The organism is Curtobacterium sp. PhB142 (assembly GCF_004341255.1).
Lineage (GTDB): Bacteria > Actinomycetota > Actinomycetes > Actinomycetales > Microbacteriaceae > Curtobacterium.
This window is the reverse complement of sequence record NZ_SLUT01000015.1, coordinates 1-50818: the sequence shown is the minus strand read 5'-3', so window position 1 is coordinate 50818 and position 50818 is coordinate 1. Positions and strand designations below refer to the sequence as shown.

Genomic DNA, 50818 nt, shown 5'->3' with positions numbered 1-50818 from the left:
CGGCTGCTGTGTGCGCGCCGAACACACCCTGGTGCAGGGTGGAGAACCAGCAATGTGCGGCTGGTGAGCGCTCCGGGTGGTTCCCGGTCTGTGCAGGTGATTCGGCGCCCTGCCCCAAGTCGATTGGAATCCGTTCGGACGAGTTTCGCCGACGGCTGTCTGTCCTACGCTCGGTCCATGCAGGGGATAACGATCCGACCGACGACCGAAGCTGACTGGGAAGCCGTCCGAGCGCTCCGCCTGGAGATGATCCAGGACACCCCGATGGCTTACGCGGAGCACCTGGCGGACGCCGAGCACCTCGACGAGACCGAATGGCGTGCGCGGGGTCGCCGCGGTCAGGACGTCGGGGGGACCTCGCTCGTGGCGATCGACGCCGAAGGCCGCTGGGTCGGTGCGATGGGGTCGTTCATACCCGACGCCGCGACCGGACCGTTGCTGGTCGGGGTGTACGTCGCACCGTCGCACCGCGGCCGTGCGGCCGGCGTGACCGATGCGTTGCTCGACGCCATCGAGTCGTGGGCTTCCGGCCACGGCGCCACGCTCCGACTCCACGTGCACGAGCGCAACCTCCGGGCGCAGGCCTTCTACGCGCGACGTGGGTACGAGCTGACCGGGGCGACCGAGCCGTACGTCCTCGCGCCCGACGAGCGGGAGCTCGAGATGATCCGTCGACTCGACGGGATCTCCGCATGACCGGCGGTGGGGTGCGGTGGCTGCTGCTCGACGTCGGTGGCGTGCTCGAGATGGTCGACGACGCGGCATGGCCCGGGCAGTTCCGCACGCGGTGGGCGGCTGCGTTCGGCATGACGGACGAGGAGTTCTCCTCGCGGTTGTCGGACGCCGACCTGCCCGATGCCGCGCGACGGACCGGGGTCGACGACGAGTACTGGGGGAAGATCGGCGCCGCTCTCGGCGCCTCGGCCGAGGTGCTCGCGTCGATGCGAGACGACTTCTGGGACGCGTACTGCGGCTCCTTGAACGAGCCGCTCTTCGACTTCGTCGCCGGTCTGCGCGGGACGGTCGCGCTCGCGATCCTGTCCAATTCCGGTGACGGCGCCCGTCAGGAAGAGGAGCGACGATTCGGGTTCGCGGCCGTGTTCGACCCGATCTGCTACAGCCACGAGATCGGGGTCACGAAGCCGGAGCCAGAGGCCTTCCGGATCACGCTCGATCGGCTCGCTGCCGCGCCCGCGGATGTCCTCTTCGTCGACGACGTACCGGAGAACATCGAGGCTGCGCGGGCGGTCGGGATCCGGGCGCACCTGCACGTCGAGACCGCAGACACGATCGCAGCAATCCGCGCGGCGATGCCGGAGGATCGGGAGCAGTGACGGAGCCGGTGCGCGGCATGGTCTTCTTCGACGTCGACGGGACGCTCGTGTCGACCGGTTCGAGCAGCAGTCATCTCGCGGAACGATTCGGGCACCAGGACGCGCTGGACGAGGCTGAGCGTCGGTACGCCGACGGCTCGCTCACGAATCGACAGGTGAGCGAGATCGATGCCGCGGGCTGGCGCGGCGCATCGACGACGACCGTGGACCGCTGGCTCGACGACCTACCGGTGCTCCCCGGTGTGGAGCTCGTGGTGGCGTGGTGCCGCACGCACCAGGTCGTCCCCGTGCTGGCGTCGCTCGCGTGGCAGCCGGTCACTCGGTCGCTCGCGCGGCGGTTCGGGTTCGTCGCGCACGGCGGACCGCGGGTCGGGGTCACGGGTGGCACCTACGACGGGGCGGTGGCGGAGCACTTCGACGAGTTCGACAAGCGAGACCGTGCGCTCCGGTACGCGCTGGCCCGTGGCGTGCCGATCGAGCGGTGCTGTGCGATCGGGGACAGTCGGTCGGACATCCCACTCTTCGAGGTGGTCCCCGCGGCGCTGGCTCTCAACGCGACCGGAGCGGCCAGGGCGGCAGCATCGACCGCGATCGACACGGCGGACCTGTCGGACATCGTGCCGTGGCTCGAGACGTGGCTGAACAGTCTGGACTGACCCGGCTCAGCGAGTGGATGCCCCGGCCTCCGTCGTGAGCGACTCCACCCAGCCCTGCGCCGCGCGGAGCAGGTCGTCACGTGACGCGCCTTCGAACGCGCTGAGGCGCAGGAAGTGCTGCGTGATCGTGATGCCGAGGATGCCGCTCACGGTCATCAACGCCCGCAGCCGGGCGTCGTCGCCGTCGAGAGAGCGCGCCAGGTTCTCGACCCGCTCGTCGAGGTAGCCGCGCATGGTGTCCGCCGCCTCGGGAACCGTCAGCATCGACCGGACGAGCGCGGCCGTCTCGGCGGGGAGCGCGTCGAACCGGATGCCCAGGACGTCGAGCAGGTGGTCGGCCGCCGCACGCTCGCTCCCGCCGTCCGACGTGGCCGGCAGCTGCACGGCGGTCGCGAACAGTGCCGCCTTCGACCCGAAGTGCTGCATCACGAGCGACGGATCGATGCCCGCTGCTGCGGCGATGCTCCGGATCGTCGTGCCCTCGTACCCGTTCGCACCGAACTGCCGCCGAGCGGCTGCGCGGATGCGCTCGGCGGTCTGTGCGCGTTTCGCGTCGCGTGAGGTCTCGGCCATGCGTCCGACTCTACGGCGTTGAGCGAGGTGTACGGTTCACTCAACGCCGATGAGCGAACGCATCGGTGCACGACCTGACGGAGGAACCCCGATGACCCTGATCGCGATCGAAGAGCACTGGAACCACCCGGCCCTGACGGACGCCGTCAACGCCCTGCCCGACGACCGCCGCGACCCGAGCACGGCGCTGGACGAACTCGGCGACAACGGCGAGCTGCTCCGTGACCTCGGTGACGCCCGGCTCGCAGCGATGGACGCGCAGGGGATCGACGTCCAGGTGCTGTCCCTTGCGCCGCCCGGAGCGCAGCCGCTCGATGCCGCGGACGCGATCCCGCTGAGTCGGCAGGCGAACGACATCGCGATCGCCGCGGTCGCGGACCACCCGGACCGGTTCCGCGCGTTCGCGACCCTGCCGATGGCCGACCCGGACGCTGCCGTCGCCGAACTGGAGCGCACTGCCGGCCTCGGTTGCGTGGGGGCGATGGTCTACGGGCGGACGGGCGAGGTGCAGCTCGACGACCGCCGGTACGACGACCTCTTCGCCGTCGCGGCGTCGCTCGGGCAGCCGGTCTTCATCCACCCGCAGATCCCGTCGAAGCAGCTGCGCGAAGTGGCGTACGAGGGGTTCGAACCGATGGTCGAGCTCGGATTGGCGACCTTCGGGTGGGGGTGGCACCTCGAGGCGGCACGCGCGGCACTGCGCCTGATCGTCGGCGGCACCTTCGACCGGCACCCGGACCTGCAGGTCGTGCTGGGCCACTGGGGCGAGCTGCTGCTCTTCTGGCTCGACCGCGCGGACAGCCTGTCGCGGATCGCCGGGCTCGAGCGGACGGTGTCCGACACCGTCCGCTCCAACGTCCACATCACCAGCTCGGGCATGCTCAGCCCCACGCTGCTCCGGCACGCGCTGGACGTCACGACGACCGATCGGCTGCTGTTCTCCACCGACCACCCGTTCCAGCGACCCTCCGCCGCCGAGATCGACACGTTCCTGCAGCAGTTCCCCTCGGACGCGGCCCGCGACGCGTTCACGTCGGGGAACGCACGTCGGCTGTTCGGGATCGGCGACCAGAAGGATGCGGCATGATCGGTCCGTGCCCAACCCGAACGTGACCGCCGCGTACCGCGCTGCCCGTGACCAGTTGCTCTCCGCAGAGTCCGCCGATGCCGCCCGCGCCGCCTTCCGGTGGCCGGACCTCGGCGACACCTTCAACTGGGCGGACGACTGGTTCGACGTCATCGCGGCCGGGAACGACCGCATCGCGCTCTGGATCGTCGACGCGGCCGGCTCGGAACAGCGGCTCAGCTACGCGGAGATGGCCGCCCGGTCCGACCGTTTGGCCGTTCGCCTGCACGAGCACGGCGTCCGGAAGGGCGACCACGTGCTCGTCATGCTCGGCAACCAGCTCGAGCTGTGGGAGACGATGCTCGCGGTGATCAAGCTCGGAGCGGTGATCCTGCCGACGTCGACGATGCTCGACACCGCCGACCTGCAGGACCGCGTCGACCGCGGAGCCGTCGCACACGTCGTCACGAACCGCAGCGAGACCGCGAAGTACGACGACGTCCGCGGGGAATTCTCGCGCGTGGTGATCGGCGGCACGGCGGACGGGTGGACGGACTACCCGTCGGATCTCGGCGAACCAGCGCCCGCGGGGGAGTCGCGACCGGTCGTGGTCACCAAGACCGCCGATCCCTGCCTCGTCTACTTCACGTCGGGCACGACCTCGAAGCCGAAGATGGTCGTGCACACCCAGACGTCGTACCCGGTCGGACACCTCAGCACGATGCACTGGCTCGGTCTGCGGCCCGGAGACGTGCACCTGGCGATCAGCTCACCGGGCTGGGGCAAGCACGCCTGGAGCTGCTTCTTCGCGCCGTGGATCGCCGAGGCGACCGTCTTCGTCCACGACACCCCGCGGTTCGATCCGGCCGCGCTCCTCGCCCAGCTGGAGTCCGCCGAGGTGAGCACGTTCTGCGCACCGCCCACCGCCTGGCGGATGATGCTCCAGTCCGATCTCGGTGCGCGCCCTCGGGCACTGCGCGAGGTCGTGTCGGCCGGAGAACCGCTGAACCCCGAGGTCATCGACCGCGTCGAACGCGCTTGGGGTCTGACCATCCGCGACGGCTACGGGCAGACCGAGACCACCGCGATCATCGGCAATGCCCCCGGCAGCGCTGTGACCCCGGGGGCGATGGGCCGCGCGTTGCCCGGTGTGACCGTGACGCTGCTCGACCCGGTCACCGGGCAGCCCGGCGACGAGGGCGAGGTCTGCCTCGACCTCGACGAGCGACCGGTCAACCTGATGGCCGAGTACCTCGGTGACCCCGACCGGACCGCGGCATCGATGCGTGACGGCTTCTTCCACACCGGCGACATCGCGGTGCGGGACGCCGACGGGGAGCTGGCCTTCATCGGTCGGACCGACGACGTGTTCAAGTCGTCCGACTACAAGGTGTCACCGTTCGAGGTCGAGAGTGCCCTGCTGCAGCACCCCGCCGTGGCAGAGAGCGCCGTCGTACCCGCGCCGGACGACGCCCGGCTCAACGTCGTCAAGGCGTACGTGACGCTCGCCGCCGGGTTCGACGCGACGGCGGAAACCGCCGAACAGGTGCTCGCGTACGCGCGGACCGCACTCCCGGCGTACGCACGCGTGCGTCGGGTCGAGTTCGCGGAGCTGCCGAAGACCATCTCGGGCAAGATCCGGCGCGTGGAGCTGCGGGAGCGCGAGGAGCGTGCGGCCGCAAGTGGCACGCCGATCGACGGTGAGTGGCGCGACGAGCAGTTCCCCGAGCTGCGCGTTGGCCGTCCAGCCAGGCCGTCGATGGAGGCCTGACTGCCGGGTTGGCCCTGACGGCCGGAGTCGCACGGGATCAGCCTTGACGCTGACACTCCGGAAGGAGTGCGTCAAAGGCTCCCGCCTCGGCTTCGCGCTTGATCCGTCCGTGGTAATCGCCGGCAGGGATGGCGCCAGTGGTGATGCTCGAGGTGCGTCCGATGGCCTCAGCGTCCGCGCACACGGCGACGATCACGCCGCCTTCGCCATCCGGTTCGGCCCCTCCGATCAAGTCGCCTTCCCGGTGGAGGATCTGCTCGGTGAGGTCGTACCATGCGTACGACCGACCCGAGGGGACCTGCTCGGTGGCCAGCGCGACGCTCTTGCCGATGAGATCGGTGGTCGCGACGTCAGGAGCGGAAGTGCACCCTGACAACCCGAGCAGTGTGGTCACGATCGCAACGGAAACGAGAGTGATGCGCATGCGTCCTCCTTTAGCTAGAAGCTCCTGATGTCGCAGGAGACGCGTGCGCTGCCAGGATTGAACGCGTACAGCCACTTCGACGTGCCCGACACGTAGTCCTTGCCAGCGCCGGTGATGTGCTTCTGGATCTTGTACTTGTAGCGAACGCCGACCGGGTACGCGACGAGTTGCTTGCCCTTGGGGACCTTCCGCTTGCTGCAGGTCACCGAGACGCTCTGGGTGGTCGAGGCGCTGATCTTCAACTGGCCAGCAGCCCAGCCGCGAGAGGCGCCCAAGTCGAGTCCGATCGTGCGGTTGGCCGTCCTTCCGCGAGTGAGTGAGCAGTCCATCGCGGCGGTTCGTGATCCACACGATGCGAGTTTCTGGGAGCCTACGTGGCTTCCAGTCGACGTCTTGCTGATGATCTTGTGGTAGCTGCCCCACGCTGCTCGAGCGTCCTGTGCGCCCGGTTTCTCCGCCGCGGTCGCCGGACCAGTGGCGCCCAGCCCTGACACTGTGAGCGCGACGCCGATCACTCCCCCGAGGGCAGACTTCGTTTTCAGCCGAACAGACATTGATCTCCTGAAGTTTCAACTATCAAATACTGCGTAAGAGTTTGGCGTGCTTCACCCTTGTCCCGCAACTCGAGTCGTCAGTCGACCCACGATCGCGTGGGTGTCTAGGCTCTGCACGTGGAACTGATCACCGACGTCTCCCGCGGCACCTGGCTACTCGCCCGGGCGGGTGTATTCGCCACCGTGGGCGGGACAGTCGGAACCGGCTTCGACGCCTACGCGCGCATCCTCCATCCGGTGTCGGCGGACCGAGGGGACCGTTCGATCGTGGACGAATGGGACGACCACTCCGTCCTCGAGTCCGCCCGGTGGCGGTGGTCCGACGTCGCGTCGCGAACGGGCGGCATCGCGCACCCACTCGTCCAGTGGCGGAGCCTGACCGGCCGGACCGACGAGTCCGACCTGGTGTTCGAGGACGGATGGCGCGTCCACCCGCCCGAGGAAGGCTGGTTCGAGCCGAGCCTGCTCGCTGCGCTCACCGAGCACCTGGCCGAGGCCACGTCGACGCCGGACGACCTGGTCGCAGCGGTCTGGGACGGGTGGGGTGAACTGAGCGGTGGTTCGGCGCTCGCCGTCGGTTGGCAGGGTCCGGACGAGCCGACTGCGGAGGAGATCGAGTCGATGCAGCGGTACGTCGTCGAGCAGCAAGCAGTGCACGACGGAGAACAGGCGGCGATCCGCGCCGCACTCGCCGTCGAGCTCTTCCCGTGGCCGCACCGCGAGTGCTGCCTCCTCTCGATGACCCTGCCGCAGCTCGCCGACCCGACGTGGCTGGACCGCGCTCGGATCGGGACGGTCGTCGACCTCGCCCACACCCCGCAGATGCTCTGGCCGGAAGACCACTCCTGGGTGCTCGCGTCGGAGATCGACTGGGACTCGACGATCGTCGCCGGGTCACGTGCCCTGGTCGACGCGGTCTTGGCCGACGACCGGTTCGAGGCGTTCGCGGTCGACGAGGACAGCGACCTGACGTGGGGCGGGGACCTCGTCAACGGTTGAACCGTGGCGGCCGTCTCGTCCGTCGGCCGTCCGCTAGAGCCGAGCGGGGAACGCCGAGCGCCGACCGACCAGGGTGAGCACCGCAGCGACCGTCCCGAAGACGATCATCACCACGGCCAAGACCAGTCCGTCGAACACGGTCAACAGCGCGGCTCCGAAGATCCCGGCGACGAAGATCGCGATGTTGAACGCGACGGGCAGGAAGGCGCTGGCGACGTCGGCGTTCTCCCCACCTGCCGTGGTGAGCGCCGCCTGCAGCTGCGTCGAGGCGCCTCCGAAGCTGACACCCCACAGGACGGCGGCGACGAGGACGGCGACCGGCGACGCGTGGCCGACGAGCAGGACGACCCCGGTGACGACGAACAGTCCGACGCTCAGGTGCAGCAGCGGCCGGGGATGCCGGTCGAGGAGCGCGCCCGTGACCACGACGCCGAGGATCGCCGCGATGCCGTAGACGAGGAGGACGAGCCCGGCGCTGAGGTCGGTGCCGGTCACCCGCAGGTACGGGGAGATGTAGGTGTAGATCGTGTTGTGCGCGACCATCCACGTGGCGATGACGGCGAGGATGATCGCGATGCCGCGGATGCGGAACACCCTGACCACGGAGAGCTTCGCAGTGCCGGTCTGGCCGGGTGCGTCCGGCACGAACGCCGCGATCAGCGCGAGTATGACGACCCCGACGAGGCTGAGGCCGATGAACGACCAGCGCCAGTCCAGGGCGGTGCCGATGAACGACCCGAGCGGTGTGCCGAGCGCGAAGCCGACGGGCGCACCGGTGGAGACGATGGCGAGGGAGACGCCCGCGAACCGGGCGGGACTGATGCGCCGCGCGTAGGTGGCGAACATGCCCCAGATGATCCCGGAAGCCGCGCCGGCGACGAACCGCGTGACGAGCGCGATGGTCACGTTCGGGGCGAACGCGGTGAGGGTGTTCGCGATGATCAGGACGGCGATGGCCGTCGTGATCAACGGCTTGCGGCGCAGGCCCCGCGTGAGTGCGATCGCCGGCACCGTGACGATGACCGTGCCGATCGCGTAGGCGCTGACGAACAGTCCGACCGTGCCCTCGGACGTCCCCATGCCGTCCGCGATGACCGGCAGGAGGCCCGCGGGCATGGTCTCCATGGCGACGAGCACGAACCCGATCGCCGCGAGCAGTGCGAGCGGGAACCACGGCAGCCGGTCGTCGGCAACCAGAGTGGTCGACGGAGCCGACGGAGCCGACGGGGTCGTGGTCACGAGGGGGTCCATGTCCCTGACGCTAGGGCGGCTCGAGCGTCGGGAGGGAGGTTCTGCTCGACCCCGTTTCGGCAGAGCCTCACTCGTTGCGCGGAAGTGGTCTTCGCTGGGAGCATGACCGAACCCCAGACCTTCTTCATCACCGGGACCAGCCGCGGCATGGGCACCGAGTTCGCGCGCGCCGCCCTGGACGCCGGACACCACGTCGTCGCGACCGGGCGGGACCCGGAACGTGTCGTCGCAGCGGTCGGCCAGCACGACGAGCTGCTCGCCGTCGCGTTGGACGTCACGGACGAGCGCACCGTCCGGAGCGCGGTCGAGGCAGCGATCGAGCGGTTCGGCCGCATCGACGTCCTGGTGAACAACGCCGGGAGCTTCCAGGGCGGGTTCTTCGAAGAGGTCTCCGCGGAGCAGTTCCGCGCGCAGATGGAGACGAACTTCTTCGGTGCGATGAACGTCACCCGCGCGGTGCTCCCCGTCATGCGGGCGCAGGGCTCCGGTCGGGTCATCAGCATCAGCTCGACCGCCGGCATCGTCGCCGGTGCCGGTGGGAGCGCGTACGCCGCGTCGAAGTTCGCGCTCGAGGGGTGGATGGAAGCGCTGCACGACGAGGTCCTGCCGTTCGGCATCCACACCACGGTCGTCGAGCCCGGCTTCTTCCGGACCGACCTGCTCGCGGAAGGCAGCTCCACCTTCTGGGGCGACGTCCACCTCGACGACTACCGGTCCTCGTCGGACCAGACCAAGGAGTTCTTCCGCGGCATGGAGGGCAAGCAGAGCGGCGATCCGGCGAAGCTCGCCCGGACGCTCCTCGCCCTGACCGAGATGTCCGCACCACCGGTGCGCCTCGTCGCCGGTGCCGACAGCGTCGAGGGGGTCGTGCGGAAGGCGCAGCAGCTCATCGAGCAGGCGCGGGCGTTCCCGGAACTGACCACGTCGCTCGACCTGGACGACCAGTCGCGCTGAGGCGGCCGACCGGGTAGCACCCGGGACACAGCGCGCCGATCCGGCTCCGGCGTGCAGCCCGCGGCAGCGAGACTGGGCCGGTGCGCTCTCGTCTCGTCATCGGACTCCTCGTCGCCCTCGCCTGCACCGTGCCGCTCACCGCGTGCTCGGCGGCCGAAGGACTGGCACGCGACGCGCTGCGGTCCGGTGGATCGGGCGGCTCCGAGACGGCGGTGTGTCCGAGCGGCGAAGCGCCGGCACCGGGGGCAGCGAATCCGGACCCGACACCGGACCCGACCCCGGCGCCGACGCTCGACCCCGCCGTCGCGAGCCAGGTGCGCACCGCCCTCCGACAGGTCCGTGCGCTCCCGGCCGTCGCCGAGGCGACGCAGACGACCACGAACACCCCCAGCTCCGCCCCGGACCCGACCTGCTCCACCCGGTGGGTCACGTCGAACCACTTCGCATCGCGGTTCACGGTCACGATGGACCCCGACGCGACCCCGGCTCAGGCTGGAGCCGTCCCGACGACGATGGCCACCGAACTGGCGTGGACCGGCGTCTCCCTGACGCTGACCGTGCCGGCGGACGAGGGGCACATCGCCAGCACCGTCCACTACGACGGCACGTTCGACCAGCAGATCCCGATCTCGACGTCCACTGCGGTGGCGCAGGGACTGGCGACCCTCGCCGCGACCCCGCACGTGACCGGGCTCGAGGCCTCGATCCCGTACACGATGCGCGTCGACTACGGCTCGCTCGTCATCGGCGTGGACTCGGAGGACCAGGGCATCCTCGACCGCGTCCGCGCCGTGATCGACACGACGGCCTTCGCGGACACGACGCTGCACGGCGCGTTCGGCAACGGCGCGAAACCGTGACCCGCGGCGGCGGAGCGCGCCGGTAGCGTCGAACGGTGATCTCCACACCTCGCCCCGGTGTCCGCCCGTCCGTGTCCGACGACGGGCCACAGCGTCAGCTCACTGACCGCGCGACCCCGGAGCGGTGGGGACGACTCGTCGCGGACGCACTGGCACTACCGGACGTGGTCGAGGGGCACAGTCAGGTCTCGCCGGCGTCGTCGCGCGCACTGTTCCTCCGCGACCGTGCCGACCACGTCGTGCCGTGGACGTCGCTCGCTCCCGATGGGCGCCTCGAACCCGTGCACCTGCACGGTGTCGATGACACCTCGGTGCACCTGTGCCTGCCGGCGGCGCGCGGCGTCGAGCTCACCGCTCTCGGGTGGGCGACCCCGCACCAGTACGAGGACCACGGCACCGAGTTCCTCGTCTACGGGCCGCGCGACGACCACGAGGTGGACGTCGTGCTCTCGATCATCGCGGAGAGCCTCGCCTTCGCCCGCGATCCCGGCGACGAACAGCCCGGACACGGCCCGGCCTGAGCCCGCCGCCCGCCATACTGAACCGATGACCCGCGCGCTGCTCCTCGTCGACATCCAGCTGGACTACTTCCCGGGCGGGGCCTTCCCCCTCGTCGAACCCGAGGCAGCAGCCGCCGCGGCTCGAACCGTACTCGACTCCTTCCGCGCCGCCGGCGACCTGGTGGTGCACGCCTTCCACGTGTCCACCGACCCCGACGCCACGTTCTTCGTGCCGGGCACGCGGGGCCTCGACTTCCACCCGTCGGTCGCGCCCCTCGACGGCGAGCCGGTCCTCGAGAAGCACGAGCCGAACAGCTTCATCGGCACCGGACTCCAGGAACTGCTGACCGACGCCGGAGTCGACGAGGTCACGATCGTCGGGATGATGAGCAGCATGTGCATCGACTCGACGACCCGGGCCGCGCACGAACTCGGCTTCACCGCGACGGTCGTCGCCGACGCGTGCGCCGCGCCGGACCTGACCTCCGGGAGCGTCACCGTCCCGGGTGCGAGCGTCCACGCCGCCTTCATGGCGGCGCTCGACGGCAGCTTCGCCGTCACGACGAGCGACGCGCTCAGCCGCTGACGTCCGCAGGGCGCGTTCGGGGCCCTGAGACCAGGGCGAAGCGGACGGGAGGCCCGTGGCGGCCCCGCCCCGCGCCTCCCGTCCGCCAGCCGGCTCAGTTGATGATCTCGCCGCGCTCGTTCGCGCGCAGTGCGGCCAGGCGCTCGTGCCAGAGGCGCAGCGCGTCGGGCGTGAGTCGGGGCCAGTCGGTGACCTCGCGGACGATCCGCACCGGTTCGGTGCTGCGGTAGGACCGGGTCGGGTTGCCGGGGAACTTCTTGTCGGTGACGTTGGGGTCGTCCTCGTACGGACCGGTCGGCGCGACCTCGTAGACCCGCGGTTCGGCGTCACCGGCGGCGAGCTCGGCCGCGAGCCCGGCGCCGTCGGAGACCGCCGTGAAGTAGACGTGGTTCATGACCACCTCGGGGCGGTAGTTCGACCGGAAGCCTGCGGTGAGCACGTCGCCCGGCTCGAGGTCGGCCTTGGTGCCGTGGAAGAACGGTCCGTCGTCCTGTGCCTGCTTCACGGCGACAGGCTACGCCGAGCGGGTCCGCCCCCAGGCACCTGACACATCCCCCTTCCGACGGACGCGCCGCCGGACACCGCTGCAATAGCGTGGCCGCCGTGATCGAAGTCAGCCACCTCACCAAACAGTACGGTCCGAAGACCGCCGTGGACGACGTCTCGTTCGTCGTCCGACCCGGCAGTGTGACCGGCTTCCTGGGGCCGAACGGCGCCGGGAAGTCCACCACGATGCGCATGATCATGGGCCTCGACCGGCCCACGGCGGGGAGCGCGACGGTGAACGGCCAGCCGTACACGACGTTCCGCGACCCGCTCCGACAGGTCGGTGCCCTGCTCGAGGCGAAGGCGGTCCACTCGGGCCGCAGCGCCTACAACCACCTCCTCTCGCTCGCGGCGACCCACGGCATCCCGAAGGCCCGCGTGCACGAGGTCATCGACATGACCGGCCTCGAGTCGGTCGCGAAGAAGCGCGTCGGCGGGTTCTCGCTCGGCATGGGGCAGCGTCTGGGAATCGCTGCCGCACTGCTCGGCGACCCGAAGACCCTGATCCTCGACGAGCCCGTCAACGGCCTCGACCCCGACGGCGTCCTGTGGGTCCGGCAGCTCGCCCGCCGGATGGCCGCCGACGGTCGCACCGTGTTCCTGTCCAGCCACCTGATGAGCGAGATGGCGCAGACCGCCGACCGCGTGGTCGTGCTCGGCCGCGGCAAGGTCCTCGCCGACGCCCCGATCGCCGAGTTCGTCGCCGGTGGGGGAGTCGCACCGGGCACCGCTGGCGGTGGCAGCCGGGTCATCGTCCGGACGCCGTCGCCCGACCAGCTGTTCCAGGCCATCGGCCCGAACGCGACCGTCACCCCGCGCGAGGACGGCACCTTCCTGGTCGTCGGTCCCGACGCACCGACGGTCGGCAACATCGCCGCCCAGGCCGGGGTCGCACTGCACGAACTCACCCCGACCGGCGCGAGCCTGGAGGAGGCCTACATGGCCCTCACCCGCGACGACGTCGAGTACCGATCGGAGGGCACCCGATGAGCGCCACCACCCCGCCCGTCACCCGGACACACTCGGCTTCCGTGCCGGACTCGGTCCGCCTGTCGTTCCCGCACCTGGTCCGCAGCGAGTGGATCAAGCTCCGCAGCATCCGGTCGACGATCTGGTGCTTCGCGATCCTGGCCGTGTTGACGATCGGCATGGCCGGGCTGCTCGGCGCCTTCGTCGACCTGCCCGCGAACTCCCCGCAGGACGTCGCGAACGGCAGCTTCGTGAGCATCAACACCACGGGCGTCTCGCTCAGTGCGCTCGTCGTCGGTGTGCTCGGCGTGCTCATCATCACCGGCGAGTACGGCACCGGTCAGGTCCGCTCGACCTTCACCGCTGACCCCCGTCGCACGGGCGTGATCCTCGCGAAGGCGACCGTCCTCGCGCTGACGACCTTCGTCGTGAGCGTGGTGTCGACCTGGATCGGCGTGGTGCTGTCGGCGCTGCTCCTGGCCTCCGACGGCACGAGCCCGCAGATCGGCGACCCGTCGGTGTTCATGCCGATCCTCGGCTCGTCGGTGTACGTGACGCTCCTCGCGCTGCTCGCCTACGGCATCGGGCTGTTCGTCCGGTCCAGCGCCGGTGGCATCGCGATCACGCTCGGCATCCTGCTCGTGCTGCCGGTGATCCTGTCGCTCGTGGCCGGGCTGCTGAACGCCGAGTGGATCGGTGACGTGTTCAAGTTCCTGCCCGACCAGGCCGGCAGCCAGCTCTTCGCGTACTCCTACGACGGCCAGGAAGCCAGTCAGGACGACATCGTCCTGAACGGCTGGGGCGGCTTCGGTGTCCTGGCGGGCGAGGTGCTCGTCGTGGGTGCACTCGCGTTGACGGTCGCACGTCGACGCGACGTCTGACCCGACTGACTGCGCACGCGTCCTGCGACGTCCCACCTGTCGATCGACAGGTGGGACGTCGCTCGTTGCACACGCATCGACTGACCCAGGCGTAGCTAAGCTCGCACCGTGCGACACCTCCCCGCCCTGGTCCTGCCGGCGCTCGCCGTCATGGCCCTGCTCGCCGGCTGCACGTCGGCGCCGCCCGTCGACGAGCAAGCGCTCGCCAAGTGGAAGACGCAGCAGGAGGCGAGGACCGAGACCGAGGATGCGGTCCTCGGGGTGCTGAGCGCCGACACGAGCCCCGGCGACGAGGACCCCGCCCATCTCGAGCCCGGCGTCCGCGTGCAGTTCCCGGACTCCCGGACGATCGACCACCTCGAGTTCTCCTGCTACGGCAACGGGCACATGCGTGGCATCGTGCGGACGGTGCTGCCGGGCGGATCGCAGAGCATCGAACTCGATCCGATGGACTGCCGCGACAGCCCGCACCAGATCGAACTGTCATCGAGCAAGGACGTCGACAGCGTCGCGTTCAACGACTTCGACAGCGACCGGCCGAGCGCCTGGCGACTCGTCATCTTCGGTCCAGGGCCCTCGGGGGAGTGACTACCGCAGCACCTGGTAGCGGTGCAGCGTGACACCGTTGTGGTACTCCCGCTGCTCGAGCAGGTCCAGCAGCACCGGCGGTCGCACGCCCGTCGCCGGCGGGTCGAACAGCGGCCGACCGGCGCCGAGCACCGCGGGGTGCGTGTAGAGCAACAGCTCGTCGAGCAGCCCCGCGTCGAGCAACTGCGTCGCGAGGTTCGGGCCGCCGACGCCGATGTCGCCCTCCGACTCCTCACGCAGGACGGCGAGCTGCGCGATGGCGTCGTCGCCCCCGATGACCCGGGTGTTGTGGTCGGCGCTGGTCCGGGTGCGCGAGACCAGGACCTTCGGCTGGTCGGTCCAGACCTCGCCGTACTCGCGCATGAACGCCGGCATCGACTCGTCGGTGCGGGCGTCCGGCCAGAACGGGTCCATCATGTCGCGGACGACCCGCCCCTCGACGGACAGGGTCATCGCCGCGGCGCGGGCGTTGAACTCACGGTGCAGCGGCTCGTCGATCCGCATCCACTCGGGCCCCTCGACGTCGCCGAGTTCGCCCTCGTCACGCTCGACGAAGCCGTCGATCGACACGTTCATCCAGTACACGAACCTCGCGGGCATCGCTGACTCCTTCGTCGCGCGGAACCGGACGGAACCGTCCCGGTCCGCTGCCCGCGAGCGTACGCTCGCGCACGCAGCCCTTCCTCGACGATGAGAGCAGGACCCCGTGCGCCGAACAGTCGCAACCATCCTCGCCGTCGCGACGCTCACGGCGGTCGCGGCCACGGGCCTCCCGGTCGGCCCCGCCGCGGCGTCCACGCCCGTGGCGGACCGGACCACCGGACACAGCGGCGCGGCGGCGCCGACCCACCGGAACCCGGTCGCGCTCAGCCTGCCCGACGGCGAGACGGCGGCGAGCTGCGCCGACCCGACCGCGATCCGCGGCGTCGGGCGCGACCGCAACTGGTACCTGTACTGCACGACCGACGCGTTGACGGCGACGGAGCAGAACGCCGACGGGTCGCTCGTGCAGCACGGTGTGCCGACCTACCGGTCGACCGACCTGACGCACTGGACGTACGTGAACGACGCGTTCCCGACGCGACCGGCGTGGGTGGGGTCCGCCAACGGGATCTGGGCGCCGGACGTCGTGTACCGCGCGGGCGACCGCGGTCGCGCGGGCACCTGGTACCTGTACTACGCCGCGTCCGACACGCCCTCGGCATCGGCACCGACCGGCGGGGGATCCGCGGTCGGCGTCGCGACGAGCTCGAGCCCGACCGGTCCGTGGAAGGACTCCGGCGGCCCGGTCGTGGCACCGCAGACCGCCGCGAACGGCACCGGGGCGCGCTGGGCGTTCGACCCCGAGGTCATCACCGACAAGGGCACCACGTACCTGTACTTCGGCAGCTACTTCGGCGGCGTCAACGTCCGCACGCTCAGCGCCGACGGACTCCGCTCCGACCCCGCGAGCGAGCGGCAGATCGCGATCGACAACCGGTACGAGGGCGCGTACTTGATGCGCCACGACGGCTGGTGGTACTTCACGGGCTCCGCCACGAACTGCTGCAACGGCGCCCTGACCGGGTACGGCGTCTTCGTCGCCCGGTCGCGCAGCCCCCTCGGACCCTTCACCGACCGGGACGGTGTCGCGATCACGAGCACCCGGGTCGGCGGGACACCCCTCCTCGCGCAGAACGGCAACCGCTGGGTCGGCACCGGGCACAACACCGTGGTCACCGATCTCGCCGGCCAGGACTGGATCATCTACCACGCGGTCGACCGCGGCGACCCGTACTACGCGGGGCAGCCGACGTACACGAAGCGGCCGGCACTCATCGACCCGCTCGACTGGCGGCACGGCTGGCCCGTCGTGCGGGGCGGAGCGGGGCCGTCCGACACGGTGCAGCCGGGGCCGGTCGCACAGCCGGGGCAGCGCGCGACCTACCGGGCGACCACCGCACCGGTCGACGTTCCCGGACGGACCATCCGTGCGCTGTCGACGTCGTTCGACGGGTCCACGCTCCCCACGGCGCTCCGCTGGACCCGTGAACCCGACCGCTCGACCTGGACCGTCGGCGGCGGCACGTTCCGCTGGCAGACGCAGGACGCCGACATCCACCCGCCGGCGACGCCACTCGCCTCGGTCCTGTCCGAACCGGCGCCGCGAGGCGACTACGTGCTGCAGACGACCGTCGCGGTGGACAGCCCCGCCACCGGCGACGGCGTGAACTACGTGCAGGGCGGACTGATCGTGTGGGGCGACGACGGGAACTACGTCCGGCTGACGTCGAACTCGATCTTCAACACCCGGCAGACGGAGTTCGGCAAGCAGGTGTCCGGGCAACCGGCTGGGGCGCCGAGCTACGGCAACACGGTCGTCGGACCGGTCGGGGACACCACCACGCTCCGGATCGTGCACCGGGTCGCCGGCGGGGAGCACCGGTACACGGCCTACACGAGCGTCGACGGGCGGCACTTCGTCCGAGGCGGGACCTGGACGGCGGACCTCGGGAGCGCGCCGAGGATCGGGCTCATCTCGCTCGGCGGTGCCGGGTTCACGAGCACGTTCGAGGACCTGCGGGTGAGCACGGTGGCGACGCACCGGCGGTGACGGTCTGACGTGCCGCGCACGTCGGCGCCGTTCAGCCGGAGAACGCCGCGGGCCCCCACGATCCCCGTCGGGATGGGAGGATGCACCGACGCCTGCCCGCACCGAGAACGAGGTTCGATGAGTCCGACCGAGGACACCCAGTCCGCGGCCCCACTGCTCGACGGGCGCTACCGACTCGAACACGCCATCGGCCAAGGCGGCATGTCCGTCGTGTACCGCGGCATCGACGAGAGCCTGCACCGCCCCGTCGCCGTCAAGGTGTTCCACGCCGGCACGGTCGACATCGCCCGGCAAGAGGCCGAACTCGGCGTGCTCGCCTCGCTCGAGCACCACAACCTCGTCAGCCTGCTCGACACCGGCGTCGTCACCGGCCACGACGGCACCCACCAGCGGTACCTCGTGATGGCGCTGGTCGTCGGCCAGGACCTCGAGGAACGCCTCGCCGTCGGCCCGCTCGCCTCCCGCCACATCGCCGAGATCGGCTACGACATGGCCGAGGCGCTGCACTACATCCACAGCCACGGCGTCGTGCACCGCGACATCAAGCCGTCGAACATCCTGCTCGTCGACTACGGCCACGACTCCGACCGTGCCCGCGCGCGGCTCACCGACTTCGGCATCGCGCTCGCCGCGGGCGTCGAACGCATGACCGCCGACGGCGTCACCACCGGCACCGCCGCCTACCTGAGCCCCGAGCAGGCCCGCGGCGGTGACGTCGGGAGCCCGAGCGACGTCTACTCCCTCGGCCTCGTGCTGCTGCAGTGCTTCACCCGCCGCCGCGAGTTCCCCGGCTCGCTCGTCGAGTCCGCGGTCGCCCGGCTGTCCCGCGACCCGGTCGTGCCCGAGCCACTGCCCGAGCACTGGAAGCAGCTGCTCCGTGCGATGACCGCACAGGACCCGGCTGCGCGCCCCGCCGGCGCCGAGCTGGTCACGATGCTGCGCGACGTCGTCATGACCGAGACCGCCGGCACCGACCACGTCGTGGACACCACGGCCGCGGCTCCGACCGCCGCTGCCGGTGCGGCGCGAGCCGACGCCGACACGGCCCGTCCGGCGACGCTCGACACCCTGCCCGACGAGGCCCTGCACCGCACGACCGCGGTGGCCGCCCGCCTGTTCGACGCGCCCATCGCCCTGGTCGAGGTGCTCGACGAGGACCGCGCCTGGTCGCAGTCGTACATCGCCGAGGGCGTCGACGAAGCAGCGCGCAACATCAACTTCGGCAACGGCTTCGCGCCCGTCGCTGTCCCCGTCGTCATCCCGGACGGGTCGATCCACCCCGACATGCAGCACAGCCCGCTCGTCACCGGCGCGCTCGGCATCAGGTTCTACGTGAGCGTGCCGCTCGTGCGGCACGACGGCGTCCCGATCGGCACCCTCGCGGTGCTCGACACGAAGCCGCGGCAGGCGACCGAAGCCGACCTCGCCAACCTGCACGACCTGGCCGCCCTCGCGGTCACGCAGCTCGAGATCCGGCAGGAGTCGCTCCGCACGACGAGCGACTCCCTGCCGGTCGCGCAGGCGGTCCCGCAGGAGGGCGCGCGGCCCTAGACGGTCGCCGCTGACGGACGGGAGGCCCGGTGCGGGCCCGCCCCGCGCCTCCCGCCCGCCCTACGGTCGCGTCTCGTGCGTCGGTCCCGCCCACGGACGGCTGCCTGCCTGCCCGCCCGCCTGCCCGCGCGCGTCCCGCAGGCCCGCTCGCTCGCCCGGTCGGCGCGCGCTGGACGCCGAGCGGGCGAAATACCGGGGTTGTGCGCCCCGCGACCCGGGCATTTCGCCCGCTCGCGGTCGCATGCCGCAACTCGCATGCATCCGGTGGAATACGAGTGCTCGTTCGTGCGAGCGGGCGAAATGCCGGGGTGAGGAGCCGGCCGGCCGGGGTATTTCGCCCGTTCGCGGGAGTGGCGAGACATTGCGGGTGCGGGAACGGTGGCGCGGTGACACCTGGACGGGAGGTGGCGTGGGCGGCGGCGTCGGCCCTACTGTCGGTTCGTTGCGCGGCAGCGGCCGCCACGGAGGGATCGCACTGTGTTCATGGACCTGTCCGAGTCGCACGTGTTCGTGCTCCTGCTGATGCTGACCCTCGAGGTCCTCGCGATCGTGCAGGTCTGGCGTGACCGTCGGCGCACGCTCGTGGTCAAGGTCCTCTGGACGCTCGTGATCCTCGCACTGCCGGTCATCGGCGTGCTGGGCTGGGCCGTCAACTGGCTGCTCGGCAAGGCTGCAGAAGCGCTGCAGCGACGGAACGCCTGACCGCCGATCCCGGCTGATCGGGCACTGCCCCTATCGGTTCAGGCCGCGCAGGCGCATGCTGTGCGAGGTAACGGAACCCGAATCCGCAAGTGGTCGAAGCACGATCGACCCGTGGGGAGGGAGCGCCTCTCTGGGCCTCTGTCGAGCGTCGACGCTTCCTTCCTGTCCTGCCCCGCAGCTCGTCCCGCCGCGATTCGGGTGTCGCGACCGGACGGGAGGGACGTCCTCGTCCCCGCGAGCCGGGCACTCACCGTCGCCCGGCTCGTGCAGTTCACTCAGTGAGGGCCGCTGCGTAGGCGCGGACCGAGCGGTGGTAGCGGGGGAGTGTCGGTTCGACGGCCTCGATCGCGACACGGAGCGCCTCATCGTGACGGCCCGCGCTGTGCAGGGCGAGCGCGAGGAACACCTTCGGCGCGGCACCGGTGGACGGGTGTTCCGGGGCGTCGCGGAGCATCGCGATGGCCTCGTCGACACGGTCGAGGTTCCGCAGGGTCGAGGCGTGCTGCACGACCATCTGCGCTGCACGGGCGGGATCGACGTCGGCGAGTCCCGCGGCGGTGGCGGCTGCGTAGTGGACGTCGGCCTCGGCCTCGTGGCCGCCGGAGTCGTTCGCGCCGCCGAGTTCGAACGCGCCGAGGGCCGGGTGCGGCGCAGCGTCGGCGAGTTCGCGCATGCGGTCGATGCGCTGCTGGTCGTCGATCGTGTCATCGGCCCAGAGTGCGGCGACGCGGGCTTCCCAGTCTGCGGTGCTCATCGGTCCAGCGTATTGCCGCCCGGCGTCGCACCGTCGGCGAACGTCGCGCCGTCGGTGATCGTGGCGCGGTAGGACCGGACGAGCGGGACACCGGGGTGCACGAGCGCCGGCGCACGCCAGGCGAGGGCCGAACCGATCGCCGGGTACTCGGCGACCCGGACGAACCAGGGATCGCGGTGGTCGAGCGCTTCGAGCCGGATCGTCGCAGGCGCTCCCTCGAACACCGCCGACCACTCCACCCAGGGCGAGACCGAGCCGTGCACCGCCGCCTCGCCCTGCGCGTCAGCGGTCCGGACGGCCACGTCGGTGCAGTCGGCGAAGCGCCAGAAGAACCCGCCGTACCCGGCGCCGACCCGGCCGTTGCTGCCCGGACCGCCGAGGTGCACGACGGCGTCGCCGGGGGTTCGGAACGAGGACGACCAGGTCAGCTCCCACCCGGAGTCGACGGCGCGCCAGGCGAGGGTGCGGTCCTCGTGCAGGACGACCGTGTGGTCGGGGCCGCGCCAGACGAGTTCCTGGACCGTGCCGCCGCCGTGCGGGGCTGGGTGCTGCTCGGCACGCACGACGTCGACGCGGCCGTGGTCGTCGCGCCACACGTAGCCCGGACCGTGCACGTAGGTGCGGCCGCCCCAGCAGTTCACGCCGTCGACGTCGGGGATCGCGACCCCGACACCGCAGTGCCAGTCGTGGTCGGCCGGGTGGTGGGCGCTCAGGACGGTGCCGCCGAGGGTCCGCACGGGGTGCAGGTACGGGCGCGGGGACGACGTCGCGATGGTCCCGGAGCCGTCGAGTTCCGTGGCCACCGCGGCCCCGCTGACGCGCAGGACCTGCAGCACCTCGTCGCGGGCGGTGTGGGCCCAGGGCGCGCCGACCTCGGAGAACAACGCTCGTGCGTCGGCGGCGCGGTCGACGATCGCCTCGACGTCGGCGACGAGCGGACGACGGGCAGGCCCCTCGCCCTCCCACGTCACCCAGGGGTGGTCGATGCGGACGGGCTCGGCGGCACGGACGGCCTCGAGCACCTCGACGAACGCACCCGTGGAGACCAGGGGGACGAGCAGATCGTCGCCGCGGGACCGGTGGGCGAGCAGGTTCTCGAGCAGGTCCGTCCGGCCGAGCGTCTGGGTGGTGTCGCCGACGGTGACCTCGTCGGCCGTGTAGTGCAGCACGGCGCTCCCGGCGGTGCCGCGGACTCGAACGGTCGGCAGGACCTCGGACGGAGCGCAGAGGGTCAGGGCGGCGGTGGCTTCGAGCCCGGCGCTGGTCGTGACCCGGACGGCCGAGGTGTCGTCGCCCTCGATGTCGTTCGCCCGGAACAGCTCGACCTCGACGCGCCTGACGTCGGACGCCCGACGGCAGCCGACGAGCGCCAGGGCCGTCGCGACCGCGTGGGCGAGCGGGTTCGTCACGACGCCGTCGAGGACGTCGACGCCCTGGACCCGACGCCGTCCGGCCCAGGCGGAGCGGTCCCAGTACGCCTGGTTCCGCGTCCACGTGCCGACGGCCGCGGCGGAGCGGACCGGACCGACGAGCGACCCGTCACGGAACGCCGGCAGCGCCTCGGACCCGAGGCTCTGGAACCCGACCTGCACGACGCGGCCGGTGCGCTGCTCGGCGTCGACCAGGGTGTCGAGCGCGTCGCGGGTGGTCACCGGGGGCTTCTCGAGCAGGACGTCGGCACCGGCCTCGAGGGCAGCGAGCGCCAGCGGCAGGTGCGCGGCGATCGGGGCAGCGATGACGACGACGTCGACCGGGCCGTGGTCGCGCGCTGCCACGACGTCGGCCACGACGACCGCCCCGTCGTCGGTGCTGGTGCCCAGCGTGGGGTCGACGACGGCGGTCAGCGTGCAGACCCCCGCGGCGACGAGCCGGTCGATGTTCGCCCGGTGGTGCAGGCCGTAACCACGCGCACCGACGAGCACCACGCCGGGGAGGGTCATCGAGCGGTGCCGATCACGATGCGCGTCGTGCCGGGGGAGCGCCCGGTGACGTGGACGTGCTCGCCGTCCGGTCGGTCGGTGCCGCCGAGGAACGCGTAGTCCTGTCCGGGCGCGTAGAACGCTGGCTGGGTCGGGCCGCTGCCGTTGCCGGCCCCGAAGGACACGGCGTCGTCGCCGACACGGTAGGTGCCGGTCCCGTCGGCGAGGACGGTCTCCCCGGTCGCGGCGTCGGTGCTCACACCCGTGAACGTACCCCCGCCGCGGAACGTCAGCTGGAGCGACCACGGCACGTCGGCGCCCTCGGTCGCCACGTCGAGCGAGACCGCGTCCGGCGTGATGGTGACGTCGACCGTCGTGGTGAGGGAGACGGTGTCCGCCGCGCGCGCACCGAAGGACATCGACGCTGAGAACCGGCCCTCGTCACCGAGCGCGTACGCGCCGTCGGTCCGTCGAGCCGCGGTGGGCAAGGGCTGGTGGTACCCGGCGGACACGGTCTCGGCGAGCCGGTACCGCCCGTCGCCGAGGGACTCCAGTGAGGTCGGACGGAACGGTCCGAGCCCGAAGAACTCCCGCGACAGCCGGACGTCGGACAGCACGACCGAGCCGGCACCGGCGAACACGCGCAGGAACGTGGGGCTGTTCGCCAGGCCAGATCGGACGTGGCCCTGCGACGGCACGTCCGAGCCGGCGAACAGGACGACGCTACGGTCGGGTTCGCGGACATGAACGAGCCGGGCGTCGGCGAAGGAGTGCACGGCCGGTTCGAGCGGCGCACCGACGGGCAACGGACGGGCGAGCAGCGGATCCGTCATCGCGCGGGCGGCGACCGCACCGGGCTGCCACGTCTCGGCGACGGCGGCCCGGGCAGCGATGGCGGCGAGGTCGGCGCGGTCGTCGAGCACGGCCACGTGCCAGAGCAGGGGAGCGAACGCGCCGATGCCGAACGCCTGCGACTGGTCCTGGCGGCGGGACTGGACGGTCTCGACGGTGTCGTCGGGCAGCAGCAGCGCGAGGGTGGCGTCGAGCGACCGGCGGACGGGGTCGAACAGCTCCGGCCGGTCGAGCACCGAGGCGAGGACGAGGAACGACGGGCACGAGACGGCCGCCGCGTAGTTCGGGCTGCGCTCGGACCACAGCCCGTCGGCGTCGATGTCCGCGCCCTCGGCGAGCCACTCCTCGATCCGCGCGACCAGCGCCGGTGCCGGGTGCAATCGGTGGATCCGGGCGAGCGCGGCCGAGACCTCCCACCGGTGGTTCGGCGTGTGCACGCCACCGGTGAGCAGCGCCGGCGTCGCACGGTGCACGATCCGGTCGAGGTCGTCGGCGAGCACCGCGGCCGCCGGGACCGACGCCCGGTACGGCGCGAGCAGCTCGAGGGCGTCGCAGACGTCGTTCACGGTGAACGCCGAGTCCGGCGGCGACAGCACGTTGTCGCCGCCGACGAACGTGCCGCCGGGGGACTGCCGGGCCGCGAGGTGTCGGACCCAGCCGTGCGCGGTGGCGAGGTCGTCGTCGGGAAGGCGATCGGGGCCTCCCGTCCGCTCCTTCCGGACCCACGCCCCGACCAGGGTGAGGGCACGCGCCATCAGTTCGCGGTGCTGGAGCGCAGCCGGATCGTCGTCGGCGAGCCGGAGGCGCGCGACGGCGGCGTCCGCGGCCGGGCCGACCGCGTCGAGGAACCCCATCAGTCCTTGAGTCCCGCGTTGAGGTCCGCGCCGTTCACGTACTTCTGGAACACCAGGTAGATGAGCACGAGCGGGATGATCGAGATCACCGAGGCACCGAGCAGGACGGTCCAGTTGACGTTCTCGGCACCGACGATGCTCTGCAGTGCGATCTGGATCGTGAACTGGTGCGGGTCGTTGAGCACCAGCAGCGGCCAGATGTAGTCGTTCCACCGCCACTGGAACGAGAAGATCGCGAGCGTCAGCATGATCGGACGGGAGATCGGCAGCATGATCCGCCAGAAGATCCCGAACTCGCTCGCACCGTCGATGCGCGCGGCCTCGACCAGGTCGTCGGGCACCGTGATGAAGAACTGCCGGAACATGAAGATACCGGTCGCGGTGATGACCGACGGCACGATGATGCCGGCCAACGAGTCGTACATGCCGAGGTCGCGGATCACGATGAACGTCGGCGCGAGGATGACCTCGGTCGGCAGCATCGTCGTCGCCAGGATGCAGACGAAGAAGACCTTGAGCCACTTGTTGTCGTACTTCGCCAGGGCGTACCCGGTGGCGGCGCTCGCCAGCACGGTGAGCACGGTCGTGACCAGCGCGACGATGACGGTGTTGCCGAAGTAGCGGGCGAAGTCGTAGCTCGCCCACGCCTCGGTGAAGCCGCTGACCGACCAGTTCTTCGGCAGCAGGGTCAGCGGGTACGAGAACAGCTCGCCGCCGGGCTTGAAGGCGCTCAGCACGAACCAGAGGACCGGGAAGCCGAAGGCGATGATGAAGACCCAGAGCAGGGCGGTGGCGGCGATGGCCTTGGGACGGGGCGGGCCGTCGAGGCGCTTGGCCTTGGTCGTGCCCTTGCTCTTGCTCTTGCTCTTGGCCGTGTTGTCGGTTGCGGGTGCGCCGGGGGCGCTGGGCAGGGTGGCGGTCATCGACGGGCCTCCGTCCGACGGTTCACGGCCAGCTGGATGAGCGCGATGGCCATGAGGATGAGCATGAGGACCATCGACGCCGCGCTCGCGTAGCCGATGTGGGCGTTCTGGAACCCGTTCGTGTAGATGTACTGCACGAGCAGGTTGTTGTCGGTGCCGGGTCCGCCGCCGTTGAGCGCCTGGATGGTGGCGAACTCCTTGAACGCCCCGAGCGACGACAGCAGGATCACGATGAACGACGTCGGCGCGATGCTCGGCAGCGTGATGTACCGGAACTGGTGCCAGGCGCCGGCCCCGTCGAGGGACGCCGCCTCGTAGTACGACTGCGGCACGTTCCGGATCGCGGCGACGAACAGCAGCATGTTGAAGGCGGCTCCGGCCCACGCGGTGGCGAAGACCACCACGAGCAGCGAGAGGTCGGCGTTCGACTGCCACGGCACGGCCTTGCCACCGAGGGACTCGATGACGAAGTTCGCCAGGCCGAAGTTCTCGCCGAACATCCACCGCCAGATCACACCGGTGACGATCGGGGAGATGAGCCACGGCACGAAGAACACGATGCGTGCGACGCTCCGGCCCTTCGCCGCCGGACTCGTCAGCATCAGCGCCATCGACAGTGCGAGCACGAAGCCGAGCGGGACGGCGACGATCGCGTAGAGGAAGGTGCGCCCGAGGGCTGCGTAGAAGGTGTCGTCGGCGAAGAGCTCGAAGTAGTTCGCCAAGCCGATGAACTTCGGGTCGACGACGCCGTTGTAGTCGGTGAACGAGTAGCCGAGGCCGATGACGGCGGGCCACACGAAGAACACGACGAACAGGACGGCGTTGACGCTCACGAACAGGATCGGGGCGAGGACGGGCTTGCTGACGCCGGAGCGGCGGCGCTTCGTCGTCTTCGCGGCTCCGGGCCGGCGGGGCGGCACCGGGGTGGGGACGGCGGTCTGCACGTCACCGGCTGCGGTGGGGATGCTCACGATGATCCTCTTCGTTCGACGTGGTGCTGCTGTGGAAGGAGAGACAACGGGGCCGGACGCGTGCGCCCGACCCCGTTCCGTCAGCCGACGTGCTCCTCGTAGTACTTCGTGATCGTCTCGAGGGTCTTCTTGGCCGACTGCTGCCCGTTGATGAGCTTGCCGACCTCGGCCGTGGTGGGGTCGGTGCCGAGTTCCTTGCCCTCGACCGCCCACTTCGCGCTCTCCTTGGCGTAGGAGCTCGAGATCGGGTCGGCTGCGTCGATCTCCTTCTGGTACAGCGCGAAGGAGTCCTTGGCCGCCTGGGACTCGAACGGGTACTGGATGTCCAGCCCGGTCTCGACCGGCAGGAAGCCGTTCGTCGTCACGAGCTCGGCGTAGTTCGTCGGGTCGTACATGTAGTCGATGAACTTCTTCGCGGCGGCACCGCGGGCGTCCGAGTTCTCGAAGCCGACGATGTTGCCGCCGTAGTTGATCTCGGTGGCGTGGGTCGGGTCGGCCGGGGTGGCGGCACTCGCCCAGTCGAAGTCGGTGATGTTCGACGCGAAGTCCGACGACTGCCACACGCCCGAGAAGTACGCGACGACCTGACCGCTCTTGAACAGGGCGTTCGGGTCCTGACCGCTCGTCCACACCGACTTCGGCATGAGCGAGTCGTCGTTCATGTCGGCGAAGTCCTGCAGTGCGTCGACGGTCTTCGCGTCGGTCGGGAAGGAGCCGTCCTTCTCCTGCTGCATGAAGTCGGTGCCCTTGGTGAACATGTAGGCACGCAGACGCGACGGCGACGAGTCGAACACCATGTCGTACTTCGCGCCGGTCTTCGCCTTCACCTCGTCGGCGGCCGTGAGGAACTCGTCCCAGGTCCACGCCTTCGCGGGGTCGGTCGGGTAGTCGACGCCGGCCTTCTCGAACAGCGACTTGTTCACGAACAGGCCGGCAGCGGTGACGTCGGACGGGATCGAGGTGACCTTGCCGTCGTCGTCCTTCGCGATGATGTCCTGGTCGATCTTGTTCGCGTCGTCGTCGACGATCGAGGCCAGGTCGACGGTCTTGCCGGTCCAGATCGGGTCGATGCCGGCGGCGCGCACGACGTCGGGCAGCGAGTTCGCCTGGGCGGACTCGCGGAGCTTGGTCTGCAGCCCGTCGTACGGCAGGTTCACGATCTTGACCGTGACGCCGGTCTTCTCCTCGTACGCGGTGGCGAGGTCCTGGTAGCCCTTCTCCTGCGCGGTGGAGGTGGAGAGCCAGAAGGTCAGCTGATCGACCTTGCCGCCGTCGCCGGAGCTGCCGGAGGCACAGCCGCTCAACAGGGCCAGTGCGGCGATGCCGCCGGCGAGCGCGAGCATTCTCTTGGATGACTTCATCGTCACTGCTTTCGTTCGGGACCACTGGCGTCTGCCGTGGGCGAGCGTTCGGGGTGTCTCGGCCGAGGACCCCAGGTCTACACGACGTGAGCGCTCATGGCAAGCGCTTTCCTGCGCGATGTTCTGACAATGTGACCAGCCGTCTCGGAAGGCCGCGCCGGCGGCGCGGACGCTGGTCGGGCCTCCCGGGAAATCGCTATCCTCACCACAGACCGCGCACGGCGCGGACCGGACTGGAGGCACGACATGCCCGAGCGAGGCACCGTCACCCTGGCCGACGTGGCCGAGCTCGCAGGCGTGTCGCTCGCGACCGCCTCGCGGGCGCTGAACGGCAGCACGCGGAAGGTCCGACCGGAGTCGGTGGACCGTGTGCAGGCCGCCGCCCACGAGCTCCGGTACACCGCCAACGTGCAGGCGCAGGCGGTCGCTCGCGGGACCACCACGACCCTGGCGCTCGTCGTCGGCGACATCGCCGACCCCTACTTCGCCGCGATCGCCGCCGGGGCGATCCGGGCTGCCGACGACGCCGGGCTCGTGGTGACGATCACCTCGACCGGCGGGGACCCCTCGCGCGAGGCCGCGGTGCTCGGGGTGGTCGCCGGACTCCGACCGCGGGCCGTGGTGCTCGCCGTGAGTCGTCGACTCGGTGCCCGGCAGACGTCGGGAGCGTCGGACTCCGCAGCTGCCGTCGGCGCGCTCGTCGCCGCCGGTGCCGGGGTGTCCGCGCTCGTGTCCGACCTCGACGGTGCCGCGGCCGGAGTGCCCGGCGTGCACGGGGTCGTCATCCGGAACCTCAGCGGTGCCGCGGCCCTGGCGGGAGCGCTCGTCGAGCAGGGGCACGACTCGTTCGCCGTCCTGTCCGGCGATCCGGACCTGGCCACGGCGCACGCGCGGGTCGAGGGCTTCGTCGCAGGACTCGCCGCCCACGGCATCCGGGTGCCGGACGACTCGGTGGTGCCGTCGGCGTTCACGCGCGACGGCGGGTACCAGGCGATGGTGACCCTGCTCGACCGGGCGGCGGGAGGCGCGTGGACGTTGCCGCGGTGCGTGTTCGCGGTCACCGACCTGATGGCGGTGGGGGCGGTCGCGGCGATCCGGGAGCGCGGGCTCGTCCCCGGGGTGGACGTCGGCGTCGCGGGGTTCGACGACGTGCAGATGCTCGCCGACGTCGTGCCGGCGCTCAGCACGGTGCGGCTCCCGCTCGAGGAGATCGGGGAGCGGGCGGTGCGGCGGGCGCTGGGGCTCGAGGCCGACGGTGCCATCGACGGCGAGGTCGTGCTGCGCGCGAGTACGGCGCGGTAGCGCGGCGGGGGCGGGGCGCGGGCGCGGCGCGGGTTGCGCTTCGCGGGCGCTTCGTGAGCAGAAAAGGTCGGGTCCGGCCCCGCCACTCGACCTTTTCTGCTCACTGAGTGCGGCGCCGGCGGCCGGTCGGGCTCGAGGGCGCGCGACACGCCGACGCTCGGGCGTCGAGGTTCCACAACGCGCCGCGGGTTCGGCGCCGAGGTTCCACGGAGTGCCGCCTGGCGCGCCGAGGTTCCGAGATCTCGGAACCTCGGGCGCGGGCCGCCGCAGCCGCAGCCGGAGCGCGCAGTCGGGCCCGGGCCGCGCGTGTGCGTTCGTGTTCGAGTACTACTGCAGCGCGCCGGGCGTGGTGTACCGTTCCGGGCAAGCGCTTTCCACCACGCGGAGAGCAGGCCACAGCGAGCAAGGGAGCACGCGTTGACCACCACGCGCACCATCGGCATCATCATGAACGGCGTCACCGGACGCATGGGCTACCGCCAGCACCTCGTCCGGTCGATCCTGGCCATCCGCGAGGACGGCGGACTCCGGCTGCCGGACGGCTCCCGCGTGCAGCTCGAACCGATCCTGGTCGGCCGCAACGCCGCGAAGCTCGAGGAGATCGCCACCCGCCACGGCCTCGAGCACTGGACGACCGACCTCGACGCCGCCCTCGCCGACCCGCGCTGGGACGTCTTCGCCGACTTCGCCGTCACGAGCGCCCGTGCCGATGCCCTGCGCAGGGCGATCGCCGCCGGCAAGGCGGTCTACACCGAGAAGCCGACCGCCGAGACCTCCTCGGAAGCGCTCGAACTCGCCCGACTGGCCGCCGAGGCCGGGGTGCCGAACGGCGTCGTGCACGACAAGCTCTACCTGCCCGGCCTCCGGAAGCTCCGCCGCCTCATCGACTCCGGGTTCTTCGGGAAGGTCCTCAGCGTCCGCGGCGAGTTCGGCTACTGGGTGTTCGAGGGGGACTGGCAGACCGCACAGCGCCCGAGCTGGAACTACCGGCAGCAGGACGGCGGCGGGATCGTCGTCGACATGTTCCCGCACTGGAACTACGTGCTCGAGCAGCTGTTCGGCCGCGTCGAGTCCGTGTACGCCCGCGCCGTCACCCACATCGAGCAGCGCACCGACGAGCAGGGTCACGAGTACCCGGCGACCGCGGACGACGCCGCCTACGGGGTCTTCGACCTGGCCGGCGGCATCACGGCGCAGATCAACTCGAGCTGGGCGGTCCGGGTCGACCGCGACGAGCTCGTCGAGTTCCAGGTCGACGGCACCCACGGCAGCGCCGTCGCGGGGCTGTTCGGCTGCCGCATCCAGCCCCGGACGGCGACGCCGAAGCCGGTGTGGAACCCGGACCTGAAGGACGACGGCGACTACAAGGCGCAGTGGCTCGAGGTCCCCGACAACGAGGTGTTCGGCAACGGGTTCCGCGCCCAGTGGGAGGACTTCCTGCAGGACCTGGTCGCCGGCCGCCCGCACCCCTACGACCTGCTCTCCGGTGCCCGCGGCGTGGCGCTGGCGGAGGCCGGCCTGCGGTCCAGCGCCGAGGGTCGACGCGTGGACCTGCCGGAGCTGCACCTGCCCACGGGAGCCGAGCCGCGCCTCCAGGTCGAGACGCCGGAGGTCGCCCAGCGCACCGAAACGGTCGGCGCACGCGCATGACCGACCTCACCCTCCTCGCCGCCGACGGCACGACCAGCCGGACGACCCTGAAGCCGCCGGCAGTCACGGCCGCCGCCAAGCCGACCGCGCCCCTGACTCAGCGCCTCGTCTACGCGGCCGCCCACGTCGTCCCGCGCGCCGCCGCCGACAACACCCCCGGCGCCCCGGCCGACCTCGACTGGGACGCCACCCTCGCGTTCCGCCACAACCTGTGGTCGTGGGGGCTGGGCGTTGCCGACGCGATGGACACCGCGCAGCGGAACATGGGCCTCGACCCGGCCGCGACGCGCGAGCTCATCACCCGCAGCGCCCGCGAGGCGCACTCCGTCGGCGGCCGCATCGTCGTCGGCGTGAACACCGACGACCTGCCGGACGACGGGGACGACCTGCCCACCGAGCAGCAGGTCGTCGACGCCTACGTCGCCCAGCTCCACCACGCCGAGGACGCCGGCGCCGGCGTCGTCCTGATGGCCAGCCGCCACCTGGCCCGACTCGCGCAGCGCGCAGACAGCGACAGCCCCAGCAGCAACGCCGCCGGCAGCACCTACCGCCGCGTCTACGGCCGGGTCATCGAGCGAGCGAGCGCCCCCGTCATCCTGCACTGGCTGGGGGAGGCCTTCGACCCAGCCCTCGCCGGCTACTTCGGCGGGCAGCAGGGGCCCGACACCGCGCTCGACATCATGCGCGACGCCGGGCCGAAGGTCTCCGGCATCAAGATGAGCCTGCTGAACGCCCGTGCCGAGGTCGCCCTCCGCTCCCAGCTGCCCGCGACCGCCCGGATGTTCACCGGCGACGACTTCCACTACGTGGACCTGATCGCCGGAGACCGGGCCGGAGACCGGGCCGGAGACCGGGCCGGAGACCGGGCCGGAGCACGGGGCCGAGCCCACTCCGACGCCCTCCTCGGCGCCTTCGCCGCCATCGCCCCCATCGCCTCCGCCGCCGTCCAGGCCCTGCCCGACGAGACCGCCTACCGCACCCTCCTCGCCCCCACCGAGGCGCTCTCCCGCCACGTCTTCAGCGCCCCGACCTGGCACTACAAGACCGGCATCGCGTTCCTCGCCTGGCTGAACGGCCACCAGCCCGCCTTCCAGATGGTCGGCGGCCAGCACGCCGGCCGCTCCCTGCCACACCTGTCCGAGACCATCCGGCTCGCGAACGCCTGCGGCGCCCTCGAACACCCGGACCTCGCCGCCACGCGCTGGCACGCGCTGCTCGCGGTGGCCGGCGTGGAGACACGGCCGACCGGGAGGCCCGGATCACCCACCGTCGACCGCACCGTCGCCGAGGTGGTCGCGTGACGACCGCGGCGGACGCCGTCACGCCGGTCCGGTCCGCCGGCGCTGCGCCGCATCCGCGGCTGTCGGTCAACCAGGCGACGATCAAGTACGCGCCGCTCCGGCAGGCGCTCGACACCGTGGCCGGGGCTGGCGTCGGAGCCATCGGCACCTGGCGGGAGCCCGTGGCCGAGGTCGGTCTCGCTGAGGCCGTCCGGATGGTCGCGGACTCCGGGCTCCGGGTGTCGTCGCACTGCCGCGGAGGCTTCTTCACCCTCCCGCCAGGCGCCGCGCGGCAGCGGGCGCTCGACGACAACCGCCGCGCGATCGACGAGGCCGCCGCCCTCGCCGCGGCCGGAGCCCGCGGTTCGGCGCCCGTGCTCGTGCTCGTCGCCGGGGGACTGCCCGAGGGGTCGCGCGACCTGGTCGACGCCCGGCGCCGGGTGGCCGACGCGCTCGCCGACCTGGTGCCGCACGCCCTCGACGCCGGTGTCCAGCTCGCCGTCGAGCCGCTGCACCCGATGTACGCCGCGGACCGTGCCGTGGTGTCGACGCTCGCGCAGGCGATCGACCTGGCGGCGCCGTTCCCGGCCGCTGCCGTGGGGGTCGTGGTCGACACGTTCCACGTGTGGTGGGACCCGGCACTCGCGGGGTCGATCGCCCGCGCCGGGGCTGCGGGGCGGATCGCGTCGTACCAGGTGTGCGACTGGACCACCCCGATCGCGGCGGACCCGCTGCTGTCGCGGAGCTACCCGGGGGACGGCCACGTCGACTTCGGGCCGGTGACGGACGCGGTGGTCGCTGCCGGCTACGCCGGTGACGTCGAGGTCGAGCTCTTCAACCAGGCGATCTGGGACACCCCGCCCGCCCAGGTGGTGGCCCGCGTCGTGCAGGCGTTCGACGCCGCGGTCCCGCTCCCGCGCTGATCGTCCGGCGCTGCAGCCGTCGTCAGCGCGCGCGGCGGACCAGCACCACGCTGTCGAGGACCTCGTGCGGGTCGCCGTCGGGAGTCGTCGCGGTGCGCGGCCGGAGTTCGGCGGCGACGACGTCCCACGAGCCGTCGAGCTGCAGGGCCGTCAGGTCTTCGTCGGGCGTCGGGAACCGGTACTCCCGCATCTCGGCCGGCAGGTCGTCGTGCGGTGGGGCGGCGTGCGCGGTGACGAGCAGGTGCCCGCCGACCGCGACGAACCCAGTCGCCCGGCGCAGGATCTCCGCGCGCGGGATCTCGACCGGCCACGACTGCAGGAACGACGCCGTCACCAGGTCGAAGCGCGCAGCCGTCTCCCACGTCGCGAGGTCGGCGGCGACGAACGCGGTCCGTTCCTCGAACCCGGCCGACACGGACGCCCGCGAACCGCGCTCGATCGCCGTCACCGACAGGTCGACCCCGAGTGCGTCCCAACCCTGCTCGGCGAGCCAGACGACGTCGCCGCCCTCACCGCAGCCGAGGTCGAGCGCGCGGCGCGCACCGCCGACCGGCGCCGTCGGCAGCGCCCCGCCGACGTCGGCCAGCACCGCGTTCACCCGACCCGACCAGATCCCGTCCCGCTCGGCGTACCGCTGCTCCCACCAGTCGCGGGCCGAGCCGACGCCATCGATGGTGGTCTCGTGTGCATGCATCCGCCCACTCCAGCGCACCCGCCGGGCCCGACCCAAGCCCTGTTGCCGCCCCGGCAACGTCGCACGGTGCGAGGCGGACCCGCACCGCGCCTCCCGGCCGTCCGATCGTGAGCAGAAGATGTCGGGTCGCCGCCACGGACCCGACCATTTCTGCTCACGAAGCGCACGCGCCGCGCTCCCCGCTACTCGGCGGGAGGGATGGGCTCCGCGTTCTCGATGCGGGCGCTCGCCGTGGCCATGTGCTCGTCCATCGCCCGCTGCACGGCGGGCACGTCGCCGGCCCGGAGCGCCTCGTAGATCGCGCGGTGTTCGTCGTAGGCGGCCTCGGTGGCCTGGCGGGTCTGCACGCGGCGACCGACCCACACGCTGAGCATCGAGCGCAGGCTCTGCAGCAGGTCGCCGAGCACGTCGTTCCCCGCGGCCCGGGCGAGCAGGACGTGGAAGCGGACGTCGGCGTCGATGAAGGCCTCGGGGTCGTCGAGGGTGGCCTCCTGCCGGACGAGGTACTCGCCGAGCTCCGCGACCTGCTCGGGCGTGGCGCGCTGCGCGGCGAGGATCGCGACCGTGCGCTCGAGCGACGACCGGACCTCGAGCAGCTCGCGGGTGCGGTTCGAGGCGAGCATGAGGCCCCACGACAGCGTCGTCGGCAGCAGGTCCGAGGTGCCGCCCTGCAGGTACGTGCCCGAGCCGGGCCGGATCTGCACGATGCCCAGGATCTCGAGGGCCGCCAGGGCCTCGCGCACGGCGGAGCGGCCGACACCGAGCCGTTCGGCCAGGATCCGCTCGGACGGCAGTCGCGAACCGGGGGCCAGCTCACCCGCGGTGAGCAGGGACACGAGCTGTCGGGCGACCTCGGAGGCGGGCGACCCCGCGGGCACGGACTCGAGTTCGAGTCGGATGTTGAGGGGATCGTCCGGGCTGAACGCGGGCATGCAGTGAGCGTACCGTTCGGTCAACCGGTTGGGCTTCGAGGCACTCGGGATGGTTTGGTCAACCGGTTGACAAGTCGGATTCGAATCCGCACACTGGACCAGGCGCACCGATGCGCCCGCTCCGTCCGGGCGCAGCAGCACGGGTCGGAGTCGTACCACCCCCACCGAGCAGGAGTCATCGTGGACATCCCCGCCACGCGAGGCATCCCCACCTCGGTCGTCGAGAAGACGGCCATCCGCAAGATCGCGATCCGCATCGTGCCGTTCGTGGCACTGATGTTCTTCATCAACTTCCTCGACCGCACCGCGATCTCCTTCGCGGCCCCGAACGGCATGGAGGCGGACCTCGGTCTGACCGCCGCCCAGTTCGGGTTCGCCTCCGGCGTGTTCTTCATCGGCTACCTCGTGCTCGAGGTGCCCTCCAACCTGGCGCTGCTCAAGTTCGGCGCGCGCATCTGGCTCGCGCGCATCATGATCACGTGGGGCATCGTCTCGCTGCTCTTCACGTGGGTGCAGAACTACCCGCAGCTCGTCGGGCTGCGCTTCCTGCTCGGCATCGCCGAGGCCGGCTTCTTCCCCGGCGCGATCCTGTTCCTGTCGACGTGGGTGCCCGCCCGGCACCGCGGCAAGATGCTCGCGCTGTTCTACCTGGCTCAGCCCCTGACGAGCGTCATCGGCTCCCCGCTCGCCGGCTGGCTGATGACCCACGAGGGCATGCTCGGCGGCCTGGCCGGCTGGCGCTTCATGTTCCTGTGCGTCTCGATCCCGGCGATCATCGTCGGCGTCCTGTGCCTCTTCGTGCTCAAGGACAAGCCGTCGCAGGCGAAGTGGCTCGACGAGGACGAGAAGCTGTGGCTCGAGGGTGCCCTCGCCGCAGAGAACAAGGCCAAGGGCGGGGGAGACGGGCACGCCAAGGGCGGTCTCCGTGCGGCCTTCGGTTCCGGCCGCGTCTGGATGCTCGCCGCGGTCTACTTCGGCTTCATCTACGGCCTGTACGCGCTGAGCTTCTTCCTGCCGACGATCATCGACGGCTTCCAGGAGCAGTTCGGCACCACGTTCGACCTGTTCCAGAAGGGCATGATCACGGCGATCCCGTACGTCCCCGCCGCGGTCGTCCTGTACTTCTGGTCGCGTGATGCCTTCCGCCGTGGCGTCCGGGTCTGGCACATCGCCGTCCCCGCGCTCGTCGGTGGCCTGAGCATCCCGGTCGCGCTCTACATGAACAGCCCGGCCGCCACGATCGCCGTCATCGCGGTCACCGCCTGTGCGATCTTCGCCGCGCTGCCGAACTTCTGGACCGTGCCGACGCAGTTCCTGACCGGTGCCGCCGCTGCCGCGGGTGTGGCGCTCATCAACACGATCGGCAACCTCGGTGGCTTCGCCGCCCCGTACATCACGGGCGTCGTCAGCGGGTGGACCGGCGGCTACCAGGTCCCGATGTTCATCGTCGGCTTCTTCATGGTGCTGTCGAGCGTGCTGATGTTCGTGCTCGGTCGGAACACCAAGCGGAACGAACGACGGGACGCCGACGCTGCGGCGCAGGCCACGAACAACACGACCACGACCCAGGAGAGCCACGCATGACCCGCCTGTTCAACGACCCCGCCGACTTCGCCGACGAGATGGTCGACGGCTTCGTGGCCGCGAACCAGGCCCGGGTCCGCAAGGTCCACGGCGGCGTCGCCCGCTCGACCACCAGCCCCGAGGGGACCGTCGCGCTCGTCGTCGGCGGTGGCTCCGGCCACTACCCGGCCTTCGGCGGACTCGTCGGGCACGGACTGGCAGCCGGTGCGGCGATGGGGAACCTCTTCGCCAGCCCGAGCGCCCAGCAGGTCACGGCGGTCGCGAAGGCGTCCGAGCACGGCGGCGGGGTGCTGCTGAGCTACGGCAACTACGCCGGCGACGTGCTCAACTTCGACGCCGCGGCGCGGGCACTGGCCGACAGCGGGATCGACGTCCGCACCGTGCGGGTGACCGACGACGTCGCCTCCGCCCCGAGCGCCGAAGCCCACAAGCGCCGCGGCATCGCCGGTGACCTGTGCGTCTTCAAGGTCGCCGGTGCTGCAGCGGAACGCGGGGACGACCTCGACACGGTCACCGCGATCGCGACCCGCGCCAACGACCGCACCCGGAGCTTCGGCGTCGCCTTCTCCGGCTGCTCGCTCCCCGGCGCGGACGAACCACTTTTCACCGTCCCCGAGGGTCGGATGGCCATCGGCATGGGCATCCACGGCGAACGCGGCATCGCCGAAGCCGACGTCCCCACCGCGTCCGGACTGGCCGACCTGCTCGTCGACAAGCTGCTCACCGAGCTGCCATCCGGTGTCGTCGTCGACGGGGCACGCGTCGTCCCGATCCTCAACGGCCTGGGCAGCGTCAAGTACGAGGAGCTCTTCGTCGTCTTCGGCGCCGTGCAACCCAAGCTGACGGCGGCCGGCGCCGTCGTCGTCGAGCCCGAGGTCGGCGAACTCGTCACGAGCTTCGACATGGCCGGCGTCTCGCTGACGCTCTTCTGGCTCGACGACGAACTCGAGCAGCTCTGGGGCGCGCCCGCCGACAGCCCCGCGTACCGCAAGGGCGGTGCCGTCCCGCAACAGCCGGTCGCACCCGAGGCCCTCGCCGCGGACGAGCAGGCACCGGTCACGCCCGGCACCGAGGCGTCGCAGGCGTCCGCCGCCCGAGTCGCCGAGGCGATCACGGCCCTCCGCACCACCATCGACGACCACGCCGACGAGCTCGGTCGGATCGACGCCGTCGCCGGCGACGGCGACCACGGCATCGGGATGCAGCGCGGCTCCACCGCCGCGGACCGCGCCGCTTCGGACGCGGTGACGCGCGGCGCCGGCGCCGGCAGCGTCCTGGCGATCGCCGGAGACGCCTGGTCCGACAAGGCCGGTGGCACGTCCGGCGCGATCTGGGGAGCCGCCCTGGAGGCACTGGGTCGCGTCCTCGGGGACGCGTCACGTCCGACCGCCGCCACGGTCCAGAGCGCGGTGCACGCCGCCACCGAGGCGGTCCTCGCGTTCGGAGCCGTCCCCGGCGACAAGACCATGGTCGACGCGATCGTCCCGTTCGACCAGGTCCTCACCGACCGCGTCGAGGCCGGCGACGACCTGGTCCGTGCCTGGTCGGCCGCGTCCGCCGCGGCGACGGCGGCCGCCGACGCGACCGCTGACCTGCTGCCGAAGATGGGCCGCGCCCGCACCCACGGCGAGGACGCGGTCGGCACCCCCGACGCCGGCGCGATCTCGTTCGCCCTGATCACCGCCGCGGTCCTCGCGACGCTGGCCGAGAAGTAAGGAAGCCCCCATGACCGAGCAGCAGTTCCGCATCGTCGTCGGCTCGGACGACGCCGGGTTCGACTACAAGGAGATCATCAAGGCCGACCTCGCGAAGGACCCGCGCGTGGTCAGCGTCACCGACGTGGGCGTCGATGCGGACGGGCACACCGCGTACCCGCACGTGGCGGTCGATGCTGCACGACTCGTCGCGAACGGTGAGGCCGACCGCGCGATCCTGATCTGCGGCACCGGCCTCGGTGTGGCGATCGCGGCGAACAAGGTCCCGGGCATCCGCGCAGTCACCGCGCACGACTCGTTCAGCGTCGAGCGTTCGGTCCTGTCGAACGACGCCCAGGTCCTCTGCATGGGCCAGCGGGTCGTCGGCGTCGAGGTCGCCCGCCGGATGGCTCGCGAGTGGTTGGGCTACACGTTCGACCCGTCCTCCGCCAGCGCGTCGAAGGTCGCCGCGATCTGTGCCTACGACGGTTCTGCCCCGGTCGGGACCGACGCCTGATGCCGGCGACCACGGCGGCGGCCCCGATCACGATCGGGGTGTCGCTCAAGATGTACTTCGGGCACGCCCGGACGCTCGAGTGGGCGGCCGCCGTGGCCGACATCGCCCGGACCCACCCGGCGGTGCAGTCCGGCGCCGTCGAACTCTTCGTCATCCCGACGTTCCCGTCGCTCGTGCCGGTGCACGCCGTGCTCGAGCGCACCCCGGTGCTCCTCGGCGCGCAGGACCTGGCGTGGGCCGACGAGGGTGCCTTCACGGGTGAGGTGTCCGGCCGCGAACTCCGCGAGGTCGGGGTCGACCTGGTCGAGATCGCGCACGCCGAACGCCGGTCCCTGTTCCACGAGTCCGACCAGGACATCGCCGGCAAGGTGCACGCCGCCTTCCGCAACGGCCTGCGTCCCCTCATCTGCATCGGCGAGACCGACCGCGCGGCCGACGGCGACCCGTCCGCTGCCGTCGCCGAGGTCACCGCGCAGCTCGACCGCTTCGTCGCCACGGCGGTCGCCGACGGGCTCGCCGGGCCGGTCATCGCCGCCTACGAGCCGGTCTGGGCCATCGGCGCACCGCAGCCGGCGCCCGACGAGCACATCGTCGCGGTGCTCGCGGGCATCGAGCAGCACCTGGCGACCCGTCCGGAACTCGCCGGGTCGGTCGTCATCTACGGCGGCAGCGCGGGGCCGGGCCTGCTCACCCGTGGGGAGGGCCGCATCGGTGGCCTGTTCCTCGGCCGCTTCGCCCACGACCCCGAGGCGATCCGCACCATCCTCGACGAAGCCGAGGCGCTGGGGGCGACCGCATGACCTCCCTGCTCGGTCTCTCCACCTACGCCTACTTCTGGCGCATGTCCGACCGCGTGCCGGCACCGCTGTCCCTCGACGACGCCCTGCGCGACGCCGCGGCCCACGACGGCGTCGACCTGTTCCAGATCTGCGACCACCTGCCGCTCGACACCGCGTCCGACGACCGGCTGGGCGCGATCCGGACGCTGGCCGACGATCTCGGGCTCACGCTCGAGGTCGGCACCCGCGGCACCGTCCCGGCGCACCTCGCTCGGTACCTGCACGTCGCGCAGGTGCTCGGTGCGACGCTCGTCCGGTCGATGTGGACGAGCGGCGACGACCAGCCGGACGCCGCCGAGACCGAACGCCGTCTGCGCCAGGCGCTCCCCGCCTACGAGGCGGCCGGGGTGACGCTCGCCCTCGAGACCTACGAGGTGGTGGCCACCGCCGACCTCGTCGCGGTCGTCCAGGCGATCGGCTCCGACCACCTCGGCATCTGCCTGGACCCGGCGAACACCGTCGCACGGCTCGAACACCCCGCCGACGTCGTCGCGATGACCGCCCCGCACGTCGTCAACTGGCACGTCAAGGACTCCGGGTTCACCCGGTCGCCGGGGTGGGTCGGGTTCCAGTACACCGGCGTCCCGATGGGCACCGGGGTCGTCGACCACGACAGCATCCGCGCCGCGATCGACCCCGACGCCCGGGGGATCAACCGCGTCATCGAGTTCTGGCTGCCCTGGCAGGACGAGCACGCGGGCGCCGACCCGCGACCGGGCGAGACGCCCGCACAGACCACCACCCGCATCGAGGCGGCGTGGACCGAACACACCATCGAGCACATCAGGAGCAAGGAATCATGACCGACACCGTCACCACCCCCCACACCGTCGCTGCCGGATCCGGTACGGCCGACGTCACCGTCGCCGTGATCGGTGCCGGCGGCAAGATGGGCACCCGCGTCTCGAACAACTTCGCGAAGAGCGAGTACACGACGCTCTACAGCGAGGCCTCGCCCGCCGGGCAGGAGCGCATCCAGGCCCTCGGCCGGTCACTCACCGACAGCCTCGACGCTGCCAAGGTCGCCGACGTGGTCATCCTCGCCGTGCCGGACGTCCTGCTCGGGAGCATCTCGGAGCAGCTCGTCCCGGTCATGAAGTCGGGTGCCAGCATCCTGACGCTCGACCCGGCCGCCGCCTACGCCGGACTGCTCGCCAAGCGCGAGGACATCCACTACGCCGTGGCGCACCCGTGCCACCCGTCGGTGTTCCTCGAGCGCACCACCAAGGCCGAGTGGGACGACACCTTCGGTGGCATCGCCGCCCCGCAGGAGGTCATCGCGGCCTTCGACGCGTCCGAGTCCCTCGGTGACCCGGACGACTCCGCCAAGGCGATCGCCGAGGCCGTCATCACCACCATGTACGCCCCCGTCATCCAGGTGCACTGGGTCACCGTGAAGCAGCTCGCCGTGCTCGAGCCGACCCTGGTCGAGACGATCGCCTGCATGATCGGCGACTTCCTCAACGACGCCCTCGAGGAGACCGTCACCGGTGTCGGCGTGCCCCGCGAGGCCGCCCGCGCCATGCTCTACGGCCACACCTGGATCGCGCTGACCAACGGCCTGCGCGGCTCGAACCCGTTCTCGGACGCGTGCCACATCGCGATGGGCTACGGCCGCGAGAAGCTCATCAAGGAGGACTGGAAGCAGGTCTTCGACGACAGCGAGCTCGACAGCGTCATCGCCAAGATGCTCAAGATCGACTCCGTCCGTCGCTGACGTTCGTCTGACCCGCGAAAGCGACAGATTCCCGCCGACCATCGGCGGGAATCTGTCGCTTTCGCGGTACTCACCACGCTACCCCGGCAGCGGCCCGCCGCGGGGTCCCCAAGCCTCGGCGAGGGTGATCGAGGCGACCCCCGGCACCGTCAGCGCCCCCACGGACGCCCGGAACCACGCCGCTGCCGCCGCCGAGTGCTGCGCCGGATCCGTCGCGTCCGCCACGAACTGCGGCCCATACCCGGCCTCGACCGTCGCGTCGGTCACGACGGGGCGCGCGGAGGTCGCCACCGCGTTGAACCGTGGCCGCAGCGTCACCGGTCCGACGTGCAGCGCCCTGCCGGCGGCCAGCCTGGAGGCGCTCATCACCACCCAGCGCTGCATCCGGATCGACTCGGTCACCTGTTCGGGCGACCGGTCGTGCATCTGCGGCGTCACGCTGAACGTCAGGGGCCCGTCCCAGTCGCGGAACAGGTCGACGGTCCGGTTCAGCTCCGTGAAGTGCGCGCGGGTCCCCGCCACGACCTCGAGGTCGCCCGCAGCAGCCGCGGCATCGCGCAGGGCCTGCTGCAGCGCCGGGGTCGTCACGTGCGAGGTCGGGTCGAACGCGCCGATGCGGACGACCGGCCCGGCCGCGAGCACGTCGTCGATCGCGGCGCGCAGCCGATCCGGGTCGTCGGTGACGAACCGGACGTCGAGCGGCCCGCCACCCGCATCGAGCCGGGCTGACGCCAGCACCGCCCCGACGTTCGGATCGCTGAGCACGGGTTCGACCAGGACGGGCACGCCGAGTGGGCGCGCGCCGGCCGGGCGCGCAGCCGCCGGGGCCGAGGCAGCAAGCAGCTGGAGCGTCGGCGGCGGGGCGACCACGGCGGTGGGAGCCGGCCCGTCCAGGAACGCGAGGTCCGGGGCGGGGGAGGCCGTGCCTCCCGGTCGACCGTCCGTCGTCGCGCGCAGCGTGAGCGACTGGTGGACCACGGAACCCGCGTCGAGCGCGACGGGGAACGGCTCGGACAGCGGCGTCGAGTAGGTCTTGAACGAGGCATCGGTCCAGTTGCGCTGGTCCTCCGTCTCGAACACGTCGCCAGCCAGATCGAGCGACAGCGCGACCCGACCCGTCGACCAGTCCAACCCCGACAGGTCGGCGGCCGGCTGGTGTGGCGCGATCCAGGTCGGGAACACGGCCGAGGTCGCGGTGCCGGACGGGTGGCGCGCGGTGACGGGCACGCCGGCGAGGGTCGGCGGGTGGAGCACGACCAAGCCGATTCGGTTGCGGCGGAACGGCGTCGTCGTGGTGCCGACCGCGTCGACGTGCAGGGTGGGGCCGTCGACGGTGACCTCGAGGACGTACCGGAGCACCTCGGTGCCGTCGTAGCGCGCGCTGGCCTCGATGCGGAGCCGCCCGCTGCTGCCTGGGCCGGAGGACAGCGTCTGGGTGAGCACGGTGTCGTCGGCGGTGCGCCAGTCGTGGTCACGCGTCACGAAGCGGATCGCCCGCAGCACCGGTTCGCCGTCGTACGCCAGGTCGGCGAGCTCGGCACCGCGCAGCGTGAACCGCCACGCGCCGATCGACACCGTAGTCATGGCTCATGACTACCACCGGTCAACCGGTTGGGCAATGATGGGTCCGTGGAGCGACGACGCTCCCAGGACGGAGCTCCCGCATGACCGCACGACTCGACCACAGGACCGCACTCGTCACGGGGGCGGGCTCCGGCATCGGCCGTGCGATCGCGGACCGGTTCGTCGCCGAGGGAGCGCGTGTGGTCTACGCCGACCGGGACGCGACGGCGGCGGGCACCGCAGCAGCGGCAGCCGGCGCGCTCGCGCTGCCGCTCACCATGGACATCGCCGACGAGACCAGCGTCGCGGCCGGGTTCGCCGCCCTCGCGGAGCGCGACCTGACGCCCGACGTGGTCGTCGCGAACGCCGGCGTGCAACTGTTCGGGCAGGACGCTGCGGTCGCGGACGTGTCGCTCGACACCTGGAACCGCACGGTCGCGGTGAACCTGACGGGCACGTTCCTGACCGTGAAGCACGCCGTCCGGGCGATGCTCGCGGCCGGCGGCGGCGGGTCGATCATCGCGACGGGCTCACCCACCGGGCTGAACGGCGAGGGCGCGGGCTTCGCGGCCTACTCGTCGACCAAGGGTGGCATCCACTCGCTCGTCCGTGCGACCGCGATGGCCTACGCGCGGGACGGCATCCGGGTGAACACCGTCGTGCCGGGCTACACCGAGACCGGCCTCGTCCAGACCATCTCCGGCGACCCTTCGGCGCGGGCCGCGATCGTCGCCCGCACGCCCCTCGGCCGCCCTGGCACTCCAGACGACGTCACCGGGATCATGGTCTACCTGGCCAGCGCGGAGTCGTCCTACGCGACGGGCGCCGAGTTCCGCGTCGACGGCGGCATGACGAGCCTCTGACCGCCTGCGGCGCGCGGCGGGGCCGGGCGGGGCCGTTTCGCGAAAGCGACAGTGTGCCGCCAACGGTTCGCGGCACGCTGTCGCTTTCGCGGACGTGACGGCGCGCGGCCGACGAGATCTGTCGCCTTCGCAGCACGCACCACCACCCCGACCGGGAGGCCCGGCGCAACCCCGTCAGGCCGGCGTGCGGTGCGCGAGCAGTGCGCCCAGGGCCGCGGCCCCGCCCGCAGCGTCCGGCACCGTCACCATCCGTGCCTGCCCGCCGCGGAGCCGTGCCACGAGGCCCGGCCCCGACCGCACCACGTAGGCGACCCCACGGCCGGAGAACCGGTAGCCCCAGCCACCCCACTGTCCGGGCGAGACGTCCTCCCACCCGCAGGACTCGATCCGCTCGAGCGGGACGCGCATGAGCGGGATGCGGGTCCACGTCGAGGTCAGTCGCATCCCACGCCGGTCCACGGTGAGCTCGACCCGGGCGAGCACCAGCACGGCGAGCCCGGCGACGACCAGCACCGCTCCGGACGCGACGGCCGTAGGGATGTCGGCCGGAGCCATCGCGAGCCCCGTGCCGATCCCGAGTCCGACCATGACGGCCCCGAGCGCCGCGAACCAGCGACTGCCGATGCGGGCGCGCCACGCGACCCGTGTGTCCGACCCGATGCGCAGCGGTTCGACGTCGTGCGCGGGCACCGGGGGAGCCGACCGGACGAGCGCGACGACCGGCACCGCGGCGATGACCGCGCTGACGGCCAGGAACGGCACGGTCCACCAGCCGGACAGCGTCCCGTCGCCGACGGTGTTCGTCGCGGCGAGCACGATCCAGGCGGTGCCCAGGCTGCCGGCGAACAGGTTGGCGACGAGCACCAGGGTGGCGGCGGTCCGGCGGTCGGGCATCCGCAGTGCCGCGAACGCCAGGGCCACGGCGCCGGCGGTCACCGCGAGCGTGATCCAGAACACCGGCCAGGGCGAACTCCAGCCGTCCGCGGTGCCGTCGGCCCCGAAGTGGACGGCCATGCGGTCGGGCAGGGTCTGCGCGGCGAGGAGTGCCGCGACCACCAGGGTCAGCAACACCAACAGCCCGGGTGCCACCACCGCCACACGGGTCCTCAAACGCATCGGTCGGTTCGTCATCGTGCCCCCTTGATCATCGTGAACAGGTCGTCGAGCGGCACCCCGAGCGTGTCGGCCTGGTCGCGCAGCTCGTCCACGAGCGTGCGCAGCCGGTCGAACGACGCGTTGCCCGATCGCAAGACCGTTGCTCCGCGACCCCGCCGCAGTTCGATCAGTCCGTCGTCCTGCAGCTGCGCGTAGGCGCGCAGCACCGTGTGCATGTTGACGTCGACCGCGGCGGCGAGGTCGCGCGCCGACGGCAGGCGTTCCCCGCTCGCGAGGTCTCCGCGTGCGATCGCGTACCGGATCTGCGACGCGACCTGCTCGGCGAGCGTGGCCCGTGCTGTCGGGTCGACAGTGATCAACATGTTTGCATTGTATGCGAACAATCCCGCCGTGGCGAGGGTTCTCGTGTCGCGCTCTCCGGCCTTTGGCCATGGAACGCAGGCCCCCGTCCGGGGGTACGGCGTCCGGGTACTTTCGGCTGCAGCGAACCACTCGCTATTCAGGGAGAAAACACGATGACGAACTACGAATCCGCCGACGGGGTGGAGCCCGTCCAGGTCACCACCTACCGTCTCGTCCGCAAGGCCGCCCGACGTGGTTGGGCCGTGCCCACCGACGAGGCCGAACCGTCCCTCGCCGACCTCGTGAGCACCCGCGGCTCCGCGCGCCCCGAGGCCCGCTGACCCCGCCACCGACGCCGCACGGGGGCCAGCAGTATCGTCGGCCCATGCCCCCTTCGACCCGAGCGGTCACCCGTGGCGTCGAGGTCGGGATCCGAGGCTCCGACACCGGCGTCCCCGTACTGCTCCTGCACGGCAGTCCCGGCGGGATCGACGTCGCCGAGCTGATGGCGGCGTTCCTGCCGTCCGAGGACTTCCGGGTGGTCACGGTCTCACGGCCCGGCTACCTCGGCACCCGGCTCGACGCCGAGCGCCGCACCATCGACGACGAGGCCGACCAGCTCGCCGGCGTCCTCGACGACCTCGGCATCGACCGCGCCGGTGTGCTGGCGTGGTCTGGAGGCGCCCCGGCCGCGTACCGACTGGCGGTCCACCACCCGGACCGGATCAGCGCGCTCGCCGTCGCCTCCGGGGTGTCCGGTCGCTGGGTCCCCGGGCCGGCGGGACCTGCCGAACGACTCGTGACCGACACCGCGTTCGGCGCTGGTCTGGCAGCGGCCGCTGCGCGCATCGCCCCGGCTGCCGCGGCACGCGCTGCGGTGGCCGGCGTGAGCACCCTGCGCGGCGGGGCCCTGCGGGAACACGTCGCTGGCGTCCTGGCCGACCCGGAGCGGCGGGCGTTCCTGCTCGGCCTCGCCCGGACCGGCAACGCGTCCGGGCCGAGGCGCGCCGGCTGGGACAACGACGTGCGCCAGCTCGCGGCCGTCGAGTCGCTCGACCTCGCTGCCGTCCGGGCTCCGACGCTCCTGGTGCACGGCGACGCCGACACCGAGGTCCGACCGGACGACAGCACCCGCGCCGCCGCAGCGATCCCCGGCGCCGAGCTCGTCACGATGCCGGGTGGCACGCACTTCGCACTCTGGGACCACCGCGATGCCGCCGCCGTGCAAGCACAGGTGCGCGCACACCTGCAGCGACCCTGACCACCGGCTCGTCCGCTTGCTCACGATCCGGTATCGACGAGGTCTCGATCGCGACACGACGCCCCGTGCGTGACCACGACGCTGCCACGATGGCGGGTATGGCTTCCCTCCGACTCGCACTGCCCGTCGTCGTCGGCGCACTGCTCGCATCCGTCGCCCTGTCGTCGTGCTCGGCCGACGCCTCGTCGGCCCCGGCGCCGACCTCGTCGAGCGCTCGGTCGGCGGACGCAGCGGTGGACGCACCGGCGGCGTCCCCCACGGTGGACCCGATGGAGGAGGACCGGAGCGCCGCGGCCGTCTGCGGGCAGATCAGCGCGCTGTCGACGATCGCCCTGAACGCCTCGGACGGTCGTTCCCGCGGTGCCCTGACCGATGCGCAGTACGAGGCGCTGATCGCGGCGGAGCGCTTCGGGTACGAGCACCTGACGAGCACCGACGAGCGGCTCGACAACGCCATCGACTACGCGCTCGAGTACCTCGACGCCCACCCGGCACCCGCGTCGGGGCCGGCGCTCCAGGACAGCCCCGAGTGGGAGCTCGTCGGGCGCACCCTGAACACCGCGTGCCAGCAGGCCGGATCGAACGTGGTGGCGACCGCTCAGTCCGGCGGCTGATCGCGACTCGTCCGGCGGCCAGAGCGCACCGGGGCACCAAGAACACCAGGGTCATGCAACGGTCTCGGTCCGCTCGACCGACGCGATCAGCGCATCGAGGGCACGGTCCAGCTCCGGCACCGTCACCGCCCCGTACCCCAGCACGAGCCCGGCCGGGGTGCTGCCCGGAGCCATCCCGTACTCCTCGAGCGTCGAGACGAGCACGCCGGCACCGGCCATCCGCGCCGCGACCTCCCGCCCCGTCGCCGGACCCGACCACACGACCACCGCGTGCAGTCCGCCGGTCAGCGCACGGGCCTCCAGTCCGGTGACGCCGTCGAGCCGAGCCGCGATCCGGGCGCGACGGTGCGTGTAGTCGCGCCGGACCCGGCCGAGGTGCCGGCGGAGCGCGCCGGTCCGGAGCAGGTGCGCGAGCGCGACCTGCACGGGCTCGGCGACGACCGCGCCGCGGGCGCGACGGGCAGCGAGCACCGCGTCGGCGACCCCAGCCACGGATCCGGCCCCGACCGGCACTCCACCCGCCGCGGGCAGCACGACGTAGGAGCAGCGCAGCCGCGGGTCGAGCGTCTTCGAGAACCCGCCGACGTGCAGCACCACCCCCTCGGCATCGAGCGCTGCGAGTGCGGGCACGGGGCTGCCGCGGTGCCGGAACTCCGAGTCGTAGTCGTCCTCGACCACGAGCGTGCCCGTCGCCGCAGCCCAGGCGAGCAGCCGCTGCCGTCGCGCCACCGGCATCACCGAACCGAGCGGGTACTGGTGCGTCGGCGTGACGAGCACGACGTCGACCGGCGGTGCGGCGGTCAGGGCGTCGAGGTCCATCCCGTCGTCGTCGAGCGGGATGCCGACGACGGTCCCGCCCGCGCTGAGCACCGCACGCTGACCGGTCCGGTACCCCGGGTCCTCGACCGCGAACACGGGGGCGCGACCGAGGTGCACGCGGAGCGCCTCGGCGACGAGCGACAGCGCCTCCGAGGTCCCCGCGGTCAGCAGCACCCGGTCGACCGAGGGGGCGAACCCGCGGCTCAGGCCGAGCTGTGCGACCACCTGCGCGCGGAGCTCCACCGTGCCGAGGGGGTCCGCGACCGCGTTCCGCAGTGGGGCGTCGGCCGCCGCCCGCCAGGCCGCGCGCCAGTCCCGCTGCGCGATCGAGGTGACGGCGGGGACCCCGGGGCGGCAGTCGACGGTCCGGGCGGCGGCTGACGCTGACGCTGACGCCGCAGCTGACGCCGCCGCCGGCGCACGCGGGTCCGTCGCCGGCAGCAAGTTCCCGATTCCCACGCCCCCGCTGAACGCCCCGGCCGACGCGACGACCCGCGCCACCGCACCGTGCCGCGTCCGGATCCAGCCCTCGCCGTCGAGCTGGTCGTACGCGGCGACGACCGTTCCGCGTGCGACGCCGAGCTCGGCGGCCAACGCCCGGGTCGAGGGCAGCGGATCGCCCTCGCGCAGCGTGCCGTCGTGGACCATCCGTCGGATGCGGGCGACGACCCCTGCGGTCTTGCCGGACTGGTCCACCACGATCACCTCGATCTGGTCCACGCACCGGACCACTGTCGAACCTAGCGTGGCCCGCATGACCACCCCCAACCCCGCCGACGGCCCCGACCTGCGGGTCCGCCGCATCCGCGAGCGCCAGTCCGACGACCCCGCCGTCCTCCGGGCGATCCTCGCCGAAGCACATCTCGCCCACGTCGGGTTCGTCCGCGGCGGCCACCCGATCGTGCTGCCCTTCCTGTGCGGCGTCGGGGACCTCGGCGCCGGCCCGGTCCTGCTGCTGCACGGCTCGACCGGCGGCGGCCTCTTCCTCGGAGCAGGGGCCGCCGGCGTGCGGGTCGCAGCGACGGTCACGCATCTGGACGGGCTCGTGTTCGCCCGTTCGACCTTCGACAGCTCCGCGAACTACCGCAGCGCAATGATCGCGGGTGCCGCGACGGTGGTGCCGCCCGAGCTCCGCACCGAGGCGCTCTGGCAGGTCTCCGACCACCTCATGCCCGGCCGCCGCGACGAGGTCCGCGAGATGACCCCGAAGGAGGTCCGCGCCACCCAGGTCCTGCAGCTGCCCCTCGACCGCGCGAGTGTGAAGGTCCGGTTCCAGGGCAACGGCGAGTCCGCGGACGACGGCGAGGACCACGCGGTCTGGGCCGGCGTGCTGCCGCTCGCGGTCCGCGCGGGCGTCCCGGTACCGGGGGACATCTCGGGGGACGCCCCGGTCGACGCGTCCGTCGTGGCGCTGGCGGCTCGCCTCGACCGGCTGTCGTCCGACCGGGAGGCCCGGATCGCCGCCGTCATGCGGGTCGTGTCCGTCTGAGCCTGGGTCTTCGAGCCCGTGGGCGCGGATCCGCCGCATCTGAGCGACCTGCGAGGACCGCCCGTTCCTGTGACGAGCCGCAGGAACACTCCGGGACTGCCCAGCCTCGATCCGCCCCGTGACCAATACGTTACTTTCCGGATCGCCCAGCGGTCCCGACCCGGAAGGACCCATGGGACGCCACGCCCTGCCTGCAGCAGCCGAAGACCGACAGCCCTCGCGAGGGACCCCGCACACCGCGGTGGAACCCGCTCCGGCGTCTCCGCAGCCGCAGCTGTCCCGTCCCCGTGGTCGTCGCTCGGCCCTCGGTCCCGCTGCTGCCCGGGCCACGTTCGTGGAGCACCCGAAGCCGACCCGCACCGTCCGGATGCAGCCGCGTCCGCTCCCAGTCGCTTCGAGCGCCGGTGCGGCCGTCCTGGGCCGGAAGGCCGTCCTGCGTGCCGAGCGGGCCGTCGACCCGCGGCACATCCGCCGCACCGCGAACGCCAAGCGTGCCGCGATCCTGCTCGCGCCGGCGATCGCCGTGACCTCGAGCCTGACCCTGGCCGTGCCGGCGAACGCGGCGACCCCGGTCGAGACGCAGCAGGGCACGACGACCTCGCAGGCCGCGCAGACCTTCACCGTGGCGCACGACGTCAAGGTCCCCGTCGTCACCACCGACGGCATGACCACCACGACCACGGTCGTCTCGTACCCGACGCTCGACCTGCGCTTCGGGGTGACGACGGCCCAGGCGCAGTCGGCCCTGTCGGCGGCGCTGTCCGCCGGCGGCGACCGCGCCACCATCGTCGAGACCGCCCTGCAGTACATGGGGGACCCGTACGTCGAGGGCGGCGCGAGCCACGAGGGCATCGACTGCTCCGGCCTGACGATGGTCGCGTACGCCGCGGTCGGCATCCCGCTCGTGCACTACGTGCCGACGCAGGACGCCGCGGCGACGACGATCCCCGAGTCCGAGGCGTTGCCCGGCGACCTGGTCGTGTACGACGACGAGGACCACGTCGGCCTGTACCTCGGCCAGGGACTCGTGCTGCAGGCCCCGCACCCGGGCGAGGTCGTCGACATCGTGCCGATGTACTCGGCCGCGCACCACTTCGCGCGCCTGCTGCCCGCCGGCAGCTGATCCGACGCAGGCGGGGCCGTCGACGGTGACCATCCCGGCCACCGGAGGGTCCGGCACCGACGTGTCACGGGCCTCCCGTATCCTGGCCTGATGGCTTCCGACACCCGTACCCCGTTCGAACAGCAGCAGTCTGCTCGTCCGCAGGTGCGCCCGCGCACCGAGGGCTGGAAGCAGGCGACCGACACCGACGGCCGTCCGCTGCTGCAGTTCGCGTCGCCGAAGCGCGGCAAGCCGCCCGTGCACCTGGCCGACCTGACGGCCGAGGAGCGCGAGGCCCGCGTCAAGGAACTCGGGCTGCCGGGCTTCCGCGCGAAGCAGCTCGCGACCCACTACTTCACGCACTACACGTCCGACCCGGACAAGATGACCGACCTGCCTGCCGCCCAGCGCGAGCAGCTCGTCGCCGGGATGCTGCCGCCCCTGCTGACCGAGACCCGGCGGCTGGCGACGGACAACGGCGACACGATCAAGTTCCTGTGGAAGCTGCACGACGGTGCCCTGGTCGAGTCGGTGCTCATGCGGTACCCGGGTCGCATCACGCTCTGCGTCTCGTCGCAGGCCGGGTGCGGCATGAACTGCCCGTTCTGCGCCACCGGCCAGGCGGGGCTGACCCGCAACATGTCCACCGCCGAGATCATCGAGCAGATCGTCCGGGCCAACGCGGCCATCGCCGCGGGCGAGCTCGGGGGCGATCCCCGCAAGGGCGGCAAGGACCGCGTCGACGCCGAGCGCGTGACGAACATCGTGTTCATGGGCATGGGGGAGCCGCTCGCCAACTACAAGCGGGTGATGGACGCCGTGCGGCTGATGGTCGCGCCGCAGCCGAACGGCCTCGGGATGAGTGCCCGTGGCATCACGATCTCGACGGTCGGGCTGGTCCCCGCGATCCTCAAGCTGGCGGACGAGAACATCCCGGTGACCTTCGCGCTGTCGCTGCACGCCCCTGATGACGAGCTCCGCGACGAGCTCATCCCGGTGAACTCGCGCTGGAAGGCCGACGAGGCGATCGACGCCGCGCACAACTACTACGTCAAGACGGGCCGCCGTGTCTCGATCGAGTACGCGCTCATCAAGGACATGAACGACCACGCCTGGCGCGCGGACCTGCTCGCCGAGAAGCTCAACAAGCGCGGCAAGGGCTGGGTGCACGTCAACCCGATTCCGCTCAACCCGACGCCGGGCTCCGTGTGGACCTCGTCCGAGGTGCACGTGCAGGACGAGTTCGTCCGCCGGCTCAACGCCGCGGGCATCCCGACGACCCTGCGCGACACCCGCGGCAAGGAGATCGACGGGGCCTGCGGGCAGCTCGCTGCAGCGGAGTAGCCACGCCGCCGACGGGGACTCCCGGGCCGACACGCCCGGGAGGAACCACGGTTGGCGAGGCCCCCGGAGCCTGTGTAGTGTTACCTCTCGTTGCCACGGCGGCGGAGAACGGAACGGCTGAGACGGTCACTGGGTTTACCCGGGGATCTTGTCCGCCACGGTTCTTCCCCGGGCAGCGGAT

General features: G+C 71.8%; 51 protein-coding genes. 33 read left to right on the top strand and 18 right to left on the bottom strand.

The features are described from left to right. The first annotated feature begins 177 nt into the window (after positions 1–177). From EDF31_RS19185 to EDF31_RS19175, 3 genes are read left to right on the top strand one after another with little or no spacing between them, the layout of a single operon-like run. Positions 178–696: a GNAT family N-acetyltransferase gene (locus EDF31_RS19185; protein WP_131847592.1), complete on the top strand. Its 519-nt coding sequence runs from the start codon at positions 178–180 to the stop codon at positions 694–696. Continuing rightward, entirely contained in the window at positions 693–1334 is a 642-nt protein-coding gene (locus tag EDF31_RS19180; protein WP_131847590.1) for an HAD-IA family hydrolase, read from the top strand. Before EDF31_RS19185 ends, EDF31_RS19180 begins: the two co-directional genes overlap by 4 nt. After that, a complete protein-coding gene (locus EDF31_RS19175; RefSeq protein WP_243650165.1) occupies positions 1331–1990 on the top strand; it encodes a haloacid dehalogenase-like hydrolase in 660 nt (219 codons plus the stop codon). Before EDF31_RS19180 ends, EDF31_RS19175 begins: the two co-directional genes overlap by 4 nt. Positions 1991–1996: 6 nt before the next feature. Here EDF31_RS19175 and EDF31_RS19170 read toward each other — a convergent pair whose 3' ends face one another. After that, positions 1997–2563 carry a TetR/AcrR family transcriptional regulator gene (locus EDF31_RS19170; RefSeq protein ID WP_131847588.1) on the bottom strand — a complete coding sequence of 189 codons (567 nt, stop codon included), beginning with the start codon at positions 2561–2563 and terminating at the stop codon, positions 1997–1999. Positions 2564–2654: 91 nt separating this feature from the next. On the opposite strand from EDF31_RS19170, the gene EDF31_RS19165 reads away from it, so the two are divergent. Both EDF31_RS19165 and EDF31_RS19160 read left to right on the top strand, forming a co-directional pair. Next, entirely contained in the window at positions 2655–3650 is a 996-nt protein-coding gene (locus EDF31_RS19165) for an amidohydrolase family protein (RefSeq protein ID WP_131847598.1), read from the top strand. Positions 3651–3657: 7 nt separating this feature from the next. Then, a complete protein-coding gene (locus EDF31_RS19160; protein ID WP_243650163.1) occupies positions 3658–5400 on the top strand; it encodes an AMP-binding protein in 1743 nt (580 codons plus the stop codon). 37 nt (positions 5401–5437) lie between these two features. Here the strand turns inward: EDF31_RS19160 and EDF31_RS19155 are convergent, their stop codons facing one another. Further along, entirely contained in the window at positions 5438–5824 is a 387-nt protein-coding gene (locus EDF31_RS19155) for a hypothetical protein (protein WP_123936757.1), read from the bottom strand. 14 nt (positions 5825–5838) lie between these two features. Next, positions 5839–6099 carry a hypothetical protein gene (locus EDF31_RS19150; RefSeq protein ID WP_123936758.1) on the bottom strand — a complete coding sequence of 87 codons (261 nt, stop codon included), beginning with the start codon at positions 6097–6099 and terminating at the stop codon, positions 5839–5841. A gap of 396 nt (positions 6100–6495) precedes the next feature. Between EDF31_RS19150 and EDF31_RS19145 the strand changes: the two genes are divergently transcribed. Beyond that, entirely contained in the window at positions 6496–7377 is an 882-nt protein-coding gene (locus EDF31_RS19145; protein ID WP_131847584.1) for a hypothetical protein, read from the top strand. Positions 7378–7410: 33 nt separating this feature from the next. On the opposite strand, the gene EDF31_RS19140 is transcribed toward EDF31_RS19145, so the two are convergent. Beyond that, positions 7411–8628: an MFS transporter gene (locus EDF31_RS19140; protein ID WP_131847582.1), complete on the bottom strand. Its 1218-nt coding sequence runs from the start codon at positions 8626–8628 to the stop codon at positions 7411–7413. 102 nt (positions 8629–8730) lie between these two features. Here EDF31_RS19140 and EDF31_RS19135 point away from each other — a divergent pair, with 102 nt between their 5' ends. The 4 genes from EDF31_RS19135 (at position 8731) to EDF31_RS19120 (ending at position 11528) form a co-directional block, all read left to right on the top strand. Continuing rightward, a complete protein-coding gene (locus EDF31_RS19135) occupies positions 8731–9582 on the top strand; it encodes an SDR family NAD(P)-dependent oxidoreductase (RefSeq protein ID WP_131847580.1) in 852 nt (283 codons plus the stop codon). 80 nt (positions 9583–9662) lie between these two features. Then, complete coding sequence (locus tag EDF31_RS19130; protein WP_243650161.1) at positions 9663–10442, top strand: hypothetical protein; 780 nt, start codon at positions 9663–9665, stop codon at positions 10440–10442. Positions 10443–10477: 35 nt separating this feature from the next. Then, positions 10478–10963, top strand: coding sequence for a luciferase family protein (locus EDF31_RS19125; protein WP_243650159.1), 486 nt, complete (start codon positions 10478–10480; stop codon positions 10961–10963). Positions 10964–10988: 25 nt separating this feature from the next. Beyond that, entirely contained in the window at positions 10989–11528 is a 540-nt protein-coding gene (locus EDF31_RS19120; protein ID WP_131847578.1) for a cysteine hydrolase family protein, read from the top strand. 94 nt (positions 11529–11622) lie between these two features. Here EDF31_RS19120 and arr read toward each other — a convergent pair whose 3' ends face one another. Then, on the bottom strand, positions 11623–12033 hold the full coding sequence (gene arr, locus EDF31_RS19115) for an NAD(+)--rifampin ADP-ribosyltransferase (RefSeq protein ID WP_131847576.1): 411 nt from the start codon (positions 12031–12033) through the stop codon (positions 11623–11625). 98 nt (positions 12034–12131) lie between these two features. On the opposite strand from arr, the gene EDF31_RS19110 reads away from it, so the two are divergent. The 3 genes from EDF31_RS19110 (at position 12132) to EDF31_RS19100 (ending at position 14512) form a co-directional block, all read left to right on the top strand. Continuing rightward, entirely contained in the window at positions 12132–13064 is a 933-nt protein-coding gene (locus EDF31_RS19110; protein ID WP_131847574.1) for an ABC transporter ATP-binding protein, read from the top strand. Beyond that, on the top strand, positions 13061–13924 hold the full coding sequence (locus EDF31_RS19105; protein ID WP_131847572.1) for an ABC transporter permease: 864 nt from the start codon (positions 13061–13063) through the stop codon (positions 13922–13924). Before EDF31_RS19110 ends, EDF31_RS19105 begins: the two co-directional genes overlap by 4 nt. 108 nt (positions 13925–14032) lie before the next feature. After that, a complete protein-coding gene (locus EDF31_RS19100; protein ID WP_131847570.1) occupies positions 14033–14512 on the top strand; it encodes a hypothetical protein in 480 nt (159 codons plus the stop codon). On the opposite strand, the gene EDF31_RS19095 is transcribed toward EDF31_RS19100, so the two are convergent. Continuing rightward, a complete protein-coding gene (locus tag EDF31_RS19095; protein WP_123294920.1) occupies positions 14513–15112 on the bottom strand; it encodes a dihydrofolate reductase family protein in 600 nt (199 codons plus the stop codon). Between the two features lie 106 nt (positions 15113–15218). Here EDF31_RS19095 and EDF31_RS19090 point away from each other — a divergent pair, with 106 nt between their 5' ends. From EDF31_RS19090 to EDF31_RS19080, 3 genes are all read left to right on the top strand, one after another. Next, positions 15219–17105 (top strand): family 43 glycosylhydrolase, encoded by a 1887-nt coding sequence (locus tag EDF31_RS19090; protein WP_131847568.1) that lies wholly within the window; start codon positions 15219–15221, stop codon positions 17103–17105. Between the two features lie 117 nt (positions 17106–17222). Further along, a complete protein-coding gene (locus EDF31_RS19085) occupies positions 17223–18656 on the top strand; it encodes a GAF domain-containing serine/threonine-protein kinase (RefSeq protein ID WP_131847566.1) in 1434 nt (477 codons plus the stop codon). A 483-nt stretch (positions 18657–19139) separates the two neighbouring features. Beyond that, entirely contained in the window at positions 19140–19358 is a 219-nt protein-coding gene (locus EDF31_RS19080; RefSeq protein ID WP_131847564.1) for a PLDc N-terminal domain-containing protein, read from the top strand. A gap of 271 nt (positions 19359–19629) precedes the next feature. Here EDF31_RS19080 and EDF31_RS19075 read toward each other — a convergent pair whose 3' ends face one another. The 6 genes from EDF31_RS19075 to EDF31_RS19050 all read right to left on the bottom strand — a co-directional run bounded on the left by EDF31_RS19075 (position 19630) and on the right by EDF31_RS19050 (position 26992). After that, on the bottom strand, positions 19630–20112 hold the full coding sequence (locus EDF31_RS19075; protein WP_123338400.1) for a tetratricopeptide repeat protein: 483 nt from the start codon (positions 20110–20112) through the stop codon (positions 19630–19632). Beyond that, positions 20109–22052, bottom strand: coding sequence for a DUF6807 family protein (locus tag EDF31_RS19070; protein WP_131847562.1), 1944 nt, complete (start codon positions 22050–22052; stop codon positions 20109–20111). Before EDF31_RS19070 ends, EDF31_RS19075 begins: the two co-directional genes overlap by 4 nt. Continuing rightward, positions 22049–23737, bottom strand: coding sequence for a hypothetical protein (locus tag EDF31_RS19065; RefSeq protein ID WP_131847560.1), 1689 nt, complete (start codon positions 23735–23737; stop codon positions 22049–22051). Before EDF31_RS19065 ends, EDF31_RS19070 begins: the two co-directional genes overlap by 4 nt. Next, entirely contained in the window at positions 23737–24660 is a 924-nt protein-coding gene (locus tag EDF31_RS19060; protein WP_243650157.1) for a carbohydrate ABC transporter permease, read from the bottom strand. Before EDF31_RS19060 ends, EDF31_RS19065 begins: the two co-directional genes overlap by 1 nt. Then, on the bottom strand, positions 24657–25631 hold the full coding sequence (locus EDF31_RS19055) for a sugar ABC transporter permease (protein ID WP_207895555.1): 975 nt from the start codon (positions 25629–25631) through the stop codon (positions 24657–24659). The genes EDF31_RS19060 and EDF31_RS19055 overlap by 4 nt, the downstream gene beginning before the upstream one ends. A gap of 80 nt (positions 25632–25711) precedes the next feature. Continuing rightward, positions 25712–26992 carry an extracellular solute-binding protein gene (locus EDF31_RS19050; RefSeq protein WP_165901506.1) on the bottom strand — a complete coding sequence of 427 codons (1281 nt, stop codon included), beginning with the start codon at positions 26990–26992 and terminating at the stop codon, positions 25712–25714. A 246-nt stretch (positions 26993–27238) separates the two neighbouring features. Between EDF31_RS19050 and EDF31_RS19045 the strand changes: the two genes are divergently transcribed. The 4 genes from EDF31_RS19045 to EDF31_RS19030 all read left to right on the top strand — a co-directional run bounded on the left by EDF31_RS19045 (position 27239) and on the right by EDF31_RS19030 (position 32147). Next, entirely contained in the window at positions 27239–28294 is a 1056-nt protein-coding gene (locus EDF31_RS19045; RefSeq protein WP_131847558.1) for a LacI family DNA-binding transcriptional regulator, read from the top strand. A gap of 447 nt (positions 28295–28741) precedes the next feature. Next, positions 28742–29944, top strand: a complete 1203-nt coding sequence (locus EDF31_RS19040; RefSeq protein ID WP_243650168.1) for a Gfo/Idh/MocA family oxidoreductase — start codon at positions 28742–28744, stop codon at positions 29942–29944. Beyond that, positions 29941–31245: a DUF993 family protein gene (locus tag EDF31_RS19035; protein ID WP_131847554.1), complete on the top strand. Its 1305-nt coding sequence runs from the start codon at positions 29941–29943 to the stop codon at positions 31243–31245. The genes EDF31_RS19040 and EDF31_RS19035 overlap by 4 nt, the downstream gene beginning before the upstream one ends. Further along, entirely contained in the window at positions 31242–32147 is a 906-nt protein-coding gene (locus EDF31_RS19030) for a sugar phosphate isomerase/epimerase family protein (protein WP_131847552.1), read from the top strand. The genes EDF31_RS19035 and EDF31_RS19030 overlap by 4 nt, the downstream gene beginning before the upstream one ends. 22 nt (positions 32148–32169) lie before the next feature. Here the strand turns inward: EDF31_RS19030 and EDF31_RS19025 are convergent, their stop codons facing one another. Together EDF31_RS19025 and EDF31_RS19020 are read right to left on the bottom strand one after the other, a co-directional pair. After that, on the bottom strand, positions 32170–32841 hold the full coding sequence (locus EDF31_RS19025; protein ID WP_131847550.1) for a class I SAM-dependent methyltransferase: 672 nt from the start codon (positions 32839–32841) through the stop codon (positions 32170–32172). 182 nt (positions 32842–33023) lie between these two features. Then, entirely contained in the window at positions 33024–33773 is a 750-nt protein-coding gene (locus tag EDF31_RS19020; protein WP_111086527.1) for a FadR/GntR family transcriptional regulator, read from the bottom strand. A gap of 180 nt (positions 33774–33953) precedes the next feature. Between EDF31_RS19020 and EDF31_RS19015 the strand changes: the two genes are divergently transcribed. Genes EDF31_RS19015 through EDF31_RS18990 form a run of 6 tightly spaced genes read left to right on the top strand, consistent with a single transcriptional unit; the run spans position 33954 to position 40124 of the window. Continuing rightward, positions 33954–35357 carry an MFS transporter gene (locus EDF31_RS19015; RefSeq protein WP_131847548.1) on the top strand — a complete coding sequence of 468 codons (1404 nt, stop codon included), beginning with the start codon at positions 33954–33956 and terminating at the stop codon, positions 35355–35357. Next, on the top strand, positions 35354–37072 hold the full coding sequence (locus EDF31_RS19010; protein WP_131847546.1) for a dihydroxyacetone kinase family protein: 1719 nt from the start codon (positions 35354–35356) through the stop codon (positions 37070–37072). The genes EDF31_RS19015 and EDF31_RS19010 overlap by 4 nt, the downstream gene beginning before the upstream one ends. 10 nt (positions 37073–37082) lie before the next feature. After that, positions 37083–37568, top strand: a complete 486-nt coding sequence (locus EDF31_RS19005) for a ribose-5-phosphate isomerase (RefSeq protein WP_123294933.1) — start codon at positions 37083–37085, stop codon at positions 37566–37568. Beyond that, positions 37568–38368: a triose-phosphate isomerase family protein gene (locus tag EDF31_RS19000; protein ID WP_131847544.1), complete on the top strand. Its 801-nt coding sequence runs from the start codon at positions 37568–37570 to the stop codon at positions 38366–38368. Before EDF31_RS19005 ends, EDF31_RS19000 begins: the two co-directional genes overlap by 1 nt. Then, complete coding sequence (locus EDF31_RS18995) at positions 38365–39210, top strand: sugar phosphate isomerase/epimerase family protein (protein ID WP_131847542.1); 846 nt, start codon at positions 38365–38367, stop codon at positions 39208–39210. The genes EDF31_RS19000 and EDF31_RS18995 overlap by 4 nt, the downstream gene beginning before the upstream one ends. Further along, entirely contained in the window at positions 39207–40124 is a 918-nt protein-coding gene (locus EDF31_RS18990; RefSeq protein ID WP_131847540.1) for a phosphogluconate dehydrogenase C-terminal domain-containing protein, read from the top strand. Before EDF31_RS18995 ends, EDF31_RS18990 begins: the two co-directional genes overlap by 4 nt. Before the next feature lie 78 nt (positions 40125–40202). On the opposite strand, the gene EDF31_RS18985 is transcribed toward EDF31_RS18990, so the two are convergent. Then, positions 40203–41708, bottom strand: a complete 1506-nt coding sequence (locus EDF31_RS18985; protein ID WP_131847538.1) for a hypothetical protein — start codon at positions 41706–41708, stop codon at positions 40203–40205. 80 nt (positions 41709–41788) lie between these two features. Between EDF31_RS18985 and EDF31_RS18980 the strand changes: the two genes are divergently transcribed. Beyond that, a complete protein-coding gene (locus EDF31_RS18980; RefSeq protein ID WP_131847536.1) occupies positions 41789–42550 on the top strand; it encodes an SDR family NAD(P)-dependent oxidoreductase in 762 nt (253 codons plus the stop codon). A gap of 174 nt (positions 42551–42724) precedes the next feature. Here the strand turns inward: EDF31_RS18980 and EDF31_RS18975 are convergent, their stop codons facing one another. Together EDF31_RS18975 and EDF31_RS18970 are read right to left on the bottom strand one after the other, a co-directional pair. Then, positions 42725–43666 (bottom strand): DUF1648 domain-containing protein, encoded by a 942-nt coding sequence (locus EDF31_RS18975; RefSeq protein WP_131847534.1) that lies wholly within the window; start codon positions 43664–43666, stop codon positions 42725–42727. A gap of 11 nt (positions 43667–43677) precedes the next feature. Then, on the bottom strand, positions 43678–44028 hold the full coding sequence (locus EDF31_RS18970) for a GntR family transcriptional regulator (RefSeq protein ID WP_111086536.1): 351 nt from the start codon (positions 44026–44028) through the stop codon (positions 43678–43680). Positions 44029–44181: 153 nt separating this feature from the next. On the opposite strand from EDF31_RS18970, the gene EDF31_RS20125 reads away from it, so the two are divergent. The 3 genes from EDF31_RS20125 to EDF31_RS18960 all read left to right on the top strand — a co-directional run bounded on the left by EDF31_RS20125 (position 44182) and on the right by EDF31_RS18960 (position 45883). After that, complete coding sequence (locus EDF31_RS20125; RefSeq protein WP_159572230.1) at positions 44182–44349, top strand: hypothetical protein; 168 nt, start codon at positions 44182–44184, stop codon at positions 44347–44349. Positions 44350–44393: 44 nt separating this feature from the next. Continuing rightward, positions 44394–45269, top strand: coding sequence for an alpha/beta hydrolase (locus tag EDF31_RS18965; RefSeq protein ID WP_131922684.1), 876 nt, complete (start codon positions 44394–44396; stop codon positions 45267–45269). A gap of 98 nt (positions 45270–45367) precedes the next feature. Beyond that, on the top strand, positions 45368–45883 hold the full coding sequence (locus EDF31_RS18960; protein WP_131847530.1) for a hypothetical protein: 516 nt from the start codon (positions 45368–45370) through the stop codon (positions 45881–45883). 51 nt (positions 45884–45934) lie between these two features. Here EDF31_RS18960 and EDF31_RS18955 read toward each other — a convergent pair whose 3' ends face one another. After that, the gene (locus tag EDF31_RS18955) at positions 45935–47422 is read right to left on the bottom strand and encodes a PLP-dependent aminotransferase family protein (RefSeq protein ID WP_165901505.1); all 1488 of its coding nucleotides are present in this window, start codon (positions 47420–47422) and stop codon (positions 45935–45937) included. 34 nt (positions 47423–47456) lie between these two features. Between EDF31_RS18955 and EDF31_RS18950 the strand changes: the two genes are divergently transcribed. The 3 genes from EDF31_RS18950 (at position 47457) to rlmN (ending at position 50637) form a co-directional block, all read left to right on the top strand. Further along, complete coding sequence (locus tag EDF31_RS18950; RefSeq protein WP_131847526.1) at positions 47457–48191, top strand: pyridoxamine 5'-phosphate oxidase family protein; 735 nt, start codon at positions 47457–47459, stop codon at positions 48189–48191. A 172-nt stretch (positions 48192–48363) separates the two neighbouring features. Then, positions 48364–49314 carry a C40 family peptidase gene (locus EDF31_RS18945; protein WP_131847524.1) on the top strand — a complete coding sequence of 317 codons (951 nt, stop codon included), beginning with the start codon at positions 48364–48366 and terminating at the stop codon, positions 49312–49314. A 90-nt stretch (positions 49315–49404) separates the two neighbouring features. Then, positions 49405–50637, top strand: coding sequence for a 23S rRNA (adenine(2503)-C(2))-methyltransferase RlmN (gene rlmN / locus EDF31_RS18940; RefSeq protein WP_111086542.1), 1233 nt, complete (start codon positions 49405–49407; stop codon positions 50635–50637). The last annotated feature ends 181 nt before the right edge of the window (positions 50638–50818 follow it).

Excerpts from the sequence above, each read along its gene's own strand:
- EDF31_RS19185 (WP_131847592.1), top strand. The coding sequence starts at position 178 with ATGCAGGGGATAACGATCCGACCGACGACCGAAGCTGACTGGGAAGCC.
- EDF31_RS19180 (WP_131847590.1), top strand. The coding sequence starts at position 693 with ATGACCGGCGGTGGGGTGCGGTGGCTGCTGCTCGACGTCGGTGGCGTG.
- EDF31_RS19170 (WP_131847588.1), bottom strand. The coding sequence starts at position 2,563 with ATGGCCGAGACCTCACGCGACGCGAAACGCGCACAGACCGCCGAGCGC.
- EDF31_RS19165 (WP_131847598.1), top strand. The coding sequence starts at position 2,655 with ATGACCCTGATCGCGATCGAAGAGCACTGGAACCACCCGGCCCTGACG.
- EDF31_RS19155 (WP_123936757.1), bottom strand. The coding sequence starts at position 5,824 with ATGCGCATCACTCTCGTTTCCGTTGCGATCGTGACCACACTGCTCGGG.
- EDF31_RS19140 (WP_131847582.1), bottom strand. The coding sequence starts at position 8,628 with ATGGACCCCCTCGTGACCACGACCCCGTCGGCTCCGTCGGCTCCGTCG.
- EDF31_RS19135 (WP_131847580.1), top strand. The coding sequence starts at position 8,731 with ATGACCGAACCCCAGACCTTCTTCATCACCGGGACCAGCCGCGGCATG.
- EDF31_RS19120 (WP_131847578.1), top strand. The coding sequence starts at position 10,989 with ATGACCCGCGCGCTGCTCCTCGTCGACATCCAGCTGGACTACTTCCCG.
- EDF31_RS19105 (WP_131847572.1), top strand. The coding sequence starts at position 13,061 with ATGAGCGCCACCACCCCGCCCGTCACCCGGACACACTCGGCTTCCGTG.
- EDF31_RS19095 (WP_123294920.1), bottom strand. The coding sequence starts at position 15,112 with ATGCCCGCGAGGTTCGTGTACTGGATGAACGTGTCGATCGACGGCTTC.
- EDF31_RS19085 (WP_131847566.1), top strand. The coding sequence starts at position 17,223 with ATGAGTCCGACCGAGGACACCCAGTCCGCGGCCCCACTGCTCGACGGG.
- EDF31_RS19080 (WP_131847564.1), top strand. The coding sequence starts at position 19,140 with ATGGACCTGTCCGAGTCGCACGTGTTCGTGCTCCTGCTGATGCTGACC.
- EDF31_RS19075 (WP_123338400.1), bottom strand. The coding sequence starts at position 20,112 with ATGAGCACCGCAGACTGGGAAGCCCGCGTCGCCGCACTCTGGGCCGAT.
- EDF31_RS19070 (WP_131847562.1), bottom strand. The coding sequence starts at position 22,052 with ATGACCCTCCCCGGCGTGGTGCTCGTCGGTGCGCGTGGTTACGGCCTG.
- EDF31_RS19065 (WP_131847560.1), bottom strand. The coding sequence starts at position 23,737 with ATGGGGTTCCTCGACGCGGTCGGCCCGGCCGCGGACGCCGCCGTCGCG.
- EDF31_RS19060 (WP_243650157.1), bottom strand. The coding sequence starts at position 24,660 with ATGACCGCCACCCTGCCCAGCGCCCCCGGCGCACCCGCAACCGACAAC.
- EDF31_RS19050 (WP_165901506.1), bottom strand. The coding sequence starts at position 26,992 with ATGAAGTCATCCAAGAGAATGCTCGCGCTCGCCGGCGGCATCGCCGCA.
- EDF31_RS19045 (WP_131847558.1), top strand. The coding sequence starts at position 27,239 with ATGCCCGAGCGAGGCACCGTCACCCTGGCCGACGTGGCCGAGCTCGCA.
- EDF31_RS19040 (WP_243650168.1), top strand. The coding sequence starts at position 28,742 with ATGAACGGCGTCACCGGACGCATGGGCTACCGCCAGCACCTCGTCCGG.
- EDF31_RS19035 (WP_131847554.1), top strand. The coding sequence starts at position 29,941 with ATGACCGACCTCACCCTCCTCGCCGCCGACGGCACGACCAGCCGGACG.
- EDF31_RS19025 (WP_131847550.1), bottom strand. The coding sequence starts at position 32,841 with ATGCATGCACACGAGACCACCATCGATGGCGTCGGCTCGGCCCGCGAC.
- EDF31_RS19020 (WP_111086527.1), bottom strand. The coding sequence starts at position 33,773 with ATGCCCGCGTTCAGCCCGGACGATCCCCTCAACATCCGACTCGAACTC.
- EDF31_RS19010 (WP_131847546.1), top strand. The coding sequence starts at position 35,354 with ATGACCCGCCTGTTCAACGACCCCGCCGACTTCGCCGACGAGATGGTC.
- EDF31_RS19005 (WP_123294933.1), top strand. The coding sequence starts at position 37,083 with ATGACCGAGCAGCAGTTCCGCATCGTCGTCGGCTCGGACGACGCCGGG.
- EDF31_RS19000 (WP_131847544.1), top strand. The coding sequence starts at position 37,568 with ATGCCGGCGACCACGGCGGCGGCCCCGATCACGATCGGGGTGTCGCTC.
- EDF31_RS18995 (WP_131847542.1), top strand. The coding sequence starts at position 38,365 with ATGACCTCCCTGCTCGGTCTCTCCACCTACGCCTACTTCTGGCGCATG.
- EDF31_RS18990 (WP_131847540.1), top strand. The coding sequence starts at position 39,207 with ATGACCGACACCGTCACCACCCCCCACACCGTCGCTGCCGGATCCGGT.
- EDF31_RS18985 (WP_131847538.1), bottom strand. The coding sequence starts at position 41,708 with ATGACTACGGTGTCGATCGGCGCGTGGCGGTTCACGCTGCGCGGTGCC.
- EDF31_RS18980 (WP_131847536.1), top strand. The coding sequence starts at position 41,789 with ATGACCGCACGACTCGACCACAGGACCGCACTCGTCACGGGGGCGGGC.
- EDF31_RS18975 (WP_131847534.1), bottom strand. The coding sequence starts at position 43,666 with ATGCGTTTGAGGACCCGTGTGGCGGTGGTGGCACCCGGGCTGTTGGTG.
- EDF31_RS18970 (WP_111086536.1), bottom strand. The coding sequence starts at position 44,028 with ATGTTGATCACTGTCGACCCGACAGCACGGGCCACGCTCGCCGAGCAG.
- EDF31_RS20125 (WP_159572230.1), top strand. The coding sequence starts at position 44,182 with ATGACGAACTACGAATCCGCCGACGGGGTGGAGCCCGTCCAGGTCACC.
- EDF31_RS18965 (WP_131922684.1), top strand. The coding sequence starts at position 44,394 with ATGCCCCCTTCGACCCGAGCGGTCACCCGTGGCGTCGAGGTCGGGATC.
- EDF31_RS18960 (WP_131847530.1), top strand. The coding sequence starts at position 45,368 with ATGGCTTCCCTCCGACTCGCACTGCCCGTCGTCGTCGGCGCACTGCTC.
- EDF31_RS18950 (WP_131847526.1), top strand. The coding sequence starts at position 47,457 with ATGACCACCCCCAACCCCGCCGACGGCCCCGACCTGCGGGTCCGCCGC.
- EDF31_RS18945 (WP_131847524.1), top strand. The coding sequence starts at position 48,364 with ATGGGACGCCACGCCCTGCCTGCAGCAGCCGAAGACCGACAGCCCTCG.
- rlmN (WP_111086542.1), top strand. The coding sequence starts at position 49,405 with ATGGCTTCCGACACCCGTACCCCGTTCGAACAGCAGCAGTCTGCTCGT.